At 48.7% G+C, this 57671-nt stretch carries 57 protein-coding genes and 1 pseudogene (1 of these 58 running past the window's edge); 26 read left to right on the forward strand and 32 right to left on the reverse strand.

Annotated elements, in window-relative coordinates:
- A pseudogene (locus KNQ07_RS12425) lies at nt 1-729 on the forward strand (copper amine oxidase); the annotation flags it as partial.
- A 111-nt stretch (nt 730-840) separates the two neighbouring features.
- Here KNQ07_RS12425 and KNQ07_RS12430 read toward each other — a convergent pair.
- Nucleotides 841-1431, reverse strand: coding sequence for a DedA family protein (locus tag KNQ07_RS12430; protein ID WP_214767029.1), 591 nt, complete (start codon nt 1429-1431; stop codon nt 841-843).
- A gap of 193 nt (nt 1432-1624) precedes the next feature.
- Between KNQ07_RS12430 and KNQ07_RS16415 the strand changes: the two genes are divergently transcribed.
- A complete protein-coding gene (locus KNQ07_RS16415) occupies nt 1625-2419 on the forward strand; it encodes an NUDIX domain-containing protein (protein ID WP_012369195.1) in 795 nt (264 codons plus the stop codon).
- Between the two features lie 54 nt (nt 2420-2473).
- Here KNQ07_RS16415 and KNQ07_RS12440 read toward each other — a convergent pair whose 3' ends face one another.
- Complete coding sequence (locus tag KNQ07_RS12440) at nt 2474-3328, reverse strand: VOC family protein (protein WP_214767031.1); 855 nt, start codon at nt 3326-3328, stop codon at nt 2474-2476.
- A gap of 120 nt (nt 3329-3448) precedes the next feature.
- Between KNQ07_RS12440 and KNQ07_RS12445 the strand changes: the two genes are divergently transcribed.
- Nucleotides 3449-3829: a winged helix-turn-helix transcriptional regulator gene (locus KNQ07_RS12445; RefSeq protein ID WP_012369193.1), complete on the forward strand. Its 381-nt coding sequence runs from the start codon at nt 3449-3451 to the stop codon at nt 3827-3829.
- A gap of 80 nt (nt 3830-3909) precedes the next feature.
- Nucleotides 3910-4680: a nucleotidyltransferase domain-containing protein gene (locus KNQ07_RS12450; RefSeq protein WP_214767033.1), complete on the forward strand. Its 771-nt coding sequence runs from the start codon at nt 3910-3912 to the stop codon at nt 4678-4680.
- 273 nt (nt 4681-4953) lie between these two features.
- Here KNQ07_RS12450 and KNQ07_RS12455 read toward each other — a convergent pair whose 3' ends face one another.
- Entirely contained in the window at nt 4954-5883 is a 930-nt protein-coding gene (locus KNQ07_RS12455; protein ID WP_214767035.1) for an NADP-dependent oxidoreductase, read from the reverse strand.
- A gap of 101 nt (nt 5884-5984) precedes the next feature.
- Nucleotides 5985-7457: a methyl-accepting chemotaxis protein gene (locus KNQ07_RS12460; RefSeq protein ID WP_012369190.1), complete on the reverse strand. Its 1473-nt coding sequence runs from the start codon at nt 7455-7457 to the stop codon at nt 5985-5987.
- A gap of 148 nt (nt 7458-7605) precedes the next feature.
- Here KNQ07_RS12460 and crcB (KNQ07_RS12465) point away from each other — a divergent pair, with 148 nt between their 5' ends.
- Together crcB (KNQ07_RS12465) and crcB (KNQ07_RS12470) are read left to right on the forward strand one after the other, a co-directional pair.
- Entirely contained in the window at nt 7606-8007 is a 402-nt protein-coding gene (gene crcB, locus KNQ07_RS12465; protein ID WP_012369189.1) for a fluoride efflux transporter CrcB, read from the forward strand.
- Nucleotides 8004-8351: a fluoride efflux transporter CrcB gene (gene crcB, locus KNQ07_RS12470; RefSeq protein ID WP_026829473.1), complete on the forward strand. Its 348-nt coding sequence runs from the start codon at nt 8004-8006 to the stop codon at nt 8349-8351. Before crcB (KNQ07_RS12465) ends, crcB (KNQ07_RS12470) begins: the two co-directional genes overlap by 4 nt.
- 66 nt (nt 8352-8417) lie before the next feature.
- On the opposite strand, the gene KNQ07_RS12475 is transcribed toward crcB (KNQ07_RS12470), so the two are convergent.
- The 6 genes from KNQ07_RS12475 to KNQ07_RS12500 form a co-directional block, all read right to left on the reverse strand.
- Nucleotides 8418-9272, reverse strand: a complete 855-nt coding sequence (locus KNQ07_RS12475; protein ID WP_026829474.1) for a DegV family protein — start codon at nt 9270-9272, stop codon at nt 8418-8420.
- A 71-nt stretch (nt 9273-9343) separates the two neighbouring features.
- Entirely contained in the window at nt 9344-10372 is a 1029-nt protein-coding gene (locus KNQ07_RS12480) for an aldose epimerase family protein (protein ID WP_214767038.1), read from the reverse strand.
- A gap of 102 nt (nt 10373-10474) precedes the next feature.
- The gene (locus tag KNQ07_RS12485) at nt 10475-12157 is read right to left on the reverse strand and encodes a LytS/YhcK type 5TM receptor domain-containing protein (RefSeq protein WP_214767040.1); all 1683 of its coding nucleotides are present in this window, start codon (nt 12155-12157) and stop codon (nt 10475-10477) included.
- Nucleotides 12158-12335: 178 nt separating this feature from the next.
- Nucleotides 12336-13649 (reverse strand): hemolysin family protein, encoded by a 1314-nt coding sequence (locus tag KNQ07_RS12490; RefSeq protein WP_012369184.1) that lies wholly within the window; start codon nt 13647-13649, stop codon nt 12336-12338.
- Nucleotides 13650-13683: 34 nt separating this feature from the next.
- Nucleotides 13684-14082 carry a MerR family transcriptional regulator gene (locus tag KNQ07_RS12495; protein ID WP_214767042.1) on the reverse strand — a complete coding sequence of 133 codons (399 nt, stop codon included), beginning with the start codon at nt 14080-14082 and terminating at the stop codon, nt 13684-13686.
- Nucleotides 14083-14219: 137 nt separating this feature from the next.
- On the reverse strand, nt 14220-16352 hold the full coding sequence (locus KNQ07_RS12500; protein ID WP_012369182.1) for a (Fe-S)-binding protein: 2133 nt from the start codon (nt 16350-16352) through the stop codon (nt 14220-14222).
- A gap of 202 nt (nt 16353-16554) precedes the next feature.
- Between KNQ07_RS12500 and KNQ07_RS12505 the strand changes: the two genes are divergently transcribed.
- Nucleotides 16555-16899, forward strand: a complete 345-nt coding sequence (locus KNQ07_RS12505; RefSeq protein WP_214767044.1) for a DUF2628 domain-containing protein — start codon at nt 16555-16557, stop codon at nt 16897-16899.
- A gap of 154 nt (nt 16900-17053) precedes the next feature.
- Here KNQ07_RS12505 and KNQ07_RS12510 read toward each other — a convergent pair whose 3' ends face one another.
- The 5 genes from KNQ07_RS12510 to KNQ07_RS12530 form a co-directional block, all read right to left on the reverse strand.
- Nucleotides 17054-18097 carry a zinc-binding dehydrogenase gene (locus KNQ07_RS12510; RefSeq protein ID WP_214767046.1) on the reverse strand — a complete coding sequence of 348 codons (1044 nt, stop codon included), beginning with the start codon at nt 18095-18097 and terminating at the stop codon, nt 17054-17056.
- A 43-nt stretch (nt 18098-18140) separates the two neighbouring features.
- Nucleotides 18141-18581, reverse strand: a complete 441-nt coding sequence (locus KNQ07_RS12515) for an NUDIX domain-containing protein (RefSeq protein WP_214767048.1) — start codon at nt 18579-18581, stop codon at nt 18141-18143.
- A gap of 80 nt (nt 18582-18661) precedes the next feature.
- The gene (locus KNQ07_RS12520) at nt 18662-19081 is read right to left on the reverse strand and encodes a hypothetical protein (protein ID WP_012369178.1); all 420 of its coding nucleotides are present in this window, start codon (nt 19079-19081) and stop codon (nt 18662-18664) included.
- Nucleotides 19071-19586, reverse strand: a complete 516-nt coding sequence (locus KNQ07_RS12525) for a YwiB family protein (RefSeq protein WP_012369177.1) — start codon at nt 19584-19586, stop codon at nt 19071-19073. The genes KNQ07_RS12520 and KNQ07_RS12525 overlap by 11 nt, the downstream gene beginning before the upstream one ends.
- Nucleotides 19587-19606: 20 nt before the next feature.
- Nucleotides 19607-21307, reverse strand: a complete 1701-nt coding sequence (locus tag KNQ07_RS12530; protein WP_214767050.1) for a glycoside hydrolase family 13 protein — start codon at nt 21305-21307, stop codon at nt 19607-19609.
- A 369-nt stretch (nt 21308-21676) separates the two neighbouring features.
- On the opposite strand from KNQ07_RS12530, the gene KNQ07_RS12535 reads away from it, so the two are divergent.
- The 9 genes from KNQ07_RS12535 (at nt 21677) to KNQ07_RS12575 (ending at nt 31464) form a co-directional block, all read left to right on the forward strand.
- Nucleotides 21677-23116, forward strand: a complete 1440-nt coding sequence (locus KNQ07_RS12535) for an NAD-dependent succinate-semialdehyde dehydrogenase (RefSeq protein WP_012369174.1) — start codon at nt 21677-21679, stop codon at nt 23114-23116.
- The gene (locus tag KNQ07_RS12540; protein ID WP_214767052.1) at nt 23113-24738 is read left to right on the forward strand and encodes an acetolactate synthase large subunit; all 1626 of its coding nucleotides are present in this window, start codon (nt 23113-23115) and stop codon (nt 24736-24738) included. Before KNQ07_RS12535 ends, KNQ07_RS12540 begins: the two co-directional genes overlap by 4 nt.
- Nucleotides 24739-24743: 5 nt before the next feature.
- Nucleotides 24744-25070, forward strand: coding sequence for a bacillithiol system redox-active protein YtxJ (gene ytxJ / locus KNQ07_RS12545; RefSeq protein ID WP_012369172.1), 327 nt, complete (start codon nt 24744-24746; stop codon nt 25068-25070).
- Between the two features lie 231 nt (nt 25071-25301).
- The gene (locus KNQ07_RS12550; RefSeq protein ID WP_012369171.1) at nt 25302-26834 is read left to right on the forward strand and encodes a DHA2 family efflux MFS transporter permease subunit; all 1533 of its coding nucleotides are present in this window, start codon (nt 25302-25304) and stop codon (nt 26832-26834) included.
- A 161-nt stretch (nt 26835-26995) separates the two neighbouring features.
- Entirely contained in the window at nt 26996-27292 is a 297-nt protein-coding gene (locus tag KNQ07_RS12555) for a metal-sensitive transcriptional regulator (protein WP_012369170.1), read from the forward strand.
- A gap of 12 nt (nt 27293-27304) precedes the next feature.
- Nucleotides 27305-29437 carry a heavy metal translocating P-type ATPase gene (locus tag KNQ07_RS12560; RefSeq protein WP_214767055.1) on the forward strand — a complete coding sequence of 711 codons (2133 nt, stop codon included), beginning with the start codon at nt 27305-27307 and terminating at the stop codon, nt 29435-29437.
- The gene (locus KNQ07_RS12565; RefSeq protein WP_214767056.1) at nt 29434-29640 is read left to right on the forward strand and encodes a cation transporter; all 207 of its coding nucleotides are present in this window, start codon (nt 29434-29436) and stop codon (nt 29638-29640) included. The genes KNQ07_RS12560 and KNQ07_RS12565 overlap by 4 nt, the downstream gene beginning before the upstream one ends.
- Nucleotides 29641-29724: 84 nt before the next feature.
- Entirely contained in the window at nt 29725-29949 is a 225-nt protein-coding gene (locus tag KNQ07_RS12570; protein ID WP_012369166.1) for a hypothetical protein, read from the forward strand.
- Between the two features lie 207 nt (nt 29950-30156).
- Complete coding sequence (locus KNQ07_RS12575) at nt 30157-31464, forward strand: globin-coupled sensor protein (protein ID WP_214767058.1); 1308 nt, start codon at nt 30157-30159, stop codon at nt 31462-31464.
- Nucleotides 31465-31517: 53 nt separating this feature from the next.
- On the opposite strand, the gene KNQ07_RS12580 is transcribed toward KNQ07_RS12575, so the two are convergent.
- The 5 genes from KNQ07_RS12580 to KNQ07_RS12600 form a co-directional block, all read right to left on the reverse strand.
- Nucleotides 31518-32138: a class F sortase gene (locus tag KNQ07_RS12580; RefSeq protein ID WP_251139547.1), complete on the reverse strand. Its 621-nt coding sequence runs from the start codon at nt 32136-32138 to the stop codon at nt 31518-31520.
- Nucleotides 32098-32892, reverse strand: a complete 795-nt coding sequence (locus KNQ07_RS12585; RefSeq protein WP_026829490.1) for a DUF4397 domain-containing protein — start codon at nt 32890-32892, stop codon at nt 32098-32100. Before KNQ07_RS12585 ends, KNQ07_RS12580 begins: the two co-directional genes overlap by 41 nt.
- Before the next feature lie 265 nt (nt 32893-33157).
- Nucleotides 33158-34030, reverse strand: a complete 873-nt coding sequence (gene speB / locus KNQ07_RS12590; RefSeq protein ID WP_028107152.1) for an agmatinase — start codon at nt 34028-34030, stop codon at nt 33158-33160.
- A gap of 60 nt (nt 34031-34090) precedes the next feature.
- Nucleotides 34091-34930 carry a polyamine aminopropyltransferase gene (speE, locus tag KNQ07_RS12595; RefSeq protein ID WP_012369161.1) on the reverse strand — a complete coding sequence of 280 codons (840 nt, stop codon included), beginning with the start codon at nt 34928-34930 and terminating at the stop codon, nt 34091-34093.
- A gap of 143 nt (nt 34931-35073) precedes the next feature.
- Nucleotides 35074-35748 (reverse strand): NAD(P)H-dependent oxidoreductase, encoded by a 675-nt coding sequence (locus KNQ07_RS12600; RefSeq protein WP_214767060.1) that lies wholly within the window; start codon nt 35746-35748, stop codon nt 35074-35076.
- 390 nt (nt 35749-36138) lie between these two features.
- Between KNQ07_RS12600 and KNQ07_RS12605 the strand changes: the two genes are divergently transcribed.
- Both KNQ07_RS12605 and KNQ07_RS12610 read left to right on the forward strand, forming a co-directional pair.
- Nucleotides 36139-37695 carry a BCCT family transporter gene (locus KNQ07_RS12605; RefSeq protein ID WP_214767062.1) on the forward strand — a complete coding sequence of 519 codons (1557 nt, stop codon included), beginning with the start codon at nt 36139-36141 and terminating at the stop codon, nt 37693-37695.
- Nucleotides 37696-37774: 79 nt separating this feature from the next.
- Nucleotides 37775-38617, forward strand: coding sequence for a metallophosphoesterase (locus tag KNQ07_RS12610; RefSeq protein ID WP_251139548.1), 843 nt, complete (start codon nt 37775-37777; stop codon nt 38615-38617).
- 48 nt (nt 38618-38665) lie between these two features.
- Here the strand turns inward: KNQ07_RS12610 and KNQ07_RS12615 are convergent, their stop codons facing one another.
- Together KNQ07_RS12615 and KNQ07_RS12620 are read right to left on the reverse strand one after the other, a co-directional pair.
- A complete protein-coding gene (locus tag KNQ07_RS12615) occupies nt 38666-39160 on the reverse strand; it encodes a YwhD family protein (protein WP_214767066.1) in 495 nt (164 codons plus the stop codon).
- Between the two features lie 70 nt (nt 39161-39230).
- Nucleotides 39231-39758 carry a hypothetical protein gene (locus KNQ07_RS12620; RefSeq protein WP_214767068.1) on the reverse strand — a complete coding sequence of 176 codons (528 nt, stop codon included), beginning with the start codon at nt 39756-39758 and terminating at the stop codon, nt 39231-39233.
- Between the two features lie 138 nt (nt 39759-39896).
- On the opposite strand from KNQ07_RS12620, the gene KNQ07_RS12625 reads away from it, so the two are divergent.
- Both KNQ07_RS12625 and KNQ07_RS12630 read left to right on the forward strand, forming a co-directional pair.
- Nucleotides 39897-40112, forward strand: coding sequence for a 2-hydroxymuconate tautomerase (locus KNQ07_RS12625; protein WP_261966348.1), 216 nt, complete (start codon nt 39897-39899; stop codon nt 40110-40112).
- A 75-nt stretch (nt 40113-40187) separates the two neighbouring features.
- Nucleotides 40188-40817, forward strand: coding sequence for an NAD(P)-dependent oxidoreductase (locus KNQ07_RS12630; RefSeq protein ID WP_214767073.1), 630 nt, complete (start codon nt 40188-40190; stop codon nt 40815-40817).
- A gap of 86 nt (nt 40818-40903) precedes the next feature.
- Here the strand turns inward: KNQ07_RS12630 and KNQ07_RS12635 are convergent, their stop codons facing one another.
- The 3 genes from KNQ07_RS12635 to KNQ07_RS12645 form a co-directional block, all read right to left on the reverse strand.
- Complete coding sequence (locus tag KNQ07_RS12635; protein WP_214767075.1) at nt 40904-42082, reverse strand: NupC/NupG family nucleoside CNT transporter; 1179 nt, start codon at nt 42080-42082, stop codon at nt 40904-40906.
- Between the two features lie 124 nt (nt 42083-42206).
- Nucleotides 42207-43058, reverse strand: a complete 852-nt coding sequence (locus KNQ07_RS12640) for an aminoglycoside phosphotransferase family protein (RefSeq protein WP_214767077.1) — start codon at nt 43056-43058, stop codon at nt 42207-42209.
- On the reverse strand, nt 43055-44359 hold the full coding sequence (locus tag KNQ07_RS12645) for an HD domain-containing protein (RefSeq protein WP_012369150.1): 1305 nt from the start codon (nt 44357-44359) through the stop codon (nt 43055-43057). Before KNQ07_RS12645 ends, KNQ07_RS12640 begins: the two co-directional genes overlap by 4 nt.
- Nucleotides 44360-44514: 155 nt before the next feature.
- Between KNQ07_RS12645 and lipL the strand changes: the two genes are divergently transcribed.
- Nucleotides 44515-45336: an octanoyl-[GcvH]:protein N-octanoyltransferase gene (gene lipL / locus KNQ07_RS12650; RefSeq protein WP_012369149.1), complete on the forward strand. Its 822-nt coding sequence runs from the start codon at nt 44515-44517 to the stop codon at nt 45334-45336.
- Nucleotides 45337-45353: 17 nt separating this feature from the next.
- Nucleotides 45354-46202, forward strand: coding sequence for a DegV family protein (locus tag KNQ07_RS12655; RefSeq protein WP_012369148.1), 849 nt, complete (start codon nt 45354-45356; stop codon nt 46200-46202).
- Between the two features lie 125 nt (nt 46203-46327).
- On the opposite strand, the gene KNQ07_RS12660 is transcribed toward KNQ07_RS12655, so the two are convergent.
- From KNQ07_RS12660 to KNQ07_RS12690, 7 genes are all read right to left on the reverse strand, one after another.
- Nucleotides 46328-47848, reverse strand: a complete 1521-nt coding sequence (locus KNQ07_RS12660) for a flotillin lipid rafts scaffold protein FloT (RefSeq protein WP_012369147.1) — start codon at nt 47846-47848, stop codon at nt 46328-46330.
- Entirely contained in the window at nt 47845-48366 is a 522-nt protein-coding gene (locus KNQ07_RS12665; RefSeq protein ID WP_012369146.1) for an NfeD family protein, read from the reverse strand. Before KNQ07_RS12665 ends, KNQ07_RS12660 begins: the two co-directional genes overlap by 4 nt.
- The gene (locus KNQ07_RS12670; protein WP_012369145.1) at nt 48356-48607 is read right to left on the reverse strand and encodes a hypothetical protein; all 252 of its coding nucleotides are present in this window, start codon (nt 48605-48607) and stop codon (nt 48356-48358) included. The genes KNQ07_RS12665 and KNQ07_RS12670 overlap by 11 nt, the downstream gene beginning before the upstream one ends.
- A 166-nt stretch (nt 48608-48773) precedes the next feature.
- Nucleotides 48774-49973, reverse strand: a complete 1200-nt coding sequence (locus KNQ07_RS12675; RefSeq protein WP_012369144.1) for a Bcr/CflA family multidrug efflux MFS transporter — start codon at nt 49971-49973, stop codon at nt 48774-48776.
- 16 nt (nt 49974-49989) lie between these two features.
- Entirely contained in the window at nt 49990-51123 is a 1134-nt protein-coding gene (locus tag KNQ07_RS12680; protein ID WP_012369143.1) for a YfbR-like 5'-deoxynucleotidase, read from the reverse strand.
- A gap of 59 nt (nt 51124-51182) precedes the next feature.
- Entirely contained in the window at nt 51183-51938 is a 756-nt protein-coding gene (locus KNQ07_RS12685; protein ID WP_012369142.1) for a TerC family protein, read from the reverse strand.
- 153 nt (nt 51939-52091) lie between these two features.
- On the reverse strand, nt 52092-52949 hold the full coding sequence (locus KNQ07_RS12690) for a TerC family protein (RefSeq protein ID WP_214767078.1): 858 nt from the start codon (nt 52947-52949) through the stop codon (nt 52092-52094).
- 310 nt (nt 52950-53259) lie between these two features.
- Between KNQ07_RS12690 and folE2 the strand changes: the two genes are divergently transcribed.
- From folE2 to KNQ07_RS12710, 4 genes are all read left to right on the forward strand, one after another.
- The gene (gene folE2 / locus KNQ07_RS12695) at nt 53260-54165 is read left to right on the forward strand and encodes a GTP cyclohydrolase FolE2 (protein ID WP_012369140.1); all 906 of its coding nucleotides are present in this window, start codon (nt 53260-53262) and stop codon (nt 54163-54165) included.
- A gap of 99 nt (nt 54166-54264) precedes the next feature.
- On the forward strand, nt 54265-56031 hold the full coding sequence (locus tag KNQ07_RS12700; RefSeq protein ID WP_012369139.1) for a LytS/YhcK type 5TM receptor domain-containing protein: 1767 nt from the start codon (nt 54265-54267) through the stop codon (nt 56029-56031).
- A complete protein-coding gene (locus tag KNQ07_RS12705; protein ID WP_214767080.1) occupies nt 56012-56707 on the forward strand; it encodes a LytR/AlgR family response regulator transcription factor in 696 nt (231 codons plus the stop codon). The genes KNQ07_RS12700 and KNQ07_RS12705 overlap by 20 nt, the downstream gene beginning before the upstream one ends.
- Nucleotides 56708-56842: 135 nt before the next feature.
- A protein-coding gene (locus tag KNQ07_RS12710; protein WP_214767082.1) for a carbon starvation CstA family protein crosses the window boundary here: on the forward strand, nt 56843-57671 show its beginning. Its footprint extends 965 nt past the window's final position; only the first 829 of its 1794 coding nucleotides appear in the window; the start codon lies at nt 56843-56845; its stop codon lies beyond the right edge, outside the window.

Below are 57671 nucleotides of genomic sequence, written 5' to 3' on the forward strand. Positions count from 1 at the left end.
ACAACACAGATGCCTGAGAAGTTCGACAACACGAAAGCGGACACAAAAGCCGCTGACCTCCGGTCAACACTCAACAGCCTCGCAGCTGAGCACGTGGCACTGGCGAACATCAGCATGACAGCCGGCGTCGACCAAGCGAAAGACTACGATGCAGCAAACTGGGCAGAAGACATGCACACAGCTGACTTCAAAGCGGCTATGAAATCAGTCTACGGTCAAGCGGGCGCGGATCAATTCGAGCAAGTTTGGACGAAAAACCACATCGAAGCGCAAGCAAACCTCGTCACAGCAGCGATCAACGACGACAAGAAATTGATGGGTGACGCGCAAGACATGCTTAAAATGTTCTCGAATGACTTTGGTGCATTCCTTGGCGCAGCAACAGAAGAAAACCTTCCGACAAAAGCAGCACAAGAAGCAGTCTCTGGTCATGAGACATACGTCCAAGATACATTCATGCAGTATGTCGAAGGCGACTACAAAGGATCAGCTGACACATTCCGTGAGTCGTATGCTTACATGTACGGCGTCGGTGAAAACCTCGGTGAAGCGATCGTCAAACAATCACCTGAGAAATTCATGGACGGTACACCAGGTTCTATGCCGAACACAGGTAACGGCGGCATGAGCGACAACAATACAGCAGGTACAACAGGTGCGATCGCTCTCTTCGGTCTTGCACTCGGAGCAGCTGGAATCGTCCTCGCACGCAAACGTCAAAACGCATAAGAATTCACACCTAAACAATAAACATCCCCTTCAGAAATGATTTCTGAAGGGGATGTTGTCATGTACAGAATAATCCTGTCGAATCCTGGATGTTCATATTACTCATCAGCATTATTCCGTGACAAATTCTTCTTCTTTTTTTAAACGATTGCGTCGTTTCGCGTGCACGACACCGGAAATAATAATCGTCAATAATGCCGCAATAATCAGAAGTACCACACTTGGATGTTCACTTAACCACATTCCCAGTTCCGACCAGGTGACCGTCTGCCCGATTCGTACGATTAAAAAAGTCCATAATCCGGTGTACAGCCCTGCCGCAACGAATGTCATCGCCAAATAACGGGGTAACGGATAACCGAGTAATCCGGCAACATAATGGATCGGATGGCGGACTCCAGGTAAGAAAAAGGACAAACCGATCGCCCATAATCCACGGCGTTCTAAAATCGATTCAGCCTGCTCCAGGAATTTCGATTTCATCAACCGTTTGACGAGTGGAATTTCACGGAAAAAGCGTGCCAATAAGTAAAACCAGGCAAAGGCAATGAAAAAGATAGGCCATGCGGCTAACCAAATCAAAACCGGATGCATGCCTTCGCGGATCCGTAATGCGGCATATCCCATCATCAATACATCGTCGGATAGCGGCGTAAACATGATACCTCCTGCCAACCGGACCAATGCCATAACATCCACCATCCTCTCACGTCCTTTTTTTCTCTCTATAATTAAAGTATGCCCGAATTTCCTTGAGTTGAGCCCTCTTCTTTTCTTTAGTTTTTCTTTTCTCGCAAAATGCATGTCGAATTGGGGGAACAGGCAGGGATATTCCACCTGATACGAGAAGGTAGTCTAAGAACATAACTGCTGAAACGATAGAGGAGGAATTTCCATGTTACATCGCCGGAAGACCTATACGATCCGCCCGGAACGACTGCAGGAATTTACCGAGTTCTTTCACACGTATCTCTACCCTTTACAAATCAGTCACGGTGCCCGCCTTGTCGGCCGCTGGGTGAATGAAGCAGAAGATGAAGTCATCGCCATCTGGGAATACCGTGATCGCGAACATTACGAACAAGTCGACCGGGACGTCCGCGGCAGCACGTTACGCCGCGAAGCCATGAAAAAACGCGCCCGTCTCGGGAAAAACCTTTATATTAAATCAACGGAAGACTTTTTGACGGCGACCGGCGTCTATGCTCCGCCACGTGCCATCGTCAGCGTCACCGCTTATATCACGAACGAAGCCGGCGAAGTCCTGCTTGTCCGCAATCTCCATCGTGGTGACACGTATGAAATGCCGGGCGGCCAGGTCGAGAACCATGAATCGATTCTCGATGCTGTTAAACGGGAAGTCAAAGAAGAAACTGGAGCGGATGTCACGATTGAAGGCATTACCGGTATTTATCAAAACGTCTCAAGCCACGTCCTGTGTGTCGCCTTCCGCGGTACGTATACCGGCGGAGAACTCCGTCCGCAAGAAGGGGAAACGGCAGAAGTCGGTTTCTTCGACTTGAACCGGGAGAACATCGACACGTATATCAAACGGGAACACTTCCAGTTGCGGACGCTTGACGCGATGGATCCGCATTACTTCCCGCATGCCCTTTATAAAGTCCGTCCTTACGAACTGATCAGCCGTTATGACGGCAATGCCCCATCAGCTTTATCCGGTCAAAATTAAAAGACGTCAAAAAAAGCGATTTCGATGACGAAATCGCTTTTTTCTATGGAATCATCAGGTTTGAGCCATTAAACGAGCGGTAATACCGGCATCATCTGTCACGTAAATCGCGTCTGCTTGCCGCGTCACTTCATACGGTGATTGCTCCAGTGCTGCGACTGCTGTTTCGCGCGAAGCCGCGTCCGGATAAATCAGTGTCCAGTAGGTCAGGCCAACCGCATCAGCCGGTGTTTTCGGTGCATCAACCCCTGACCAGACGTTCGTTCCGATATGGTGGTGGTAGCCGCCGGCAGCAAGGAACAACGCCCGCATCCGGGAAGCGTCCGCTGCGACATCAAACCCGAGTGTCTCCACATAAAACTTCCGCGCTGCTTCAAGTGACTTCACATGAAAATGAACATGTCCCATGACGGTATCTACCGGCATGCCGTACCAGTCTTCCTCACCCGCCTCGACGAGCATACTTTGCCAGTCAACCGGATCCGTCGTCATTTTAACATCACCGTTTGCTTCATACGTCCAGGTATCACGCGGACGATCGGCATAAATCTCAATCCCGTTTCCGTCCGGATCTGATAAATAAAACGCTTCGCTGACGAGATGATCCCCTTGCCCGAGTTCAATTCCTTGGGCAATCAAGTTACGAATGACGAATCCGAGTTCTTTCCGGTTCGGTAATAAAATCGCGAAATGATACAGACCCGCCACTGAATTTTTCGGGAGTTGTTTTGCCGTACTGTGTTGCTCCAGAATGACGAGCGGTGTCGTCTTCGCACCAAGTGTTGCCGTCTGTTCGTCTTGTCTTAAAACCGTTAAACCTAGTGCATCCCGGTAAAACGCAATCGATTGTTCCAGATTGGTAATCCGTAAGCTGACCGGTCCGAGTGTAATGTTTGGATTGATGTTCATTTTGCTTCCTCCTCATAAGTTCGCTTCGTATCTTCATTATCAATCAGAAGTGACAGGAACGGAAGTAGGCACAAAGAAGTGGTATAGTATCCTAAACGATACCATGAAGGAGGAACCGCCATGGAAGAGACACCAAGCTGCCGCGTCGAGACGGCACTCGAAATTCTGACCGGGAAATGGAAACCCTCGATTTTGCTCGAACTGATCACGCATGACACGCTCCGATTCAGTGAACTGAAACGGAATCTCCCGAACATCACGCAAAAAATGCTGACAGCCCAGCTTCGGGAACTCGAGCTGAACGATATCGTCCATCGCGAAATCTATCAGGTGGTCCCGCCGCGAGTTGAATACTCGCTGACGGATTACGGAAAAACATTGATTCCTGTTCTGAACGCTATCAATGCCTGGGGCGAAAAACACGTAGAACATTTGGCGCAGAAAGACATGCTTCAAGATACGACACCAACACTTGCTTCTAGTACGAGCGATTCATTTTAATGGAATCGCTCTTTTTCATGGAATAATATCCCTTATTTCACGTATACTGACGGAATAGACTATATAAGGGAGCGAGCCCCATGCATCAACTTCATGCGATTGAACAGTTAGTAGCACGCTTAAAGCAAGATCCGGCTGTCGAAGCGATTTTTTTGAAAGGTTCATTTGGACGCGGTGAAGAAGATGTCTATTCGGATATCGATCTTTACTGTTTAGTATCCGAAGAACGGATGGCGAAATTTCTAACCCGTCGACTGACGCATCTGTCCGTCTATCGCCCGATCATCTGGAAAGACGATATCTTCATTGTCGCACCGCAACTAATTGTCGTGTACGATGATCTCCTGCATGTCGACCTGTTTACGGTGACGCGTGAATCGTTGAACCATTCCGATACGATTCGTGTCTTGTATGATCCGAAAAGACAACTCGATGCGTACGTCGAGACTTCTTCTTTGGCACTCGGGACACAAGAAGCTGTGGATGAAGCGATTGATTCCGTCTGGTTTCTGTTCCAGTATCAAAAAGCAGCCGGTCGCGGGAATGGATTATGGGCGGTCGAGATGTTACGGAGTGCACTAATCAAATTTGCCAAAGTCCTGTTGCACCGGTATGTTCCTGACCGGGCGCAACTCGGTTTAAAAACGCTTCCTGACTATTTACCGGAATCTCCACGTCTACGTCTTGAAGCGATTTATAACGTCCTCGTCCCGGCAACGCATATCGAAGCGGCACGTCTCTACCGGGAATTCTTACAGGAAGAACGGTCGCACTTGCAACAGATGCTGATTAATCAACCGGACACGTTACAGTTACTCGACCGACTGTTGGCATCCGAACAGGTGTATTGAGACCATCAAAATCCAGCTTTATGCAAAAAGCCGATCCCTCTTCTTTTGAAAAAAAGGGATCGGCTTTCTTGTGTGATTTTCAATAGCTTGTTAGAGAAGCAGGCAAAACGAAGACTTCTACGGGAAAAGCGGAACCGGTGAGACCCCGCAAGTCGCGCATGCGACGAGGAGGCTCACGTTTCGCCCGAGGAAAGCGAAGTCTTGCCTGTGTATCTCATAGATTACGTAAGCTATTGACTTTCGTCTATTTGAGAGCGCGTTCTGTTTTCTTGCTCACTTCACTTTAATGACGATTTTCCCTTTCGCATGACCTTCTTCTCCGTAATCATGCGCTTCTTTAATTTGATCTAAATCAAAAATCCGATCGACAACCGGTTTCAACTCTCCCCGTTCCACTGCTTGAGCGATATGTTGCAGCCGCTCGCCTGTCGGTTGCATGAAGACATAGGCGACGCGTGCCTGTGCTTCCTTCGCCTGATTTTCGTCCGGTGGTGTTGAAATCGAGACGAGCATTCCGTTTGGTTTAAGCATCTGGTACAGCTTTGCTTGTCCGTCGCCGCCCATCGTATCAAACACAAAATCAAGATCACGGACACGATCTGCCGGATCTTCCTGTTTGTAATCGATGACTTCGTCTGCTCCGAGCGCTTTGACCCAGTCGACGTTTTTTGTGCTCGTCGAGGTGATGACATGCAGCCCGTGCGCTTTCGCGAGTTGAATCGCGACTGTTCCGACACCGCCTGAACCGGCACCGATAAAGATTTTATCCCCTGCTTTCGCGTCCATCACTTCAAACATGACCTGCCATGCCGTGTGGGCGACGAGCGGCAGTGATGCTGCCTCCTCAAACGTCAGCGCTTCCGGTTTCTTGACGACAAGATGGGCGTCGACGGCGACATATTCCGCATAAGTCCCTTGACGGGCAATATCCGGACGGCTGAACACTTCATCACCGACCTTCAAGTCTGTCACGTTCTCTCCGACTTCTTCGATGACACCGGAGACATCCCAACCAATGACGAGCGGCATATCGTAACTGAGCATTTCCTTTAAGTATCCTTCACGCAACTTCCAATCAACGGGATTAACACTTGCTGCATGCACCGCAATCAAGACGTCATCTGCTCCGACGATCGGACGGTCCAGTTCCCCCACTTTAAATTGTTCCGATCCACCGTACTGTTCAATATAGGCTGCTTTCATGTGATTTCCTCCTCTGATTGTTGTACCTCTTAGTTGTTCCCGTTCACCACTTGCGACAAACGAAAAAAGTGCACCGACTCTTAAGAATCGGTACACAGGTGTCAGGCATGGGCCGTCTGTTGAAGGGTTAATGCGGTCTCGTTTAGTGTATGAATCGCTTGCTGTAAATCACCAATTTGTTCGACTTGCGACCGCGTCAGACCGGACAGTTGATCACTGCTCGTCAGTAACAGATCCATGAAGGCGTCGAGTTGTCCGGTAGCCTGTGCGATATTCGAGAGACTATTTGTAATCGTCGCGAATTGCTGTTGCGCTCCGCTGATCGCCTGCACGGAATCATTGGAGTCTGCCGCAATCGTCTGCAACGCGATTTGACTCCGTTGCATCCGCGCTTCCTGCTCCCGCAGTAAGTTGGTGCTGGCATCAATCGAATTACCGGTCTGCATGACATCACGATCAACCCGTTCGATGATCTGATTGATTTCCGTCGAAGCCGCTGCCGTCTGCGCGGACAAATTCCGGATTTCCTGGGCGACGACGGTGAACCCTTTACCGAATTCACCGGCACGTGCCGCTTCGATTGAGGCATTTAAGCTCAATAGATTGGTTTGTGTCGCAATCGCATTGATGCTCGAGGTGATGCTGACGATCTCTTTGAAGCGTCCGGCGAGCTGTCCAAAGGCGGTGACCGATTCATCCATACTTTCGGTTAATTGCTGTAACGACTCGCCGGCCTCGCTGATCGTAGCCTGGCTTTGCTCGGCCGTGACTTTTGATGACGAACTGAGGACAAGTGCCCGGTCGACGGCTGTCGCGACATCCGTCATCAACTCGACGTTATCGGTGTTCATCCGTTTGATCTGTCGGACGGATTGGGCATTTTTCGAAGAATTATCAGCCAACATCTGCATCGCCTGATCAATTTTCTCAAACGAGACTTTTGCCGTATCGACCGTTTCACTCATCTCTTCCGTGAACGTCGTGACATCCGTCGCGGTCGCCGCTGACTGACGAAGCGTCAGTTGAGACGTCTCCGCGTAATGTTCGGCTTTTTCTTGTTGACGTTTGACTTCCCGCATGACGTTTCGCCCAAATACGGCGACGAACGTCGCTGCCGAAAAGATCATCAAGTAGATAACGAAAGCGACGATCATGTCAAACGTGTTCGTAAAGACGATCGTTCCGAGCAGCGTAAAGAGAACCAGTTCAAACAATCCGAGGACACCTGCGAGCACGACCAGGTGCGGGATGAGATAGACAATCGAGATCGTCAGATAGAGATAGGCAATCGTCCAGATGCTTTGGGACGGTAAGGTGATAAGCACCAGTGCCAGGACAAGGTACGTCAAGACGATTTGAATATATTTCCCACTTGGCTTTTCACCAAAAAACTGATTTCCGGCAAGCAACGCGATTGTTAATAACAGTCCACCGGCTAAAAATTGGTAAAAGACGCTCATCGGGACATAGCCGATTTGGGCAAAAATAAAAATCAAGGGATGGGCAACTGTGATCAATACAGGAATCAGACGAGAGAGTATTTTTGTACTCAATCGTTCAAGCGGTGAGACCATCTGCAAAACTCCTTCTATTGGATTCGTACACTTTTCTTATCGTCCAATTTTAAGATGACGTTTAGTCTCTATGAAAATTTTCATGACTTGACGCATGATTTCTGAAAAGCGTATGTTGAATACAAAAATGAGTGGAAGGGGGCTCCTTATGCTCTATCTATTAGTCGGGCTCGCCGGCATACTCGGCGCCTCTGCCCGGTATGGTCTTGGTCTTCTCATCGGAAATGTGGTGGTGGGTGCGTTCCCGTGGACGACGTTAACCATCAATTTAATCGGTTGTTTCGTATTAGGTTACGCGACACATTTTTTATTTAAGACGACCTTACTGCATCAGTATGCAATGACGGCACTCGGAACCGGTTTTGTCGGTTCCTTCACGACCTTCTCGACGTTCAGTGTCGAATCGGTTGAATTGTTGCGGGCTGGTGTCTATAGTTATGCGTTCGCCTATATCAGTCTCAGTTTGTTTGGGGGCTTATTGTTGTCTTACGTTGGTTATCTACTTGGAACACGCCGGTTACGCCGCTTTCAAAAGGAGGAGGTCTCATGAATTTCCTCGCGCTTGCGACCGGTGCCTTTTTTGGGGCAATCAGCCGCTTCGCCTTAAGCCAATGGACCAAAACGGTTTGGAAAAAGGATTTTCCGCTGGCGACCTTCATCATCAATGTGCTCGGTTCGTTTTTACTCGGTCTTGTCATCGGCTCCCACCTCGATTCGACCTGGACGTTGTTGCTCGGGACAGGATTTCTCGGCTCATTTACGACGTTTTCGACCTTTAAGCTGGAAACGTTACAGCTCGTCCAGAATCAAAATCGAAAGACACTGGTCCTGTATCTCGGACTCAGTTACCTCTGCGGAATTGGTGCCGCTTTTTTAGGAATTATTCTTGCCTGAAATACAAGAAAAAAACCAGAATCTGTTCCCTGTCTCAAGGAATCGATTCTGGTTTTTCATTGTTTTTTAGTCATTCAGCCAGAACAAGCCGACTGTTTCTGCTCCGGCGTGTGTTCCGATTGCCGGACCGAACGTGCCGTCGAGCACCGTCAGTTCCGGGAATTTTGCTGCGACTTGTGTCCGTAAATCGGCTGCCATCTCTGGTGCCATCGTCGTCGCGACATAAATCCGGTTTTTATAAAACGTATGCTGACGCATCGCTTCTTCGACCTGTTTGATGATTTCGATGTACGCCTTTTTCAGCGACCGCGCTTTTTTAAACGGGACGATTTTTCCCGCTTCATCCGTCGTGATGATTGGTTTGATGCTGAGCAGGTTAGCAAGGAACAAATCACCGGACGAGACACGTCCACCCCGGCGCATCGTCTCCATGTTCCCGACGATCATATAAAAATGTGTCTTCTTTGCCAATGCATGCAAGGCAGCCGTAATTTCTTCGACTGATTTACCTGCTGCTTCAAGCGCCATCCCGAAACGGATGAACTCCTGCTGGTTTTCAAATGCTGTATGTGAATCGATGATGTGGACCGGGAAGCTCGCCGCTTCCGCTGCTGATGCTGAACTTTGGACCGTACTCGACAAACCGTTTGTACAGTGGACGGCAATCGCACAGTCGTATCCTTCTTCTTTTAACCGTTCATACGTCCCTACGAACTCCCCAAAAATCGGTTGCGAGGTCTTGGCGACTAACTTCTTGTCTGCCTCAAGCGCTCGGAATAACCGTTCGACAGTAATCGTATCTTCATTGTATGCTGTCTCACCGAGCATGATTTGAATCGGTACGACATTGACGCCGATTGCTTCTGCCTCTTCCTTTTTGAAATAGGCCATACTATCGGTCACCCATGCTATTTTAGTCATTTTCCTATGCCTCCGTTAGATTCTTCTCGCTTTATCCTACCACATTCGCTTCGGATGTTAGCAAAAAAACGTTACTGCACTCGACTAAATTGGAAGGTTGTCCGCTTTTCATAGACCTCGCCTGCCCGCAAAACGACAGACGGAAAATCCGGTTGATTGATCGCGTCCGGCAATCCTTGTGTCTCAAGACAAATCCCGAGATAGGGTGTCGCCCGGCGCCCGGCGATTGTAAAGTCTCCTGCCAAATGATTTCCCGTATAGACGACGACACCCGGGTGATCGGTTTCCACACGTAAAATCCGGCCACTGACCGGTTCCTCTAAGACGATTTCTCCGCCTTCTTTCAGTAAAAACGGGTGGTCAACACCACTGCCGGCCTGGCGCAACGCTTCGTCACTCGCATGCGTCACTTCATACAGAGAACGCGCTTTGCGGAAGTCAAAGACGGTCTCGTTGACGGATAAAATCTCGCCCGTCGGAACCGACTCTTCATTTAGCGGTACGTAAAACGGTGCATCCATCCGGAGACGATGTTGCTCAATCGTCGTTTTCGCATTTCCTGTCAAATTAAAATACGTATGATTCGTCGGACTGAATGGTGTCGATGCCGTCGTCGTCGCGTGATACGTCAAAATCAGTACATCTTCGTCCGTCCAGTCAATCGTCAACCGGACATCCAGTTGACCCGGATAGCCGTTTTCTCCATCCGGACTCGTCAAGAGCAGATGTAACAGCTCACCGTCGATTTCATAATCAAAAAAACGATTCGACCAGTTGACGCTCCCTCCATGAAGGTGATGCTCTCCTTCGTTTTGCTCCAGGATATAGTTCATCCCTTCTAATGCAAACGCTCCGTTGGCGATCCGCCCGCCGACCCGTCCGATTGTTGCCCCTAAATGGTGGGGATCTTCTAAATATTCTTCCATATCATCAAAGGCTAAGACGACATTCTCAATTGTCCCGTGTTGATCCGGAACACGGATTGCCGTGATTTTCCCGCCCAAATTGAGTAATTCCACGCTGTGTCCGTTACGATTCATCAATGTAAAAGCGATGATCGGCTGCTCGCCGGAAAAACCGACTTCTTTTGTTGTAATCATGCGCTTATCCTCCTGTATCGATCTACTCTTGCTTTCATTTTTACCCAGGATTGGCTAAAAAAAAACAATCGTTCGATTCCGGTAATCCGAATCGAACGATTGTTACATCTGATCGGTCGTAAGGGGCAACGTCAGTTTCAGGCGTGTTCCACCCGGTCGGGAATAAATCGTACACCCCGCCTGCTCACCGTATCGCCGGTGAAGAGCACGTCGTAATAAAAACAAATTACTCGTTTGCGTCTTTTTATCCTGCTCCCAGCGTTTTAAGAATTCGGCCGGTATGCCGACTCCGTTGTCCGACACTTCAAGCACCCAGTGTGTCTCTTCCTGAAATGCCCGGACATCAATCCGGTGATACGGACCGCTTTGGGGAAAGGCATGGCGTAACGCATTATCGACAAGCTGTGTCACGAGCAACGGAAAGACAAAATGTTCTTCAACGGCCGTTTCGATATCTAAATCAATCGTGACCGCAGCCGGTGTCAATGGATGATGCCGGCGGATTCCTTCCAGCGACAAGTAAGATTTTAAGGTCAGTAATTCTTCACGTAAGGGATACATGTCGAGTCGTCGTGCTGTCGTAAGCAGTTGTCGCAAAGCTCCGAGCTGTTGTTTGACCGGGGTATCCGGATCAGCCGTCTGATGGATTTCATCGACGATCCCGAGGAGGTAGTTCGGACTCAGGATCGGTTTAATACTGGTGTTCGGAAATTGATTCAGTTGTTCCTCTTGGTGAACGACAAGTTCGCGTGCCAAAAGATCCACCAACTGTTCCATCGTTCGCTCCATCGTATCATCGAACAGATGGACCGGAAACCAACAGACAATGCCAGCTTTCTTCCCCTCGACCTGTAAAGGATGAAACGAGATGATTTGACGCGTCAGCTCATCTTCCGACCGGTAAACGGCAGCCGTCTCCACCCATTCCAAAATCGTCTGATGCTGGAATAAATCCGCTGTATCGTGTCCCGTCCGGACATCGGCCAAAATCCCATCCGGTCCAAGTAAAACGACACGGTTGATTTTCGTTTCTTCCAAGATTGTCGATCCGATTTTCCGGGCGACATCAACCGTCATGCCACTTTTACGCAACGGACGAATCGCATCCAATAAACGATAGGAACGTGCGGATTCGCGAACGAACAATTCATTCTCAATTTTCAACTGCGTCCGTAAGATCGCAATGAAGACACTGATTCCGACTGCATTCGTAAACAACATCGGAAAGACGGCTTGACGTGTCAATTCCAGTACAAGGGCTTGGTCCGGCGCCAACATCAATGCTACACCAATGTCGAGGATGACAGCAGTTAAGACGATACCAATCGGTTGGAGCAAGGAATAGCCGTCTTTCCTGCGCCACTGGCGACTGTACAACCCACTCAACAATCCTGTTCCAACCGCAATGATCCAAGCCGATTCCGCACCGAATGCACCGAGGTAATACCGGTGAAATCCGACCAGTAACCCGGTCAAACCGCCGACGAGCGGACCACCAAGCAGACCACTCGTGACGATAATCGTCAATCGGGTGTCGACGATCCACTGGTCCGGTGAAACGGCTAATCCGAGTAACGGATCAATCGTTTTATCCGGCGAAAGACCAATTCCGGCATAGTTCATCAAAATACCCGATACGACAAAAACACTCAGCAAAATGAAACGATGACTACGGCGCGACGACGTTTGAAACAAATGGCGCGATATCCGCCATTGCGACAATAAAAAAGCCAGTAAGGCTAACATGCCTAAGCGGCTGAGTAAAAACGGGATTTGCTCAAGCACGGGACGTCTCCCTTCTCAAAAAAAAATAATCTCTCGTCTCTTTACTCTTTCCCGCTTCCTCCCTCGTTTCCCTACTACGATTTGTCTTCTTTACACAATCAGTCGGATTTTCAATTTTTGACTGATGACTTGTCCTAAAAAAAAAGCACCTTTCGTACAGGACGAAAGATGCTGTCGGTTATTCCGCTTGTTCAAGCGGATGTAACCATAATTTGATCTGATTGATTTGATAGTTCTCCATCTCGATCACTTCGACCGAGAAGGCTTCCGTATCAATGTGTTCTCCCGGTTGCAGGTCGATGTTATGCATTTGGATCCAACCGCCGATCGTATCGACGTCTTCGTCGTTCGTAAACGTCATACCGAACCGGGCTTCGAGATCTTCAAGCAAAACGGTTCCCGCGACCAAATACTCATTGTTCGGCAACTCTTGAATTTCTTCGACTTCATCCGTATCAAACTCGTCCCGAATCTCACCGACGATTTCTTCGAGTAAGTCTTCCATCGCGACGATGCCGGCTGTTCCGCCATACTCATCAACGACGAGGACGATATGTGACCGCGTCTTTTTCATCTTCCGTAACGTGTCCTGGAGCGAAGTGACTTCCGAGACGACCGGTAAATCCTTCACGTAATGTGTGACCGGATGATGGTTTCCATTGGCGAAGTCCGTCAACATCTCCTTGACGTTGACATAACCGAGAATCCGGTCCTTATCATTTTCTTCCGTGACCGGATAACGGGTAAACGGATTATCCATGAATATTTCCATCAGCTCGTCTTTTGACAATCGTTCTGAGATCGTCGCCATTCGCATCCGTGGAACCATCAAATCTTTGACGATATGCTCGTCAAATGCAAAAACATTCTGCATCAGTGCGAGTTCCGTCTGATTGATTTCTCCGCTTTGAAAACTTTGTGCCATGATGATTTTCAATTCATCTTCTGAGTGGGCTTGTTCGTGACCAGCCGGTTTGACACCGAATAATCCAAGGAAAAAGCGGGCTGAACCATTGAGTAACCAAATGAACGGATACAGGATTTTCCCGAAGATATACAGGGGACGGGCAAACAATAAGGTCATTTTTTCCGCATATTGAATCGCTAACGTCTTCGGAGCAAGTTCTCCGATGACGACGTGTAGGAACGTCACGGAAACAAAGGCAATCCCGAATGACAACAAAGTCGAGACGGCAGCCGAGACGCCGAATTCATCAAACACCGGGTGCAGGATTTTTTCGACGGTCGGTTCACCGAGTGCACCAAGACCAAGTGCCGTTACCGTGATGCCAAGCTGACAGGCAGACAAGTAATAGTCCAGGTCCCCGGCAATCTTCTTCGCCAGGACGGCACTCTTATTTCCTTCCTGAATCATTTGATCCAGACGCGACATCCGTACCTTGACGACCGCAAACTCTGATCCAACAAAAAACGCGGTCAACACGATCAATAACACCACTAAAAATAAATTGATAAATAATATAGTATCCAAAATCCCCTAAACAGGGGTCACCTCCATTTTGTTGTTACAGCTGCGCAATCAGGGAAGCAATCAATGTCAGACGTTGAGACAGTTCGAGACGAATCTCCTGTTTCTCATAGTCGGTCGATTGCAATAAACGATGTTCGAGACCGTTGACGCTTTCTTGAAGCTGCTGTACTTCTTGATAAATGGCATCACCCGTTTTGACTTCACGCTCGGTGAAGAAAGCAAGAATCTCTTGCAGGGAAAGCCGTTGTGTCTTTAAATACTCAATCTTTTGAATATGCTGGACGACATCTTCCGTATACAAACGATAACCAGCTGGTGTCCGCTCTGTTGTTAATAAACCGAGCGATGTATAGTAGTCGATGGTCCGTTTTGATAAGCCGGTGGCCTCCGCGACCTGACCGATTTTAAGCAACGCCTTCCCAAAGATCCTCACCTCCCTCTCATTAAATAATGCTTTTATCATACCACGGTTAAACCGTACACAACAACGTTATGCTTATTAGGCACCTTTAAAAAACGCCCCCTCTTTCTTAGAGGAGACGTTCCGTTTGCTCAAGCTATTTTTTAAACTTAGTTTGTTACCGCTTCCTTCATTGGTGTTCCGACGATTGACCGTTCGAGCAGTTCGACGACATCATAGGTCGCGACTTGCTCGTCGACCTCTTTCGCCTTCGTTCCGTCGCTGAGCATCGTCAGGCAGTACGGACAAGCTGATCCGATGACGGATGGTTGCACCGTCAACAACTGTTCGGTCCGTGCGACGTTGACCCGTGCGCCGACTTTTTCTTCCTGCCACATCATCCCACCGCCGGCTCCACAACACATTCCTTTTTCCCGGTTGCGTTCCGTTTCGACAAGCGTGATACCCGGAATTTTCTCTAAGATATAACGTGGTGCATCATAAATGTCATTGTAACGCCCGAGGTAACACGAATCATGGTAGACGACCCGTTCACTGACCTCATGAACCGGTTTAATCCGTTGATCGTCAATCAACCGGGCGAGCAGCTCCGTATGGTGATACACTTCGACGTCCGGGCTGAGACCAAAGTCCGGGTACTCGTTTTTGAACGTATTGTACGCATGCGGATCAATCGTGACGATTTTTTTAACATCGTATTTCTCAAACGATTTGATGTTTGCTTCCGCGAGTTCTTGGAACAGAACTTCATTCCCGATGCGGCGTGGTGTATCACCGGAGTTTTTCTCATCGTTTCCGAGAATCGCAAACGAGATGTCCGCTTCATTCAGGATCCGTGCAAACGCCATCGCGATTTTTTGACTGCGGCTGTCGTACGAGCCCATCGCGCCGACCCAGAAGAGGTACTCGAACTCTTCGCCGGCTTTTTTCTTTTCTTTTGCAGTCGGGACGACCAGCTCTTCGCGCGTTTTGCGCCAGTTTTCGCGTTCTTTCCGGTTCATCCCCCATGGATTCCCCTGGCGTTCGATGTTCGCCATCGTCCGCTGCATCTCGGGATCCATTTTCCCTTCCATCATCACAAGGTGACGACGGAGGTCGATGATTTTATCAACGTGTTCGTTCATGACCGGACATTGGTCTTCACAATTCCGGCATGTCGTGCAGGCCCAAATCTCTTCTTCAGTGATGACGTTACCGATCAACGAATCCGGAACGACATCCATCTGTCCGGCCGCAGCAAGTGACGCAATCTGATTTCCCTGTGACCCTTCAAAGGCAAACGCTGGTGCCCACGGAGATTTTTGGGTGATCGCCGCCGTCTTCATATTCAGGTGATCACGCAGTTTAACGATCAGGTCCATCGGTGACAGCATTTTTCCGGTTCCGCTGGCCGGACACATATTCGTACAGCGGCCGCATTCGACACAGGCATACAAGTCAACGAGTTGCTTTTGATTAAAATCTTCAATCCGGTTAACACCAAAGCTGAATTCTGCCTCGTCGTCTTCTGCTTCTTCCATGACTGACAGATCAATCGGTGCGAGGCGTCCGACTTTTGACGTCCGGCCGAGCCAGACGTTGGCTGTTCCGGCAATCAGGTGGGCGTGTTTCCCTTGCGGAATGTAGACCATGAAGCTGAGTAAGAACAGTAAGTGTGCCCACCAGAAGAAAACGAATAATCCGAAGGCGACTTGTTGCGGTACCCAGCTGAATAAAAATGCAATCGCCGATGCCACCGGTTCACCGAACGTTGAATGATTTTCATAGACGAGGAAAAATCCGTTTCCAAACAGGACCGCGATCATTAATCCACCGATGAAAATCAAGGCCAGTCCGGCCATGAAGTTCCGTTTCAGACGGACCAATTTTTCAACATAACGGCGGTAGAATCCCCAAACGACCGCCACCAGAATGACGAGCATAACGATTTCCTGGAAAAATGTAAAAATCGGATACAGTGGACCGAGCGGGATGTGCGGGAAGCGTTGTCCGACTGCGAGCCCCTTCCAGATGAAATCAATCGCTCCAAATTGAACGAGTAAAAATCCGTAAAACATCATGACATGAATCGTCCCGCTTTTCTTGTCCTTCAGCAGTTTCTTTTGCCCAAAGACATTGACGAGAACCGCGTTCAGACGTTCTTTGTTCGTCAGCGTCCATTCCGCTTTTTTCCCCCGGCGAATCGCCTCGTACCGACTCTTGACAAGCGTCACGAATAAATAGCCCGCGTACCCTGCGACAAGCAGGAAGGCGATCCAGTTAATCAGTAAAAATGTCCCCATAAAACAAGCCCCTTTCCCCCTAAAGCCATTATTTGATATGAGTATAGCATATAATGAATGAATATTCATTCATTATTTTACTGTTTTTTCTTCTATCTTAATCATTGACTATACCTTACAAAAAAACCGTTTAAATTGAAAAATAAGTAGGTTAAAATTAAAAAGTTCTAATATATGTATATTTTGTAGGAGGTAATTGGCTTTGAACGGAATTTTACAACATTCAAGCGGCTTAATTAAAGAAGTAAAAGCAGGATTCTCATGGACAACATTCTTTTTTGGATTCTTTCCAGCATTTTTCCGAGGCGATATTAAATGGGGATTGATTCAATTGATTGTCGGTATCGTCACTACACTTTTGACTGCCGGTTTCGGGGGATGGATTGTCAATATCGTCTTTTCTTTCTTATACAATAAAATTTACATCAATGATTTAATCGAAAAAGGCTATCGTGCGATTGACCATTCATTCCAACAAGCATTAAAACAACGTGGAATTCATGCAAAGTTGTTATCTGAAACTCCGACTTCACAATCAGCAGTGTAATACTCTTTCCTGTAACTATCTCTAAAAAATAAGGATGACGGATGCGTCACTCTTCATATTCAAAGAGGGCACCGGATTTCAATTCCGGTGTCCTCTTTGAATTATCGAGAATTTATTCGCTTCCCAAGACTACTCCAGAAAAAAACTATATGCTTCAATCCGCCTTCAGTATCAACACGATTTTCCCGAGTTTGCCTGTCTCTTTAAAATACGACTGGGCTGCCGCCGCTTCCTCAAGCGGAAACGTCCGATCAATGACCGGTTCGAGTTTACCGTCAGCAATCGCTTCAAGCATCCGTCCGAACTCGTCACGCGTTCCAAGCACTGAGCCGTAAAATGTTAAGTGCTTCAGGTACAGCATCCGAAAATCGAGGTTCGTCTGTTGTCCGCCGGCAGAACCGGAAATACAGAATTTACCGCCGTTTTTCAGAACCGCCAAAGCCGTCTTAAATAACGCATCCCCGACGACATCGAGTACGGCGTCAACTGGTCCGCTGTTAACAGCTAGGATGTCTTCTGTCAATTGATTGGAACGGTAAGACACGACGTATTTCGCCCCAAGACGCTTCAATTCCTGTTCGATCTTCATGTCGCCGACGACGGCAATCACAGTTGCTCCAAACACCCGCGAGGCGATTTGAACGTTCAACGAGCCGACACCGCCGCTTGCTCCGGTTACGAGGACGGTTTGTCCCGGCTGTAACTGGAGTTGTTCGTTCATATGCCATGCCGTCAAGCCACTGACGGAAAAAACAGCACTTTTGACGTAATCGTCAAGCGGCATGTCGTAACAGAGCGTTGCCGGCCAGACGACATACTCGGCATATCCCCCGTCATACTCCGATCCGATGAACGACATATCTTCACTGATGTGTTCCGTTCCATCGGCGCCACTTGAAGTAAACGGAAACAGGACGACATCTTGACCAACTCGGGAGGGATCAACACCGCTCCCGACTTCAATGATCCGGCCGCTGATATCGGAACCCGGGACACGGGGAAACTGAACGCCCTCCGGTTTCCAACCCGATTTGTCATCCGTTCCGTAGGCGCCTTCTCGCATCCAAATTTCTGTGTTGTTGATGCCGCATGCTTTCACTTCAACCAGGACTTCCCCAGCGCGCGGTGTCGGGACCGGACGTTCCACGACTTCGAGTTGCTCGACACCACCATATCCATTGACTTGAACAGCTTTCATCTCATCGCCTCCATCGCTTAACTTTTCTATCTCTTTTACCCGATTACCAGACCATCTGTTCATACAAATAATAAGATTTAGATGCTTTATTCAAATAATCCTGCAACGGTTCAAGCACATCACGATTCAGGAGATAGTCCCCCAACTGTTCGATCGGCACCCACTGACTGTCGACGACTTCTCGGTCAGGATCATTTGGTAACAATTCGCCTCTGATCGTACATTCAAAATAGGTAACGAGACTGTGGGCGTCAAACTGTTCGATGAAGTTTTCTGTCACGTATGCCAGTTCGAACGTCTCGACGGACAGTCCGGTTTCTTCTGCGATCTCCCGTTTTAAAGCGTCCGCCAGCGTCTCGCCAGCTTCAATCACACCGCCCGGCAGACTCCACACCGCTCTTTCCCCATCCGCCTGATTTTTGACCAACAGCAACTGATCCCCCTGTCTGACAATCCCGACGACAATCCGGTATAACGTTCTCATGCTGATTCCCCCTTTGTCATGAACATCAAAAAAAGCAGCCCGTTCAAATATCCTTTGAATGGAACTGCTCTGGCACGTACTTATTCTAATCCAAGCGATTGCGGTAATTTAACGGCACGTGCATATGCTGTTTTGTAATCTTTTTTCGACACGGCCTGTTCGACTTCACGGAGCGCCGGATGATTTTCTTCTGAAAACGCCCCTAAAATCGTCAAGTAACGTTCGTAGACCGAATCATCTTCCTTGCGTGCATGAAGTAACGCTGTGTAGAGCATGACCGTATCTTCTCCGTACAAGACCGGTAAATCTTCGTTGATCAATAATAACGAATCAATCGCATCGGAATCGACTTTCGAATTGTATTCCGTCATGACCTGTTCTGCCAGTGCTTCGAGTTGATCGCGCCATTCATTGTATTTCGGCTCGTCATTCTCTAACCATTCAAACCAATCTTCTTCGAGCATCTGTTCCATTTCTTTTACGGTTTGTTCAAACGCCATGTGTTTCACTCCGTTCCCAAGTTAATTCAATCGTATACAGACCGACCGGCTGATGATTCATCATCAGATCGTATTGGAATTGCATACGTTGTTCTGTCATTTCAATCGTTGCCGTTTCCGTCTCCATCACCATCTGACCAAACTGACTCTCATAACCACTTTTGGTTTTTTGACCCAAAATGAAGACATGGTGCATTGAGACCGGACCTTTCCGGTTCAGGGCAACTTGATCGTGCGACCACTTGATGGTCGTATCAATCGGTTGTTCATCTTCTTGCATGAACTTCAGGGCAAACCCGTCTTTTGTTTCAAACAAAGTCCCGTCTGCTTCTAATTCAACGGACTCCCGCATCGCGTCATCCTGAATCGATGTCACTTGTCGCAGGCGGACCGGATAACGTACTGGTTTCACTTCTATCACCTCATCGTCTAGCGTACACGATTTTCTTCTGTCCTGCATCTTCTTGATTTCTTTTTTAGCGACAGCAAAAGCTGGATTCGGCATCTGCCAAATCCAGCCTTGTTTTAACGTACGCGGTACAGGCGTGCTTCAAAAGGTTGAAGCGTGAGTTCGGTTCCTTCATGATACATTGTCTCATAGTTCGCAAGCATGATGTTATCCGAGTGGAGGATGATGTCGGTGTCGACTTCCGCCACTTCGTCTTTCAGGTTCGTCACAATCAGGAACTGTTCGTTTCCGAGCGTCCGCGTGTAACCATAGACTTTTGTATCTTCCGGAAGAATGAGATCGTATTCTCCGTAAATCAACGTCTCTTCCATCTTCCGGATTTGAATCATCCGTTTATAGAAGTTCAGAATCGAATCCTCATCGGCTTGCTGCGCCGCCACGTTGATGTCGGCAAAGTTCGGATTGACACCGAACCATGGGGATTGTTCCGAGAAACCGCCGTTTTGTTCATTTGTCCACTGCATCGGTGTCCGGGAGTTATCACGCGACGAGTTCCAGATGACTTCCATGATCTCTTCATGTGTTTTCCCTGATGCCAGTTGCATGTTGTACATGTTTTTCGTCGCGACATCATCGTAGTCGGAGATATCCGGGAACTGGACGTTCGTCATCCCGATTTCTTGTCCTTGATAGATGAACGGTGTTCCTTGCATGAAGAAATACATCATCGCAAGTGACTTCGCGCTTTGTTTCCAGTATTGTCCTTCATCACCCCAAAGGGAGACGGAGCGGACCTTATCGTGGTTTTCAAGATACAGTGCGTTCCAGCCTGTTTCTTCAAGTCCTTTTTGCCATTTCGTCAAAACTTGTTTCAGTTTGACAACGTCGACGCCTTTTTCGGCATCTGCCCGCCACAGGTCCATGTGTTCAAACTGGAAGACCATGTTCATCTTACCGTTTTCTTCTCCGACCCAAAGATCGGCTTCTTCAGGCGTTACACCGTTCGCTTCACCGACTGTCATGATGTCGTATTTTGAGAACGTCTCGTTTTTCAATTCTTCAAGGTATTCGTGGATTCCTTCGACATTCATGTGCATCTCAAACGATGGCACATGCGGCATCCCGAGTGGATTCGGAAGATCCGCGTACGATTGATCTTTGTTAATGTGGCTGATGGCATCGATCCGGAATCCGTCGACCCCTTTATCGAGCCACCAGTTGATCATCGTATAGACGGCCTGACGCATGTCTTTATTACGCCAGTTCAAGTCCGGCTGACGGCGTGAGAAAACGTGGAGGAAGTATTGTTCCGTTTTTTCGTCGTATTCCCAAGCCGATCCTCCGAAAATACTTTCCCAGTTGTTCGGTTCGCCACCGTTGACGGCATCTTTCCAGATGTACCAATCCCGTTTGTCGTTGTCTTTTGATGAACGCGACTCAAGGAACCACGGGTGTTCATCCGACGTATGGTTGACGACCAAATCAAGCAAGACTTTAATGTCACGTTTATGCGCTTCTTCCATTAATAAATCAAAATCGGCCATTGTTCCGAATTCGTCCATGATATCTTCGTAATCACTGATGTCATATCCGTTGTCATCATTCGGTGATTTAAACATTGGGCAAATCCATAATACATCGACTCCGAGATCTTTCAGATAATCCAATTTTGCGATGATACCCGGGATATCGCCGATTCCATCATTGTTTGCATCATAAAAGCTGCGTGGATAGATTTGGTAAGCAACGGCTTCTTTCCACCAAGCTCGTGTAAGTGTTTTGTGTGCCGTTTCAGGGCGCGGTATCATTTGTGTCATTATGGATAAATCCTCTCGTATTTCAGTCTTTATTGTCCGTTTTTTTATAGTAATTCTCGATGTTTTATATCGTTTCTCGGTAGATTTCATTTAAGCGCAACCGATTGCGCAATTACCCTATATTCATCTTATCAAACCTAGTTGGAATGTCAATGATTCAAGACATTCTCCATCACTTCACATACATGCAGAAATTTCATTTCTTTACGAATTATTATCGAGAAAATACATTACATTTACTGAATTATCCTACACTGTTTATCGGTCAATTTCTAGCCTTTTGCACAACCTTTTTCGGAAAAGAGAATCTTTTTTTCAATCTTCGGGTATATCCTTAACAATGCGAATTAAAAAGGGGGATTCTGTAAGATGAATGGGAAGTTTTTAATCAATGGACAGTGGCTCGATCAGGGACGTGAACGGACGGATGTCAAAAATCCGGCGACAGGTGAAGTCGTCGGCAGTGTACCAAACGGAACGAAATCTGACGTCAACGATGCCGTCGAAGCGGCTCACAACGCTTTCCCCGACTGGTCGAAACGGACCGTGTACGAACGAGCAGCTCTTCTTGAAAAGTTGTATGCGAAGATGCTCGAGAAAAAAGACGAATTGGCCCGCTTGATGACACTCGAGATGGGAAAACCGCTTGCGGAATCGGAAGGTGAAGTCGAATACGCAGCAAACTTCGTCAAATGGTTTGCGGAAGAAGGAAAGCGGGCCTACGGGCGTATCATCCCGTCACACGATGCGACGAAACGCCTTCATGTCATCAAACAACCGGTCGGGGTCGTCGCTGCGATTACCCCGTGGAACTTCCCGGCTGCGATGATTACCCGAAAGTTAGCCCCGGCGCTCGTCGCAGGCTGTACGTTTGTCTTAAAACCACCGACGGCTACTCCATTGACGGCACTCCGTCTGCTCGAGCTCTGCCAGGAAGTCGGGATTCCGGACGGCGTCGTCAATGCCGTGACCGGAAGCGGGAAAGACTTAGGCGAATCGCTGGCGACACATCCACATGTCGCCAAAATCACGTTCACGGGGTCGACGGAAGTCGGTCGGACGTTGATGGCTCAAGGTGCGGAGACCATCAAAGCGATGTCTCTCGAACTCGGTGGACATGCTCCAATTCTTGTCTTTGACGATTGCGATCTCGATCTTGCCGTCAGAGAAACGATTAAATCGAAGTTCCGTAACGGCGGCCAGACGTGTGTCTGCGGTAACCGGATTTATGTTTCGGACTCGATTTATGACGAATTCGTCGAAAAGCTCGGTCAGGAAACAGCAAAACTGAAAACCGGCAACGGACTCGATCAGGAGACGAAAATCGGTCCGATGATCAATAAGGCCGGATACGATAAGGTCAAAAAACATGTCGATGATGCCACCTCGGCCGGTGCCCGCATCGTGACCGGCGGATCCGGACAAACCGACGACGACAATGATGTCTACTACTATGAAGCAACTGTACTCGCTGACGTTACGCCGCAAATGCTGATCATGAACGAAGAAACGTTTGGTCCGGTTGCGCCTGTCCAGCGTGTGAGTTCAGATGAAGAAGCCGTTCATTATGCCAATCAAACGCCGTTTGGCCTCGCCTCTTATGTCTTTACGAACAACTATGCCCGCGCTTTTAAAGCCATCGAGCATCTCGATTACGGAATCGTCGGATGGAATGACGGTGTGCCTTCCGCTGCCCAGGCTCCTTTCGGCGGCATGAAACAGTCCGGCGTCGGTCGTGAAGGCGGATCGGAAGGTCTCGAAGCCTACCTCGAGACCAAATATGTATCGATTGGCGGACTCGATCAATGAACGCGGCGGAACGGTTTGTCCAGTGTCTGGAAGCGGAAGGCGTAACCCATATCTTCGGTGTGCCCGGTGAAGAGAACATCACGCTGCTCGAAGCCATAAGTAAATCGGATATCACGTTCATCACGACACGTCATGAGACGAACGCCGCCTTCATGGCGTCGATGTTCGGTCGGTTAAGCGGACGTCCCGGTGTCTGTCTGTCGACGCTCGGTCCCGGCGCGACCAACATGATGACGGGGATCGCAAGCGCGACAATGGATCACTCCCCTGTCGTCGCCATCACCGGACAAGGTGCGACGTGGCGCCAGCATAAAGCGTCCCATCAAATGTTTGATTTGGTCGAGATGTACCGGCCGATTACCAAATCCAGCACATCGATTGTTTCCGGCGAAGTCATTTCAGAAGTCGTTCGTCAGGCTTTCGCAAAGGCTGTTTCCGAAAAGCCCGGTGCGACCCATCTGTCGTTCCCGGAAGATATTGCGAAGGCCGATGTCGATGCCAAAATGTCCTTTTTACAGGACAGTCCCCCGACTTTTCTGCATCCGACATCCGTGACTGATAGTGATGTCCTGTTACGAATCGAACAGGCAGAACGTCCGGTCGTGATTGCCGGATTCGGAATCAACCGCAGCGGGGCGACAGAGGCTTTCCGCGCTTTCGCCGAACGATTGGGGGCTCCCGTCGTCGAGACGATGATGGGAAAAGGCGCCTTGTCTTCGTTACACGAGCTGGCCGCCCATACGATCGGCTTGCCGAACGCTGATTACAATCAACGGATTCTTGATCAAAGCGATTTAATTATCGCGGTCGGCTACGACATTACGGAATTGCCTCCTTCAAAATGGAATCCGAATCAGACACCCGTTTTGCATATCGATACCAATCAACATGAAATCGATCAGTTCTATCCTGTTGTCGCGAATCTGATCGGCTCGTTACCCGATATCTTGCATCTGCTCTCGGAAAGTATTCCGAACCGATCCTGGACCGGATGGCAACAGGACCGTGACCGGCTGCGTCAAGAAATCCAGGCGACGTATTCCCTCGCCCTTCCGCTCCATCCTCAAAGCATCGTGCGTGAGCTCGAACAGGCAACAGGTGAGGACGGGATGATTTTTTCGGATGTCGGTGCCCACAAAGTATGGCTCGGACGGCATTTTCAGACGACACGTCCTAATCAATTGTTCATCTCCAACGGTTTTTCTTCGATGGGATATGGCTTGTCGAGTGCGATTGCCGCTAAACTGTTGCATCCGGAACAACGTGTCCTCTGTGCTTCAGGAGACGGTGCCTTCTTAATGAATGGTCAGGATCTCGAAACCGCGGTTCGGTTGAAATTGCCGATCGTCGTCATCATCTGGCGCGATGGCACATACGGACTGATTGAATGGAAACAACAGCAAGCTTACGGTCGTGCACCTTATATCGAATTCGACAATCCGGATCTCGTTCAACTGGCTACCGCCTTTGGTGCACTGGGTCTGCGTGTCGGGGAACACGGTACTCTATCCAGTTGTCTCGAACAGGCTTTTCTGAGTGACGGACCCGTTTTAATTGACTGTCCGGTCGATTACAGGGAAAATCTGAAGTTAAGTGACCGTCTACGGACTTATGGAGGCTGATAAAAATGACTCAACTCAGAAAACTACAATCGATTTCCGACTTCGACCAATTCGTTTCCGAACACCCAACATTTGTGATTTGTAAACACAGTACGACCTGCCCGATCAGTTCGGCCGGTTTTTCCGCCTATACGAAATATGCGGATGAGACAGCAGTTCCGACTGCCTATTTATTGATTCAGGAAGCACGGACGTTATCGAATCACATCGCAGAACATTACAACGTCCGGCACGAATCACCGCAGGTCTTGTACATTCAAGACGGACGAGCAGTCTGGACGACTTCTCACTATGACATCACATCAGACGCTTTACACACACATGTCGGGTAATCCGACCCCGTTTCGCCAAACGTGCGCTTTCTCCTGTTGCAGTTTACACAGGAGAAAGCGCACGTTTTTTAATGAACCAACGTTCGATTCACGCCCGTCTCCTTCACAAAAAATAAAATTACCTTTCTTAGCTATTAATATTTGTAATTCAAGCTAAATCAGATTAAGATAGACAACAGATATAACGACCGTATAGAATTGTGTACTGTTAGTTCATTAAGGAGGAAAACCATGTCACACGAAAAATCTGCTACCGCTCGTCCCCCTTACGGCATCCTTGCCGTATTGATGATCGGTGCCTTTATTGCATTCTTAAATAACACCTTACTCAACATCGCCTTACCTTCGATCATGAAGGATCTGGAGATTGAAACGTCAACGGTCCAGTGGTTATCGACCGGTTTCATGCTTGTCAACGGGATTTTGATTCCGACTTCTGCTTTCCTGATTCAAAAATTCTCGGTCCGCCGTCTGTTCCTGCTCGCGATGACACTGTTCTCTGCGGGTACGATTCTTGCAGGATTTGCGGACGCTTTCCCGGTCCTGCTTGCCGGACGGATGATCCAGGCTTCCGGATCTGCAATCATGATGCCGCTTCTGATGAACGTCATGCTCGTCAGCTTCCCGATTGAAAAACGCGGAACGGCGATGGGCTTCTTCGGCCTCATCATGATGGGGGCTCCTGCGATCGGACCAACCCTATCCGGTTGGATCATCGAACATTACGATTGGCGGATGTTGTTCCACTTCATTACACCAATTGCTTTGATTGTTCTCGTCGCCGGCTTCGTCCTGCTTCGTGACGTCAAAGAACGTTCTGGCGCAAAACTCGACTTTATGTCCGTCGTCTTATCTTCATTCGGATTCGGCGGTCTTCTGTACGGTTTCAGCTCTGCCGGTTCAAAAGGTTGGGATAGTCTTCAAGTCATTTTAGCGTTAGTCATCGGGGTCGTTGCACTCGTGACGTTCATCATGCGTCAATTGAGAATGGAACGCCCAATGCTCAACTTCAAGATTTACCGTTATCCAATGTTTGCTTTATCGTCCGCCATCTCGATCGTCGTGACGATCGCCATGTTCTCCGGGATGTTATTGTTACCGATTTATGTTCAGACGATTCGCGGTATTTCTCCGCTTGATGCCGGTCTGATGTTACTGCCTGGTGCGATCCTAATGGCGGTCATGTCACCAATCAACGGAAAACTGTTCGATAAAATTGGCGGTCGTCCACTCGCCATCACCGGCCTGTTCATTACGGTTGTCACAACCTATCTTTTCAGCCAACTTAAAATGGATACGACGTATACTCATCTCATCGTCCTTTATTCCCTCCGGATGTTCGGGATGTCAATGGTTATGATGCCGGTCTCAACAAACGGTTTGAACCAATTACCGACCCGTTACTATCCGCACGGGACAGCGATGAATAATACGTTGCAACAAGTCTCGGGTGCCATCGGAACAGCGTTGCTCGTTACGATCATGTCGACGCATGCAAAAACGCGTGGTACGGAACTCGCACAAGAAGCAGCGAAAAACATGACGAGCCAACCAACAGCGGAAGCTGCTGCAGCGATGAAACAACAAATCGTGATGCAGGCAACGCTTGACGGTATCAACTATGCGTTCTTCATCTCAACGTTCATCGCCGGTCTTGCGTTTGTCCTCTCGTTCTTCATCAAACGGTCGACACAAGCGGAAGATATCATCAGCAATCGTTCATTGAACGAACAAATCATTAAACCGCAAGTTTCCAATCAATAACATGATTCGTTGTTGATCCAACAGCGTACCAGAGCAAGGGACTGACTTTTGAGTCAGTCCTTTTTCATTTAGTTTTTTCAAGCTCCAACCTTTATACTGGTACCCCCTATACCTATATGATATACTCGGTGTATCAACTAATCCGGAAAAGAGGTGTCCTCATGACACATGATCATCCCCTTGTTCCCCGTTCACCCGAGGAACAAGATGCTTTGATGAAACGATTAAAACGAATTGAAGGTCAGGTCCGCGGTATTGCCAACATGGTCGCAGAAGACCGGTATTGTATCGATATCCTGACCCAGACCGCATCGATTCAAGCGGCGCTCCGCCAAGTCGAGTTGCAGGTCATCGAACGTCACGTCAAAATGTGTATGCACGATGCGGCGACCGGCAAACAGGATACCGATGTCTACGTTGATGAACTGATGGCCGTTATTGCCCGTCTTAAGAAGTAAGGAGGGATTTCAATGTCGAAAACAATGGAACTGAATATCGAAGGCATGACATGTGCCGCCTGTTCGGCCCGGATCGAAAAGGTGTTGAACCGGATGGACGGAGTCGAAGCCACCGTCAACCTGCCGCTCGAAACAGCACGGATTGCTGTTCCGGAAGAAATGGACGAACAACTGATTTTAGATAAGATTAAAAAAATCGGATACGGTGCCACCATCAAGACGACACCACATGAACAGGTCCAAAACCGCCGGATGCTCTATCGCTTTTGGATAGCAGCTTTCTTGTCCCTGCCGTTACTGCTCAGTATGGTCTCCCACATTCCGAACAGTCCGGTCCATCTGCCTTGGCTGATGAATCCCTGGTTCCAGTTCGCTTTGGCGACGCCGGTCCAGTTCGTCATCGGTGCCCCCTTCTATGTCGGTGCCTATAAAAGTCTTCGCAGTGGAAGTGCCAACATGGATGTCCTGGTCGTACTCGGAACGTCCGCAGCCTATTTCTATTCCGTTGCGGAAATGATGATTCACCCATTGATGCCGAATCTCTACTTCGAGACGAGTGCCGTCCTGATTACGCTCGTGCTGCTCGGGAAAGTACTGGAAGATCGTGCCAAACAACAGACGACCGGTGCCATCAAAAGCCTCCTTTCCTTACAAGCGACGGATGCCGTCGTGTTGGAACAAGGTGTCGAACGGACGGTTTCGCTCGATCAGGTCCAACCCGGTATGCAGTTGATCGTCAAACCCGGTCAAAAAATCCCGGTCGACGGCATCATCACAACGGGTGATGCCTATCTCGATGAATCCATGTTGACCGGCGAACCGCTTCCGGCTCATAAAGGAACCGGTGACGTCGTGATTGGCGGCACCTTGAACACGAACGGATACCTGACGATTGAAGCGACGAAAGTCGGTCAGGAGACGATGCTCGCCGGCATCATCCGTGTCGTCGAACAAGCACAGACGGAAAAAGCCCCTATCCAGCGTCAGGCGGACCGGATTTCCGGAATCTTCGTCCCAATCGTCGTCGCCATCGCCCTTGTAACACTTGCTGTCTGGTGGTGGACGACCGGCTCGTTCGCCGAAGCAATTCGTCCAGCCATCGCCGTTCTTGTCATCGCCTGTCCTTGTGCTCTTGGGCTCGCCACTCCGACATCGATCATGGTGGGAACCGGCAAAGGTGCGGAACACGGTGTTCTGTTCAAGGGCGGTGCCCAACTCGAATCGTTGCAGCACGTCGATGCGGTTGTCTTTGACAAAACAGGAACATTGACGATCGGACGTCCGGTCGTCATCGAGACGTTCGGACAGGAACAGGCACTGGATTTTGCAGCGGCTCTTGAAAAAAAATCGGAACATCCACTCGCTCATGCGATCACGGAAGAGCGCGACGTCGTCTTTGATATCGAACATTTCACCGTCGATCCCGGACGCGGTGTCCGCGGGTCGATTATGGGACACGATGTCATGGTCGGATCGGTACGGATGATGCAGGAGCACGGTCTTTCCCTTCCTGACTGGACATCAAGCGGTGCAACGGTCGTCTATGTCACCGTCAACGGTATAATAGAAGCCGGATATGCCATCCGCGATGAATTGAAACCGACTACCAAACAGGTCATTCAGGAGATTCAGCAGACAAAAGCGGTCTACCTGCTGACCGGAGACCGTCGCGAAGTCGCCTTACAGCTCGCGACCGAGCTTCAGATACCACACAGCCATGTGTTTTCCGACGTTTTGCCGATTGAAAAAGCCGATCACATCAAAACGCTTCAAGCAAACGGACAGCGTGTCGCGATGGTCGGAGACGGGATCAATGATGCACCGGCTCTTGCGACGGCAAATGTCGGGATTGCTCTCGGCAGCGGGACCGATGTCGCACTCGAAGCGGCAGACGTCACGTTACTTGGACATGATTTGCAACAAGTCATTACAGCCATCCGTCTCAGCGAACAAACGATGAAGAACATTCGGCAGAACCTGTTTTTCGCCCTCGGTTATAATGCAATCGGGATTCCGGTTGCCTGCCTCGGACTGCTTGCCCCTTGGGTCGCAGGTGCCGCGATGGCATTCAGCTCTGTCTCTGTCGTCACAAATGCGTTACGCTTAAAACGTATTCCACTATCCAAAGGAGGAAACCAATCATGAAAGAAACAACTTTAACTGTCGTCGGAATGACGTGCAATCACTGTAAAGCAAGCGTCGAATCGGCGTTAAACGAACTCGACGGTGTCACGAATGCAACCGTCTCACTGGCAGACAACAATGTCACCGTCACACACGAAGACGTCGCGACAGAACGTCTTGTCGAAGCGATTGAAGAAATCGGCTATGACGTTCCGACCGCATAATTTTTTAGCCAAACTGCGTGAAACATGCAGTTTGGCTTTTTTATTTTGAAAAAAACGGGAATGGTTCTACAAGGAGGGGTTCGTATGGTACCGAAAATCGAATTCGTAGAACACTTCGATGACAACAAAGGAAAACGATTTAAAATCGAACTTTGGAATCTCGGAACCTTCACATTCAGTGCTGAATCAGCCAAAGGACCTGTCACCCGGTTTACGTCCATCGACATTCAATTCGTCCAGACTTGTGTAAGTCGGATGCGATCAATTGTCGATGCCCAAAAAGCGTTTCAGGAAGATCAACCTGTTTAATTCATCGCGTGACACATATAGCATGTACCCTTCATTTCAGAAGCGGTCATTCCACTCATGATCCCCGATCATGAGTTTTTTGTTTTTAAGTCAATGATTTTGTCTGTCGCTGTACTTTTTGAAGAAAAAGATTATCGGATTTCTGAAAACAACCGATAACAAATAAGACACTAAAAATCTTAATTCCAAGAAAATCGGGGGCATATCGTGCGCAATCCATTTAAAGCTAAATCATCGATGTCGGCCTATCAGGCGACAATCGGATTTCCAGACAAACGACTCATTACAAAAACAAGTGATCCGAGCTTAACGGGACGCTTAGAATACATGGGCTACACGGAAGAACATCTGCAAACACTAAAAGCAATGGCGCCTGTCGTCAACAGCATCCTCGATGAAGTACTCGAACAAGTCCTTGATCATTTACTGCTTCACCCTGAAATGGTACAGATTGCTCAAACTTCTTCGACACGTGAACGTCTGAAAAAAGTCTTCGCTGACTACTTCGGCAGTTTACTGACGGGAAACATGGATGATAAATTTCTTGCGATGCGGACACGGATGGGTAAAACCCATAACCGTAACTTTGTCCCGGTGACCTGGTTCATCGCTTCCTATGCGGCGTTCAATACGTTATTGATTCCGAAAATCGTCGAACATTTTCAACATGAACCGGCACAATTGACGAATGCGATTCTTGCACTGAACCACGCGATGAATCTTGATGCTCAAATCGTGACGAGCCAGTATGTCGATGCCCGCTTACACGAAGTCAGTGCAGCAAATGAATCCCGGAGCCGGCTCTTGCAGGATGTCGTACGCGTCAGTCAGGAAGTCGCAAGCACTGTCGAACAGACGGAAGGTGCAATTTCTGAAACAAGCCGTCGGGCAACACAAATCTTATCTGAAACGGACCAGACGGAAAAAACAAGCCGCAATCTGGTCGGACTGACCTCGGAAAACGAGACCCAGATGGAAAAGATGGAACATCAATTTGCTCAAGCCACGTCACAAGTCAGCACGTCATTGACGAGTCTCCAGCAACTGAAAACGACGTCAGATGAAATCGTCAAGATGACACAAGGTATCGAAGACATCGCCAATCAAACGAACCTGCTCGCCCTAAATGCTTCCATCGAAGCTGCTCGTGCCGGAGAGCATGGGAAAGGTTTCTCCGTCGTTGCGATTGAAGTCCGGAACCTGGCGGAAAACGCAAAACTGCTCAGCAGCAGCATCAACAGCCTGATCCAAAAAAATAATGGCAACATCAATGAACTCGTTTCGCAAATGGAAGACATCACACGATCAAACTCCGCTTCGCGTAACGAACTGCAACAAGTCAAGAGCGGCATCCATACCGTCAAACAAGAAATGGAGAACTACTTGGAGATGTTCGGCCGTAATAAAAATGATTTAAGCCAAATCGTACAAACGATTCAAGGTATCAGCCAGACGACGCAAGGGTTATCTGCCTTAACGACGGATTTGGTCGCCGCTTCTGAAGTGAATGCTTAAAACCAATAGCACATACAAAAGGGACCTGTCCGTCAGCGGAGAGGTCCCTTCGTTTATTTTTCCTGTTCAGCCGTCACAACCAATCGCTGATCGTATCCTTTTGATTGGGTAAACGTTCCGACACAGGTAATTAACGTCAAACGTTGCGCCAATGTCGCTCCGAAAATAGAGCCGACCGGTGCCTGATCAACGGGATAAGACATTACGTTCGTCACCACGTATGAAACCTGCTCTCCCGTTTTAGCGCTTACTTCAATCCGGTGTCCCCGTTTCACTTTTGCCAAGTCATAAAAGACAGCCGGACCGTTCGTATCATCTAAATGTCCTGCCAAAATGACATTGCCGGTCTGATTCGCTTTGGCGCCATATCGGTACCAACCGACTTGATCCGTCTGCTCCGGAACATTCATCCGTCCTTTAGCATCTTTTCCAACGACTTCAATTTTTGCATTCACATCGATCGCCGGGATCTTCAAACGATTCGGGATGAATGTTTCGACTGCTTCTGTCTTTGCGTCAGACTTTAGTGCCGGTGACTCGACGACAGGTGTTGCCGGTTCCACAGAGCGTGGAGGCGAAGTTTCCTCCGCTCCGCCGCATCCTGCAAGCAACACGGTGAGTAACAATAAGAGATTACGCGTTTTGTTTACGACGGACGACATAAGCTGTCCCAACCAGCGCTGCTCCAGCAAGTGCTACGAGTGCCCAAGTTGTTGCCATTGATGACGTTTCCGTTGTTCCGCCAAGACCAGTGTCAGGCATCGCTGCCATTTCACCGCCGTCCGGAATCAAGAGAACGTCAAATGCCGGTTCTCCTTCAAGTAAACCGATTGCGAGTGCTGTATAGTTTTTACCGCTGTCGAGCTTGATGCCGTCGAGTGCTTTGACGACATCCGTCGCACCGGCTGGTCGTACTTCAAGGTCATACGTTCCGGCATCGAGTGTGCCGTAGTCTGAGACTTTCGAGAATTCAAGGTCGCTGAAGAGTGGATCTCCGCCTTTTGGTGCGACGTCAACAGCTGGTGCATCCGGTGCAAAGTGAGCGACACGGACCATTGATTTGCCGTCTTCCCCTTTGCCGTTATCTTCCATGACGGCGAGTTTGATATCTGCCAATTTACCGATTGCAGCTACAGAATAGAATTTTCCAGCTTCGATATTGAGTGTTTGAGAAAGTACAGGATCCTTTGTTGTACCGGCTGCGAAGACTTCTACTTTATGTTCTCCGGCTGGGAGTGTGAGATAGTCAGTGACTGCTTTGAATTCTGCTCCGGATACCGCTTTTTTGCCATCGACGGCGATATCCACTGCTGGAGCATCAGGTGAAGCATGAATTACACGAACCATTGCATCGTCCGCCGCGCCTACCGGGAGCACAAAAAGTGCGAATAGCAAAGCAGCTGTGACGAAAGATAAGAGTTTCTTCATCTTTTTTCCACCTTTCATGTCATGATGTATTCCGCTCTCAAACCAACAAATCCGTTTACTGCAGAACTATTACTTCTGTCCAAAAAATATTTTTATCGTGGTGACATCTTAAATTTAAAATAATATTTTTGGGCTGTAAATATCTGAGTGTGCTGATGTTGAGGACAACAGCACATTGCGTTTTCGCTTGAACTGGATGGAATAATCGTTGCCCGGAAAAAAAGGTCAGATTCCGCAAAAACGGATCTGACCTTTTTGTTATCGTTTATTTAATGAACCCGATCATCATTTCACGCAAGACTTTTGCAGCTGCGATTGCCGTCATATCCGATTGATCGTACGCCGGACAAACCTCGACGAGATCGGCTCCGATAACGTCGACATCGGCACGGGCGATCATATGGACGACTTCAAGTAATTCCTTTGTCGTCACGCCGCCGATTTCCTGCGTGCCTGTTCCCGGTGCCGCTGACGGATCAAGGACATCGATATCGATCGTCACGTAGACCTTTTTACCGGCAAGCTTTGGTAAAACGGCTTTCAACGGTTCAACGATTTCGTATTTGAACAGGTTGTAACCGGACGTTTTCGCCCATTCAAACTCTTCTTTCATCCCTGAACGAATCCCGAATGAATAACAGTTTTCCGGTCCAATTAAGTTCGCAATCTTTTTAAGCGGTGTCGAGTGTGACAACGGTTCGCCTTCATACGAATCGCGTAAATCCGTATGCGCATCAAAATGCAGAACGACAAAATCATCGTAATGTTTATCAAAGGCTTTGACGACCGGCCACGTAACGAGGTGTTCGCCGCCCATTCCAAGCGGGAACTTGCCTGCCGTCAATAACGAGTCGACGTATTCTTCAATCATATCAAGTGATTTTTGCGCATTCCCGAACGGCAACGGGATGTCACCGGCGTCAAATAATTTTGCATCGGCGATATCGCCATCAAGATACGGACTGTATTCTTCGAGTCCGAGTGAGACTTCACGGATCCGGGCCGGACCAAACCGTGAACCGGGACGGAAACTGACCGTCCAGTCCATCGGCATACCGTACAACACACCTTTTGCATCTTCGTGAGTCGGTTGACTCGCGATAAACACTTTACCTGAATAAGCTTCATCAAAACGCATCATTATTCCTCCAGTCATAGAAAGGAGTGCCCCTAAAAACGGAACACTCCTGACGTACAATTAAATCGTTAAATCTTTGACGAACTTCGGTAGCGCGAATGCAGCTGTATGAAGTTCCGGTGTATAATATTTCGTTTCGATCTCGTGGAAACGCTCTGGTGCGACTGCGAGCGGATCATGTTTTTTCGATCCGATCGTAAATGTCCACAGACCGCTCGGATACGTCGGAACGTTAGCGATGTAGAGTTTTGTAATCGGGAAGATTTCTTTCACGTCACGTTGTACATCACGGATTAACTCCGGTGTGAACCATGGGTTATCCGACTGAGCGACGAAAATACCGTCTTCTTTTAATGCTTTCGAGATTCCAGAATAGAATCCTTTTGTGAACAGGTTGACGGCCGGACCGACCGGTTCTGTCGAATCGACCATGATGACGTCATACTCATTGACCGCTTCTGCAATATGCATGAACCCGTCTCCAACGATGACTTCAACACGGGCGTCATCGAGACCACCTGCGATGTTTGGTAAATATTTTTTCGAGTATTCGATGACTTTTCCGTCGATTTCGACAAGAACAGCCTTCTCAACAGATGGATGCTTCAAGACTTCACGGATGACTCCGCCGTCTCCTCCACCGACGACCAAAACAGATTTTGGATTCGGGTGTGTGAAGAGTGGGACGTGTGCGACCATTTCGTGATAAACAAACTCATCACGATCTGTCGTCATGACCATTCCGTCAAGTAACAACATTGTACCGAACTCGTCCGTCTCAACCATCTCCAGGCGTTGAAACTCCGTTTGTTCGCTCTCATAAACGTGGTTGACACGGAATGTGATACCGTAATCTTCCGTTTGGTGTTCCGTGAACCATAACTTTAATTTTTGTTCCATTTGCGATAGAACCCCTTTCTTTCATCAAGACAAAAGTTGTTCGTATGCGAGTGGCGTTTACGGCGCTTCTTAATCATACAAATGCGAGTATACCGGACTTTGAAAGAAACTTCTATATAATTCGAAAAAATCCGCCTGTTTTTTTAGTCGACGAACGTGACGATTTCATCGAGGCACCGGCGCTGTTTCGCCCGTTTCGGTTCATCCGCCCGATAACCGAATGCGACCATGACCGGCACAGTGAAAGCAGACCGGTCAAGCACACCGTGCCGTTCGAGAATTTGTTCGACGGCCTGTTGGTCGAACCCTTCGATCGGACACGAGTCGATGCCGATCTGTGCTGCTGTCGACATCATGTTCCCGAGGGCAATATAAGCTTGTTTCGCTGACCAATCAGCCATCGCTTTTTCGTTGTTTCCAATCTTGAAATCTTCTTCGAGGAACAAACCGTACCGTTTCGTCCGGCCGGCTTTCGCTTCATCCGACAGACCGAGTAGATCCATCATATGTGTAACATGCGCCCCGTTCGGTTGCATCTGTTCCCCCGTCCGGGCCAGGAAAATCACATAGTAGCTCGCTGTCGGCAATTGTCCTTGCGCTCCCCAGGAGACCTCACGAATTTCATTTCGAACGGATTCATTTTGAATGACAAGCAGATTCCATGGTTCGTATCCGAAAGAGCTTGGGGAAAGTCGTGCTGTCTCCAAAATAAATGAAAAATCGTCTTCAGTTATTTTTTTCGTCGGATCAAAGGATTTCGTCGCATGGCGGAACTGGAAAGCTTCGATAATCTGTTGTTTTGTCTGGTCGTGGTTCATGAGTGATTCCTCCTACATAATATGATGACTACCTGATACGATATCAAACCCGTTTCACTCCGTCTGTTTTTTTGCTTCATCGATGTATCTTAAGTGCATGTTACAAAACAGGAGAAGCGGGAAATAATAAATAATCCACTTGATTTCATTCTTTCGGTCGTGTTCATTCAGCCCCGTCATTTCAGGTTTTTTTCAGCTTAATATTACTTTGTTCATCACGCTTTCCCTTTCCATCATTACCCATTTCTGTTTGCTAGTTCTGTTCATCTTTGTTACGGTAAGAACTTGCGTGATAAGGTTTTGTTTTTAAATGACACGGGTATTATTAATGTCGTTGTCTAAACGGATTACAAAACTACATGTAAAATTCGAAAGAAGGTGTTGATCACGATGGAAAATAAACGAAAAAGTAAAATTACGAATGTCTTTATCATCTCTGTCATTTTCTGTGTGCTCTTTACCATATGGGGAATCTTGCCTGAATCACTCATTGGTGCCGCAAATCTCGGAAATGTCACAGGCATCGCCCAAAGCTTTGTTTCGAACGGCTTCGGCTGGCTTTATCTTTTTGGTATGAGTGCCTTTTTATTAATTGCTATCTTTCTCATTTTTTCCCGTTTCGGCTCAATCCGACTCGGTAAAGATTCCGATCGTCCGGAATACGGTTTAATTTCCTGGTTCGCGATGCTGTTCAGTGCCGGTATGGGGATTGGTTTAGTCTTTTGGGGTGTCTCAGAACCACTGACCCATTTTCATACCCCCCCGGTCGCGACAAACGACCTGACAGATGCTGCTCCACTCGCCATGCGTTATTCCTTTTTCCACTGGGGTCTGCATCCGTGGGCACTCTATGCGGTCGTCGCCCTCGCCATCGCTTACTCGACGTTCCGTAAAGGACGTCCGGCCACAATCGGTGATACCGTTGCTTCCCTGATGAAACCGAAGTACGAAGCGGCCGGTAAAGGAACGGTTGAAGTACTTGCCATCGTCGCAACTGCATTTGGTGTTGCCACGTCACTCGGTCTCGGAGCCCAACAAATTTCAGGTGGACTTCACTTCCTTGTCGACGGCATCCCGAACTCCTTCATGACCCAATTAATCATCATTTTAGTCGTATCCGTCCTCTATATGATGAGTGCCGCTTCCGGTCTTGATAAAGGAATCGTCCGCTTGAGCAACGCCAATATTGTCTTGGCGATCCTCTTGATGGTTGGGGTTCTGTTCCTCGGACCGTTCAGCTTCATCATGGATCTGTTTGTTCAAACGACAGGTGCTTACTTGCAAAACCTACCGACAATGAGCTTCCGGGCGTCAGCCTTCAATCCCGATGAACGAGGATGGATCAATGACTGGACAATCTTCTACTGGGCATGGTGGATTTCCTGGTCGCCGTTCGTCGGAACGTTCATCGCCCGTGTCTCAAAAGGACGGACGATTCGTGAGTTCGTTCTTGGTATCATGCTCGTACCGACGATTTTCGGTTTACTGTGGTTCTCCGTCTTCGGTGGATCCGCGATCTGGAACGAACTGTTCAATAATGTTGATCTCATTTCAACGGTCAACGAAAAAGGGGTCGAAACCGGTATGTTCGCCTTGTTCGAAACATTCGGTGGTCTCGGAACATTCCTCAGTATCATTGCTGTCTTCTTGATCACGACGTTCTTCATCACGTCTGCCGACTCCGCGACATATGTCCTTGGGATGTTATCTTCCGGCGGTAGTCTGTTGCCGAGTCTCCGCATCAAGTTGACTTGGGGAATCATCCAGTCATCGATTGCAGCTGTTCTCCTGTACTCAGGTGGACTCAGCGCCTTGCAGGCCGCAGCCGTTCTTGCCGCCTTCCCGTTCATCTTCGTCGTCGGGATGATGGTCATTGCCCTGTTCATGGATCTGTCCAATGAACCGGACGCTGCGAAATCAGCCGACGAGTTGAAAAAAGAAGCCTAACTGCAGTCAGACCCTGTCTTCCGTCATGCGGAAGTCAGGGTCTTTTTGGTATGCTGAATATAAGAAAAGGGGTGAGGACTTGCGCGTCAAGAAAAAATGGTTTATTCCCATCGGCATTCTCGCTCTCAGCAGCTGGTTTTTGTACCGGGAAAATAATCAAATCGACACGACGGCAGTAACGGTTCAATCGGATAAATTACCTGCCGCGTTTAATGACTATAAGATTTTACAGATTGCCGATTTGCATGGTAAATCCTTTGGTTCCCGTCAAAAGGTTCTTTTGAAAAAAGTGAATAAACTGCAGCCGGATGTCATCTTAATGACGGGTGACTTGATTGATTCCAGACGAAACGGAGAAGAAGAAGCCCTCCTGCTGATGAAACAACTGACACCGGACTATCCGGTTTATTTCGTGACAGGCAATCATGAAGTCCGTCTGAATTTGACGATTTTACCGAAGCTTGAACGACTTGGTGTCACCGTTCTTCGCAATACGTCCGTTCCGCTTGAACGAGACGGTCAGTTCATTGAGTTGCTTGGAATTGACGATCCGACGACGACCCGCTGGAGTGACGGACTGCAGGAGCCGGATGGCATCCGGCAAAGCCTCGATCAAGCCCAGTCGACCGCCGACACACGTGCCTTCCAGCTGTTGATGGCGCACCGCCCGGAATATTTACCATTGTACGCGGAACGAAAAATCGATTTGGTGTTATCCGGTCATGCCCACGGCGGACAGATCCGGTTGCCGTTCACGGACGGCATGTATGCTCCCGGTCAAGGATTTTTCCCTGAACTGACAGCCGGACAGCATGAAATGGAAAAAACACGGCTGATCATCAGCCGTGGGCTCGGCAACAGCTTATTTCCGTTCCGAATCTTTAATCACCCCGAATTGATTGTCGTGACGTTACGCAAATAATCAATCAAAAAAAAGTGCCAACTCTTTCACAGAGTCGGCACTTTTATTTTAAGCGAGTGCTTCATGCAATTCCGGTTCAGCATTTTGCCACATCTCCGGTTTGTGTGTTTGCAGGAAATCGCGCAACAAGTGTTTCGATGTCTCGTCCATATGATCGACGACAATCCGTCCTTTTAACGATTTATCCATCTTATTGACATGATCTGCTAAAATCTTAAAGCCGCGTCGTGCTTCGACATCAACTAACAGGTCACATGCTGCGACGCCACCGTAATAAAATCCTTCCGGTTTCCGGCCGACCGTCACCCAAACGATCCAGTACAGCTTCCCGTTTGGTGAATCCGCCTTGTCCGTCGTGAATTTAATCCGTTTCTCGATGGCTGCCTTCGCATGCATTGCACCCATATCGATATAGGCTTCACCGTCTTCCGGTGAGATGATGACCGGTGACATGCTGTTCAGACTAAGTGTTCCGACACCAAATCCGCCATGCCCGTCCGTTGAGTTATCTGAAATGATATTGAAGTTAATTTTCTTTTCCATCGTTTACTTGTCCCCTTTTACTACTGTTGCTTCTATCATACCGCATCCAACAGTCGGTGCAAGCCTTCGTTTACCGTTTGAGTATCTCGAGCTGCTCCCGGGTGACACGACGGATCGTTGGTAACCGCAGACATTCGAGGGACGTGAGCTCTTCGTGAGCGGGTGGATTCAGCTCTTCCAGTTGCACCAATGCCCGGTCATACAATGTTTGCGAGGCACGACCGAACAGAACAATCCGCTCCAGTGATGAACATTTCGAACGAATCGCCCGTAATTGCTTGGCCAGTTCCCGAATCCGCTCTGCCAACTCGTCTTCGATGTCAGGTGTCGGTTTACGATTTTGAAAAATCGGTTTGAAGCGGTCCTCATCCCGAAGCAACGTCAACATCCCGTAGCGTTTTGCTTCTTCATTTCCGACAAGCGCTGCCAATTCCTTATCCGTTACGAGCCGTCCAAACGGAATATTTTGATCAAACAAAACATCTGCGACTTCGAGACCTTTTGCGCCTGATAACGGGTATGTGTTGTCTTCTGGTAAAGCGCGGTCAAAAATCAGTAGCGTATGGATTTTTTTACGAATCACCGGTTCCATTTCCATGCTCTCACCTCATCCTCATCATTTCTTAAGTACCTATTTCTTGCTTCCGACAGACTACTCCTGTTCTATACCCATCTTTTCCAATTTCCATGTACGGTTTGACGGAACCCGGGTGACGTACGGTATACTGATGGCGTATTGTACTTATGCCAGAAGGAGGAATTTTACATGCCTTACGTTACCGTAAAAATGTTAGCCGGACGCACGGTGGAACAAAAACGCGCATTGATCGAGAAAGTCACAGCGGCCGTTTCTGAATCCGTCGATGCACCAAAAGAAAATATCACCGTTTTCATCGAAGAGATGGAAAAAACCGATTACGGTCAAGCCGGCGTCATGTTTTCTGACAAATAAACACTCTTCAGGAGGAATGATCTAATCCATCGTTCCTCCTGTTCCATATACTTATGACAGAAAGGATGAATCATCATGGCAACCTTCAGCTTACTGGGTGCGACAGGACGAACCGGTCGACCGTTGCTTGATCTTTTGCTCGAAGAAGGGCATAAGGTCCAAGCCCTCGTCCGTTCAAGACAACACGAATTACCGCACCATCCCAACCTGACAATTTTGGAAGGTGATGCGACGGATGCTGATGCTTTGGAACGTGTCATTCAAGGGACGAGCGCCGTCTTCAGTTGTTTAGGAACGGATCAAAAACAGATTCTTTCGGTCGCCGTACCGCATCTCGTCACGAAGATGAAAGAACAGCAGATCGAACGAATTGTCTTCGTCGGGACAGCCGGCATCCTTGATGCTTCGGAAGAGCCGGGAAAATACCGGTTCCAGTCCAGTGAATCCCGCCGGCGCTCGACGATTGCGGCTGAAGACCATCTGAAAGCGTATTTAACGTTAAAGGATGCGGATGTCGACTATACGATCATTTGCCCGACACAACTCGTCGAAGAAGATGCAATCGAGGACGTCTTGATTGAATCCAATCGATTCACGCATGAAACCGGACCGATTCCAAGAATGAATGTCGCCCGCTTCGCTTACGAAGTGTACGCCGAAGGACTGTTCCATCATGAACGGGTCGGTATTGCTTCACGCGGCTAAAAATAGTAGAAACCAAAAGCAGGACCCGATTTCTAGTCGGGTCCTGCTTTGTTTAAGAAATGACAGCTCTGCCAGTCGTATACGATTTAGAGTAAGATACTGACGACGATTGCCGTCAAGACACTGACGAGTGTTGCTCCGTAAAGTAATTTCAGTCCGAAGCTCGCTGCAACACTTCCTTGACGATCGTCGAGTCCTTTGACAGCACCCGCGATGATCCCGATTGACGAGAAATTGGCGAATGAAATCAAGAAAACGGAAACGATTCCAAGTGTCCGTGCCGAGAATTCTTTTGCGTATTCAGGCAGGCTGAGCATCGCGACGAATTCGTTTGTAATCAATTTCGTGGCCATGATACTACCGGCACTGACTGCTTCCGCCCATGGAATCCCCATGATGAAAGCGAATGGTGCGAAGATGTAACCGAGAATATCCTGGAACGAGATACCGAGAACCATCAAGAAGATATCGTTGACCATGCCGATCAAAGCATTGTATCCGATCAACATCGCACCGACGATGATGGCAACTTTGAATCCATCCACGATGTATTCGCCGAGCATTTCGAAGAACGTTTGTTTTTCTTCAACGATTTCCAAAATGTCTTCTTTTGGATCAACTGTATACGGATTGATGATTGAAACGATCATGAATCCACCAAATAAGTTCAAGACGATTGCTGTGACGACATATTTCGGTTCGACCATCGTCATGTATGCACCGACGATTGACATTGAAACCGTCGACATCGCCGACGCACATAATGTATACAAACGATTCGGCGGTAATTTACCGATTTGCTTTTTAACCGTAATGAAAACTTCTGATTGACCGATTGCTGCTGATGCTACGGCGTTATATGACTCAAGTCGTCCCATTCCGTTAATTTTCGAAAGGACGAACCCGACTCCGCGCATTAAGAGCGGCAGGATTTTCGTGAACTGCAAAATTCCGATTAAAGCCGAGATGAAAACGATTGGCAACAGGACGTTGATGAAAAATGGTTGCGCGCCTTCATTCGCTAATCCACCGAAGACGAAGTTGATGCCGATCGCGGCATAACTGAGCAATTTTTCGAACACTTGAGCGATCCCTTTAATGACGATATAGCCGAATGACGTGTTCAACAGAATATATCCCAGGACAAGCTGAAGCACTAGCATGACCGCAAGCGGTTTCAATTTGATGCTTTTACGATTACTGCTGACAAGGTATGCCAAACCAAACACGATGACAAGTCCCAGTATTGCGATTAAATATTTCACGAACTATCCCTCAATCCATAGTTTATTTTATCAGTTGTACATAAGTACGAGGTCTGACGTTCAATCTCTTTCCCAAGTACTACAATAATCAACATTCGGAAGAACTGCAAGGGGTAAAGTTCATTTAGTAACCGCTTTCGTCATTTTCATAAACTTTCAATACAATGTTTTCCATCCGTTCCCGAACATTGCCCTGACTGATGTTTGCCTTCCCATATGCTTTCCAACCGGGATAAACATTGAGGGTGTCCGGTTCAAAGTCAAAAACAGCTGTTAAATCCCATTTCCGATCGTACGAAAATCCACTGTATGCAATATATTCAGCTAAAAATTGATCTGCTGCTTCGACCGATTCAAGCAACACCAGATTTAATCGGCAATGGGCGACATCTGCTTCAATGGGTCCAACACAGCCACTAATCCAATCGACTACGTTATACTTTTCAGCTGATTCGTATAACACATTGACCGGATGAAAATCACGGTGGATGAATCGAACTTGTTGACTCGTTGCCGGCGGTTCTGCCACAGCCCGTTGCCACATCTCCTTTTGAACTGCCCAAAAAGGAACCGTTCGCTTTGTCACGTATGGTGCATACTGGTACCGGGCTTCTGGAACCGGCAGTTGATGAATCGCAACTAACGTTTTTGCCAATTGTTTGAGGTACGCTCGATTTAACGGTTCGAGTCGGACTTCTCCCGGTAAACACGTCATTTGAATCCATGGGGGAATCTCCCCCTCCCACGTCAATTGATAATTTTCGACATCCGGTCCTAATCTACCGGTCGCCCGTAACGCAAAGACCTCGTGCGCGACGAGGTCCGGTTCCTGCTCTAGCCAGGCAGGATTGGTATGAATTCGAAAAACACTATCCCCCGCTCGAAACACGTACGAGGAAGTCGCTCCTTTTAAAGGGATAACCGCTTTCCCTTCCAAGCCGGCATACTTTAAGATGGTTGCGATGATATTGTTCATATTTCTTCTCCAAGTAACAATTGATCGATTTGCATCTTCTCGTTCGCAAATTCCCGTAAGTCATGCAGGATTTCCTGCGGGAAAAATAGCTTTTCATCCGTTTGCCGTGAGTTGGCAATCGCTTGAACAAGCGGTGAGACTTGCGAAATCTCTTTCATCTGACCATTTTTCATCTGCAGCATGATCGGTTGTTTACTGATTTCGCCATTATCTCCATATAAGTCGTACGGCAGGCGGCTGAGCTTGTCTTCGAGCAGATAATAAGTGGGATCGAGCCCGATTTTTTCAAATAACGTACACAGTTTCTCATGGACAAGGGCGCGTTTTTCTGCCGGATAATCGACGTATTTAAATAATTTCCGGTCAACGAACCGTCGCGCCAGATCACTTAACACCGTATCCTCTTCTTCCGCCCACTGTTGGAAGTAGAAATAGACGATGGTTTCGTCTAGTGCCAGATAGTTTTTTAAGGACATCTCCTTCGTAAAGAGCGGACTTAAATGAACCGGATCAATCGTAAACGCGTACTCGCTCGTATACAGTTCTTTTGCCCGTTCAAGAATCGCTTTTAATAAATAGTCGCTCGACCGTGTGACCGGATGGAGATAGACCTGCCAGTACATCTGATAACGGCGCATGATGTAATCTTCGATCGAGTGCATCCCGGATTGCTTGACGACCATCTGATTCGGTGCCGGACGCAGGACACGCAGCATCCGTTCGAGATCAAACTTTCCGTAGCTGACACCGGCAAAATGGGCATCCCGCAACAAGTAATCCATCCGGTCGACATCAAGCTGGGAACTGATCATCGTCACAAGCAATTGATTCGGATGGGTTTTATTGATGATTGAGGCGACTTCTTCCGCAAACCCTTCCCCGACCTGATCGAGGACCTGTTTGATTTCCGTATCCCCGAGGATGATTCGTTCTGTCCATTCTTCGTGATCGACACCAAAGACGTTTTCGAAAGCATGGGAGAACGGTCCGTGCCCGACGTCGTGTAACAGGGCCGCGACCAGTGTCAGCTCCCGGTACTGGTCGTCCCAGTCCGCCCGGCCGTTAAAGACGTCAATCAGTTGCCGGGTAATCTCATATACACCAAGCGAATGATGGAACCGTGTGTGCTCCGCTCCATGAAATGTCAAAAATGACGTTCCCAGTTGTTTGATCCGGCGCAAACGCTGAAATTCCTTCGTTCCGATCAATTGCCAGATCAATTGGTCGCTGACATAGATATAGCGATGAACGGGATCTTTGAATACTTTCGTTTCCTTTAATTGTCCCAGTGACTGATACATACACTCTCTCCTTTAATGGCTCGTTCTCTGTCGTTATAGTTCATAGTTCGGTTTGAAACGGTCCGTTCCTGTTGCTTCACTGGCTTCTTATTAAAAAGTTTACATTGTCGTATGCTATAATAATGTCGCAAATCTAGAAAAAAAGGAACGAGCCTATGGGAATCGAACTCTTAAAACAAGAACATTATCGTATTTTTGATCAAACGTCACTCGGAAACACCTTTCATGCCACACAATCGTTTGCGATGGACGATACATTGTGCGCCTCCGTCGCTACAGAAGGTGCCGCCATCCGTTCCTGGGTCCACCACGAAACGGTTGTCCTCGGGATTCAAGATGCACGCCTCCCTCACCTCGATGATGGGATCGACGTCTTACACGCCCATGGTTTCCAGCCGGTCATCCGCAATTCCGGCGGGCTTGCCGTTGTCCTTGATGCCGGTGTTCTGAACATCTCGCTTGTCCTTCCAGAACGTGGCGGAATCGATATCGACAGCGGTTATGAAGCGATGCTCGCACTTGTCCGTCGGATGTTCGCCGAAGAGACCGATGCTATCAATGCCGGCGAAGTCGTCGGATCCTATTGTCCGGGATCGTATGATTTATCGATTGCCGGCAAAAAGTTTGCTGGGATTTCACAGCGGCGTGTCCGCGGTGGCGTCGCCGTTCAAATTTATCTCTGCGTGAACGGCAGTGGCAGTGCCCGGGCGCAACTTGTCCGTGATTTTTATGCTGCCGCCCTGCAAGGGGAAACGACCAAGTTCGTGTATCCGACAGTCGTTCCGGAAACAATGGCCTCTTTAGAAGAGCTATTGCAACGTCCTTTGACGGTCGAAGACTGCTTGGTACGTGTTTACCGCTCTTTGATGGAACTTGGCGCGACACTCACGCCGTCTGTCCTGAGCGAAGTCGAAAACGAACGCTTCGGTGTAAACCTGGGTCGGATGTTGGATCGAAATGAAAAAGTCCTAGGTTGATAAAGGAGAGAACGAACATGGTACGTTTTATTACTGACAGCGGTGCCGATGCACCCAAAGAATTACTCGACGCGTACGGCTTCACGGTGATGCCGTTCGGCGTATTGATTGACGAAGAAACATTTTTCGACGGCGAATCGATTTCACCGGTCGAACTATATGAAAAAATGCGGAACGGGGCGGCACCAAAGACGTTTCAGGTCGAAGTGTCACGGATGGTCGAAGTCTTTACAGAACACTTTAAACAAGGTGAACCGTTTCTCTATCTGGCATTTTCCAGTGAATTGTCCGGGACGTATCAAACGGCGACGATGCTCGCAGCAGAACTTGCTGAAACGTATCCGGATGTCCCCTATGCGATCATCAATACGAAAACAGCCTCGACCGGTCAAGGACTGTTCGTGTTAGATGTCGCTGAGTTTTCAAAGACACACAACTTCGAAGAAACCAAAGCGTATGCCGAGCAAAAAGTAAATACAATCCGTCATTTGTTTACGGTTGAATCGCTGGAATACCTGATGCGCGGCGGCCGTGTTTCGCGGGCCAGTGCCTTCATCGGCGGTCTGCTGTCGATTCTTCCGCTTTTGACGGTCGAAGACGGGAAACTGATTCCGAAAGAAAAGATCCGCGGTCAGAAAAAAGTCATGAACCGGATTGTCGAATGGATGGAAGAAGCACGTCCATCCATTGATGGACACCGGATCATCATCGGTCATGGCGATTCAATCGAACGGGCGGAACAACTGAAACAGTTGATCGAAGCCCAATTCTCACCGAGTGAAGTCTTGATTACGATTGCCGGAGCGGCGATCGGTTCTCACACTGGTCCCGGATTAATCGTCATCGGCTATGATTTACCGGCCTGATTCGTCATTAAAAAAATCCGAATGTCCCCACCTCTTCTTATTGACAGAGGGATGGGAGCATTCGGATTTTTTTGTACTTTATTCATAATCTATGATTTACGAAACCTGTTAAATTATGTTCGGTTTCATTCAGATTTTCCTGATGCGACCGGCTCTCCTTGATTCAAGTTGACCGTCAATGGTTTCGCCGTTCCTTTACCCGAGAAGTTTTCAATCAAGTCTTTCACATCGATGCCGGATGACGCTTTAAGCGTCTCCTGTAACGAGGCCATCAAGTCGGTCGCGTATCCGGTCACCCGGTTTGCACCGCCGCCCTCGCCGCTCCCTGTATCAACGACTGTAATCTTGTCGATGTTGCCGAGTGGTGCCGCGACTTGTTTCGCATATTCCGGCATCATCCGGACGACCATATCGAGAATCGCCGCTTGTCCGAACTGTTCGAACGCTTGCGCGATTTTTTCTTTTGCTTCGGCCTCTGCAAGACCTTTCAGACGGATGATATCGGCTTCTGTTTCCCCTTGTGCCCGCTCTGCTTCCGCTTTGGCCAGACCATCAAGACGAATTCGTTCAGCGTCGGCTTTCGCAGAAGCTTCAATCCGGTATTTCGTGGCATCGGCTTCCGCATATTGTTTCGCCCGGTCGGCCTGGGCCGCCTGCTCGATGGAGTAACGGTCCGCGTCAGCTCGTTTTTTCACTTCCGCATCGTATTGTTTCTCACGGCGGAGAATTTCGCGTTCTTCGAGTTCAATTTGTTTCTGACGTTCGATGATTTTGATTTGCATTTGTTGTTCCGTGACTTCCTGCTGAGCGCGGGCATTCTCAAGATCATACGCTTGGTCGGCTTTTGCTTTCGCGATATCCTGCTCACGGCGGTAATCGGCCATCTTCAGCTGGTTTTCCTTTTCCGCTTCCGCAATTTCCGTCGCCCGTTCCAGTTCAGCTTTTTTCGCATCTTTTGAGGCTTCTGCCCGTTTAATCCGTGTTTCTTTTTCTGCATCGGCTGTTGCTATATCGGCATCGCGGCGGACCTGGGCAATGCGGGGTTTCCCGAGTGATTCCAAATAACCGTTCTTATCGCGGACGTCTTTGATCGTAAACGATACGATGATCAGTCCCATTTTCGCTAAATCCTGTGATGCGACACGTTGCACTTCCTGTGAGAATTTATCACGATTTTTGTAAATTTCTTCGACTGTCATCGAACCAAGAATCGAACGCAGGTGCCCTTCAAGGACTTCCCGCGCTTCGCCTTCGCGGTCTTCTTTTGATTTCCCGAGAAATTGTTCGGCTGCCGTCGCGATTTCCGAAATCGAGCTGCCGATTTTGATGATGGCTGTCCCGTCTGCCATGACCGGAACACCCTGCTCTGTATAGACTTCCGGTGTCGTCACTTCGAGCTTGCTCGACAGCAGACTGAGCGGGGATGCTTGCTGAAAGACAGGTAAGATAAACGCTCCGCCGCCACGGATGATTTTGACCCGGTTGCCGGATTCATCCGTGTTGACGGTCGGACTGTTCCCGAGATAACTCCCGGACACGATCAACGCTTCTTCCGGTCCGACTGTGCGGTACTTTGTGACGAATAAGGCGATCAGCGCTAAAATCAGTGCACCGGCTATGATTGCTACAATAATAATCGGATTCATGAAAACATCTCCTCTTTCCACTGCGTAGGATAGGTCATGACATGCGCCACGCCTTGTTTAATTTCAATGATGATGACTTTTGTTCCTTGTGCCAGAGCCGGACCTTCAAAAAGAACGGCGGATTTGGCAATTCGTCCTGACACATCATCGACGAGAATTTCACCGTAACCGTCCTCCGGAATCGGGAGGATGACGATGGCACTGCGTCCCTCAAGCGTCTGTTCCGAAAAACTGATGGATTGCTCCGCTTTCGCAAGCGGTACAAAAATGAATAAATGCAACAAAGACGTCAAGATGAGACTGATACCGGCACTGATTAGCAAAATAACAAGCGAACCAAGTAACGTCAGGTGTTCCAGCCCGAATCCGAAAGCGGACGTCAAAATGACAAAGGACAGGATTAACGTCGGATGAAAGATTTGATCGATGCCCGGAATCAAATCGGAAAAGACGACAGACAATAAAACGCCGCAGGCAGCAGCGGCAAGTGCATACAGATAAAGCGTACTAACGTCCATCTTCGGTCACCTCGATAAACGGATTCGATCCATACAGTTGCCGATAGGCTTGAAGATACGCATGTCGATTTTCTTCATATAACAATTCGGCTAATTCTTTCTCCCGTGGACTGTCTGCTTCCTGATACCGGCGGGCATACTTTTTTTGTGCCGCATAATGCCGCGCGAGCAAACTTTCGAGTGTCCGAGGGTTGTTTGATTCAGATACCGGCCGTGTATCTGAAAAAGATCGTTTTTTCATCCGACTGCTCCTCTCTTCTGTGCTGAGCTCCTCTTTATTTACGGTTTACTTTTGGAAATAGTTTCAAAATGACTGATTTTTTCTGACAACATTTTTTCCAAATACGGTCTTCAACAAAAAAAACCGATTCCCTCAAAGAGGAATCGGCTTCAGCGAATCTATCTTTTTATTGTGTTCTGCGCACAATCAGTAATGTATAGACGAGCAGTGCCAGACAATCGAGCGTCATGATGATCAAGCCCATCGGTAACGCCGACTCTTCCCCCATCACGCCGACAAGCGGTGAGACAAGTGAGCCGACAAGCATCGGTAACAAACCGAGCAACGCGGACGCACTTCCTGCTGTCGAACCATAATTCTGCATTGCCAAGGTAAAACCGAGCGTCGAAATCATCCCGACACTCGAGACGACGAAGAACAGCGGAATCATGACGAGAATCAAGGAATCGGATAACGTCAGGGCAAGAAACAGACAGATTCCGGCCATAGCGACGACTGTCAAGGCAATCCGCATCATCTTTTCACTGTCGACGCGTCCGGCCAACCGTCCGGCAGTTTGTGCTGCCAAAATGATTCCGATGCCGTTCAGACCAAACAGGAAACTGAATTGTTGCGGGCTTGCGCCGTAGATGTTTTGTAAGACGAACGGTGAACCGGAAATATAAGCGAACATCGCGCCCATGGCAAAGGCTTGGGCAAAGGCATACCCGATGAAGGTCCGGTCCGATAACAGCCGTCCAAACGTTTGGAACGTCGTCTTCAAATTCCCTTCAACCCGGTGATGGACAGGCAGGGTTTCCGGCAACCGGAACGCCACGGCAATCAGCATTAACGTACTTAAGACGGCCAGCAGATAAAAGACGATACGCCAATCGCCGAACCGTAAAATCTGTCCGCCGATGATCGGTGCCAGAATCGGTGCCGTTCCGTTGACCAGTGATAATGCCGCAAAAAACTTCGTCAGTTCGGGTCCTTCGAATAAATCGCGGACAATCGCCCGTGAAATGACGATTCCCGATGCACCGGCTGCGCCTTGGACAAACCGCAGTGCAATCAGCACTTCAATCGTTGGCGCAAAGGCACAGGCAAGTGATGCCAGTAAATACGCAGATAACGCCAGGAGCAACGGACGTTTCCGTCCCCGGACATCACTGAGCGGACCGACGATGATCTGCCCGAGTGCCATCCCGAGCATACAGGCCGTCAAGCTGAGTTGAATCGAGGAAGCACTGGCGCCAAATGAACGCGACATATCGGGAAATGCCGGTAAATACATGTCAATCGACAGTGGACCGAGTGCGGCGAGTGATCCTAAAATCAGGATTAGAGTCAATCGTTTCGTTTGAATCGGTGAAGTGTTCGTCATGTTTTTCCTCCTTTATTTAAGATGTCACATAATCCAAATCGTGTAAGACATACGCCAGGAAAAAGACGACGGATGGATTTTCATAGACCGTTTGGACTTTCTTCAACTGGGCCCGGTAACCGGTCTCATATTCCACACCATTCAATTTCCGTTCCATATTCATCTTGATCAACGCATCGAGCTTATCGACGACATCAACCATCTGTCCTTCGTACGTCTCGTCTTTCGCTTCGACGACGAACCGATGAAATTCTTTTCGCATTGAAGACGGCAACAGATTAATCAACGCTTCGCCTTCCGTTCGCTCATAGGCTTCAAAAGCCGCTGCCGTGACCGGCGTCGCATGCTTGACGGGACCGAGGACGTCACCTGTCGTCCCTTCGACCAAATCATGACATAACAGACGCGACACGACTTCTGCCGTATTGATGTTGACTCCGTACTTTTTGGACTCAATCAAGCCGTTAAACAATCCGAGTGACGCTGCGCGAAACGCATGGGTTGCATCATTGTCATCAATCGTATTGAATCGTCCTTTCCAGCGGCGGATCGTATCCATCATCAAGACGTTATCGATGAAACGCGACATATCATCTTTTGCCCAAACTGATGCGGTTAACGTCCGGATGGCAGGCGACGGATGGATTTCGAGTGCCGCTTTGAGCTCATTCGTCTTCGCAAGGAAAAATGCGGATCCCGTTACTTCCGCTTCCCTCTTCGCAAACAACATCGCATCAAATGTATCAATCGCTTCGACAAGCTGTCCTTCCGGCGAGTCATCTTCTGCGAACACCAGATAATTCGTAAAATCCGGTTGAAGGGACTTCGACAGCAACGCTACGAGTTTTTCACTCGCCTGCCGCTCCATCGCCTGGATGTGCGCATGCAAGGTCGGTTCTTTTTTTGTCCGGTGTTTAATCGGTCCTGTGATGACCTCATTCATATCGTGGAACAGGGCTTTCCCGAGTAACGTCAACCGATCGTATTTGATGTCTGTCGCCTCTTCTTCAAGATAACTCGCCATCAAACTGAATAACGCGACGCGGAAGCTGTGACTTGCCGCATTATCTGGAAAACGTGGTGCGTATTCATCCCAGCGCGGGACATTTTGCATCCGTGTCAGCATACGAATAAAATTACCGTTTTGCATTGTCATCTCTCCTCATAAAAAACGGACAGAGGAATGATGACCCTGTCCGTTTCGAATTATTATTTGTCTGTTTTCGGACCGCTTCTGAACCAACCGAGTACTAAAATCAAGGCGAGGACGACCCAGAAAATCGTCTGCCAAAGCGTACTTTCCGGAAATTCATGCGGTAAAACGTGAATCGACGGATGCGCAAGCGTCATAACGACCAACTTGACGCCGACCCAGGCAACAAGCCAAAAGGCCGCTTCTTCGATACCTGGTCGTTTTTGTAACAAGACAACAAACCAGCTGGCAAAGTAACGCATGATGACAAGTCCGATGATTCCGCTGAAGAAGACAACCCAGAATTGTCCTGTGTTCAAACCGCCAATTGTTCCGCCAATCATCGGTAACGTCGTTGCCATCGCAACGGCTGCAAGCGTTGAATCGACCGCAAACGCCAAGTCGGAGAATTCGACTTTGACGACTGTCCACCAGAAATTCGGTGATGCTTTTTTAGCAGAAGCGGACTCCGGAATCTGATGTTTGTTCGAACGGGCTTCAACAATCCCCTTGAACGCCACATAGAACAAATAAATGGCGCCGAGCGCCTGCAACTCCCAAATCGTCGCTAAGTACGACGCAAAGAAAATCGCGACGAAACGCAGGACAAGTGCTCCGATCAATCCATAAAACAGTGCTTTTTTACGTTGATCGTCCGGTAACGGACGCACGAGAACAGCCATGACCATGGCGTTATCGGCTGACAGCAGACCTTGTAAGATGATTAAAACAAGTCCAACCGTCGCATACTGTGTAATTAATCCAATATCCATAAAAACGAATCCCCTTTTTGTTCAGTAAGTTTATTATAAGGCCGCTTATCTAAAAGCAAAAGACTGAACACTTGAATCTGACTGTTCTTTTTACCCGAACTTCCGGATGATTAGACAAAAAAAGACTCCCCCGGAAGGAGAGCCTGATGAAGATTACAGATTTTTTTCGACTTTCTTTTCAGCATCGGGATTTGATTTCGTCTTTGGAGAAGAGAACCAGCCCCAAAGTGCGAGACCGACCATGACGGTCCAGAAGAAGATCTGCCACGGTGTACTGTGGGCGAATCCTTCCGGAAGTTTCATCGCTTCAAAAATCGTTCCTTCGATTGATGCATGGTATTTCGGATGCTCGAGCGCGAGGACGGCAAGCTTGACCCCGACCCAGGCGACGATCGCGAAGGCTGCCGTTTCAAGACCCGGACGTTCCGCCAGTAACTTGACGAAAACGCGGGCTGCAAAACGCATCAGGACGACACCCATCAGTCCACCTGTCAGGATGACGACGAAGTGACCCGTGTTCAATCCACCGATTTCACCGGTTCCCCAGTTCGGAAGGGCGACGGCAAGGGCGACGGCTGCCAAAATCGAGTCCACCGCAAACGCAAGGTCAGCGAATTCGATCTTCGCGACTGTTTTCCAGAACTCGGCTTTCGAGACCGGCTCCTCTGATTTCGGCTCAGCGTCGAGCTCGTTTTCTGCTCCGTGATTCTCACCGATCCGCCGGGCTTTAACGGTTTTATAAATATGCCGCAGCCCCATGATCAACAGATAGGCGGCACCAAGTGCTTGGATCTGCCAGATATCGACGAGGAATGAGATCGCGAACAATGCTGCAAATCGAAGAACGAATGCTCCTGCCAATCCATAAAATAAAGCCTTTTTCTGCTGTTCGCCCGGTAAGTGTTTGACCATGACGGCCAGGACGAGTGCGTTATCCGCCGAAAGTAGTCCCTCTAAAGCGATTAAGACGAGGACAACCCAGGCATATTGAAGTACTAACTGCCAATCCATCTACTTCATTCCTTCCTGTTTACGATTTTTCATTGAAAATCAATTTTCATTAGATACGTCATTTACACGTTCACATGAACACATACTATATGATAATATACCCGATTGCAAGCAAGTTATACCTGTAAATACGTAAACTGTTTCTTCCGAGTCTTGTAAGTTTTGTTTTTAGGAAGGTTCGTGATAAAATTCATAGCAACGATACGTCGCGACAACACATTCACGGAATCACCAGACTTGCTCGTCTCTAGCATTCCTGTCATGTTATTACTACTTGCACTACTACAAAAGGACAAAGGGGCCGATACGAATGTCTACCTACCCGGTTACACTGCCAACCAAAGAAGAGCGCCACAAGCTGTTTGGCTCTGTTCCTCCTATTAAAGGAACGAAGCCGACTGAAAAAGATAAAATGATCGACTTGCAGAACACACCGAAGAACTTCCTCTTCGCACTCGATGCTGTAGGAATCTCAAACGTCAAACACCCGGTCGTCATTCAAGACGGCGAAACAACACAAGCAACGATTGCGACATTTGAACTTTCGACTTCACTTGTCCAGGACCGTAAAGGGATCAATATGAGCCGTTTGACGGAACAACTGGATCAGTACCACAACGAAGGTTGGGTCGTCACAAACGAATCACTCATCCAATTCGCCCGCGAACTGGCGGAGCGCATGGAACAATCCGAAGGACAACTGACAATCCGTTACCCATGGTTCTTCACACGCAAAGCACCGGCAACAGGACTCAGCGGATTGATGAACGCGGAAGTCTGGCAGACGGTCAGCGTCAACACAGAAACAAACGAAGCAACTTTATCAGTCGGTCTGACAATCAACGTCACGACACTCTGCCCATGTTCAAAAGAAATCAGCGAATACAGTGCACATAACCAACGCGGTTACGTGACAATGGAAGCTTCATTACGCGATGAAGCCGATGATTTCAACTGGAAGCAGGAACTTCTTGATGCAGCGGAATCCAATGCATCAGCACCTCTGCACCCGGTCCTAAAACGTCCGGATGAGAAGCGTGTTACAGAGATGGCTTATGAAAACCCGCGTTTCGTAGAAGATATGGTGCGCTTAATCGCTGCCGACCTTTACGAAATGGACCCGATTGCATCGTTCTTCGTCGAATGCCGTAACGAAGAAACGATTCACCAGCATGATGCGATCGCTCGAATTACATTCGATAAAGATGCTCAATAATAACTAACGAAACTCCAGACGATCTTCGGATCGGTTGGAGTTTTTTTCGTTGTCCTCCTTTTCGGTAACGTTTACACTTAGGACGAATGGAGGGATGTCATGTTTGAACTCATACCCTTTTTACTGGAACGGCTCGGCATCATGATCATTTTAGCGTTCATCCTCGCCCAGTGGGGACCGACGCGGCGTTTACTGAAACAGCCGGAAGCCGGCTGGCAGTTTGGGTTGCTGATTCTAATTTTCGCCACCTATGGGATTTTGAGTAATTACACGGGAGTCAAGGTCGATTTAGCCAAGTTCTTACCGCACACTTGGCTCGAACAGGTTGACGGTACATCAGCAATCGCCAACACACGGACGATGATTGTCGTCATCAGCGGATTGCTCGCCGGTCCGATCGGTGGAACGATCACCGGTCTCCTCGTTGGGATTCACCGCTATACACTTGGCGGGTTTACCGCTTTCGCCTGCGCCCTCTCGACCGTCGTCGCAGGCGGTGTCAGTGGATTACTCCGTCCCTACTGGCGCGACCGTCTCGGCAGTCGGGCATTACTGCCGATTTGCCTGACAGGTTTTTTAATGGTTTTCGAAATGTCATTGATTCTTCTGTTTTCCGACCCTTTCCCGGCCGCCCTCGAACTGATCCAGTTCATCTTTCTTCCGATGACCGTCGTCAACGTCCTCGGCGTCTGGCTGTTCTTATCGATCATCCGTCTCGCCGCGCGTGAAGAGGAACACGTTCGGGCCCGTGAAGCGGAACGGTCCCTGCATATCGCGGATTTGACCTTACCTCATTTGACACGCGGCTTAACTATCCAAACCGCGGAAGCCGTGGCAGATATTTTATTACAACAGACACGCGCCGATGCGGTCTCCTTGACGGATCAATCAGTCATTTTGGCACATATAGGTGTCGGCAGTGACCATCACCAATCCGGCGGGCACTGGACGACCCGTCCGACGGAGCATGTTTTGACAGACGGACAACTGAGGCTTGTCACCGATCGGGATGAGATCGGTTGTCCAAAAGCAGATTGCCCGTTACAGGCGGGCATCATTGCTCCGTTAACAATCGGCGAAACGACAATCGGGACACTCAAAGTGTATTATCCTCATCCTGAATTGCTCGACGCCGTCGAAGTCGAATTGATCGAAGGACTGGCCAAGCTCTTCTCGACCCAACTCGCCCTCGGGAAAGCCGAGCGGCAAGCCGGTCTGTTAAAGGATGCTGAAATCCGGGCCCTCGAAGCACAGATCCATCCGCATTTTTTATTTAATGCCATCAATACGATTTACGCGTTATGTCGGACAGATGTCGAACAGGCACGGACCTTATTGCTCGAACTGTCGACGTTTTTCCGCAGCAACCTGCAGGGTGCCCGCTCGACGAAAATTCCGCTCCAAAAAGAACTGGAACATATCGAAGCCTATATCTCACTGGAAGCGGCCCGTTTTCCGAGCCGCCCGTTCGTTGATATTGATTTAGAGGACGGGACGGAACAATTACTTGTTCCGCCTTTCGTACTCCAACCGTTGATCGAAAATGCCTTCCAGCATGCGTTTAGTCCTGGTCAAACCGGATATGTCGGCGTCACGGCCTGGTTAACCGCGGATCAACTCGTTTTGGAAGTCGTCGATAACGGACGCGGGATCGACGCGGAACGCCTGACACGCCTCGGTCGGGAAGTCGTTGAATCCAACGGTACCGGCACTGCCCTTTTCAATACAGCCGAACGGATTAAAAGTCTGTATGCTGAAAACGGGTCGTTCCGGTTGACTAGTCAACCGGGAGAAGGTACGACCATCACCATCCATCTGCCCATCGAAACAGGAAAGGAGGTTTCCCATGCGCACGATCCTAATTGAAGATGAGCCGCTTGCCCGGGACGAGTTGCGGTACCATGTCGTCCGGGCCGGACTCGACGTCATCGCAGAAACGGGCCACGTCGGTGAAGCCGAGCAACTCGTTCGGACGTTGCAGCCGGATCTCGTGTTTTTGGATATCGAACTGATTGACGGGAGCGGACTCGATGTCGCGAAACGCCTGCAATCGATGCCGCACCCACCTGCGATTTTATTCGTGACAGCGTATGATACCCACGCCCTCGAAGCCTTCGAACTGAACGCTTACGATTACATTCTCAAACCTTACGATCCGTCACGGATCAGCCGGGCCATTGAAAAAATCATGCGCAAACCGGCGCCGAAAACACCGCGGATTGAACGATTGGCCGTTGAATCCGGGGATCAGTTAAAATTACTTTCCCCTGAAGATGTCGACTACATTGTCGCGGAAAACGGAAAAACGAAGCTTGTGACGCGTTCCGACGCCTATCCGTCGAACGATACGTTGCAGGAACTCGAAAAAAAATTATCGGGTCACCGCTTTCTTCGTGTCCATCGTTCCTACCTCGTCAATTTGGCAGCCATCGAAGCGATCGAACCGTGGTTCAACGGGGCCTATACAATCAAGATCCAGCAGATTGATGTGCCGGTCAGCCGGACGTATGTCAAAGTCTTAAAGGAAGCTCTCGGGATTTGAGAGCTTTCTTTTTTCCGTTCACCGCTCTTTTTCGACATGTCATCGGTCAAAACGAACGGTTCATCCGACAAACAAAAGAAAGCGCTTCCAAATCAAGTACACTTTTCTCATACCAGTTTATGAGGAGGTCCACGCATGAGCGCTACACCTATTGTTATTGCCGTCATTTGTATTTTATTGATCGTTTATCGTCTCTATGGCACATTCATGGCTGTCAAAGTCTTAAAAATTAAAGAGGACCGGGAAACACCGGCCCATAAGTTTGCGGACGGAAAAGATTACGTCCCGACCAACAAATGGGTTTCGTTCGGTCACCACTTTGCAGCAATCGCCGCTGCCGGTCCGCTCGTCGGTCCTGTCCTTGCCGCTCAGTTCGGCTATTTACCGGGCCTCTTATGGCTTTTGATCGGTGCTGTCATCGGTGGTGCCGTCCACGATATGGTCGTTTTGTTCGCTTCCATGCGTCAGGATGGGCAGTCGTTATCGGAAGTCGCTAAAAAAGAGCTCGGGCCGGTTGCCGGTTTTTGTGCCGGTCTCGCTATGCTCTTCATCATCACGATTACGATGGCCGGACTTTCAATGGTCGTCCTCCATGCTTTGGAACATAATCCATGGGGCACGTTCGCTGTCTTCTCGACCATTCCGATTGCCATGGGTGTCGGTATCTATTTACGAAAAGGCGGCAATCTCGCCTTGGCTTCCGTCGTCGGTTTCCTATTGATTCTTGCTGCAATCGGTTTCGGTCCCCAGTTGACTGACACGTTCATCGGAACATGGTTCGACCTGTCGTCACGTCAACTCGCGATTGCGTTACCGATTTATGCCTTCTTCGCTGCAGCACTGCCGGTCTGGTTGTTGCTTGCACCGCGTGATTACTTATCAAGTTTCATGAAAATCGGTGTTTTCTTTGCCTTGATCGTCGGTGTCTTCATCATCAATCCGGATATCCGTTTCCCGGCGTTCA

Source organism: Exiguobacterium sp. s145 (genome assembly GCF_018618835.1).
Classification (GTDB): Bacteria; Bacillota; Bacilli; order Exiguobacteriales; family Exiguobacteriaceae; genus Exiguobacterium_A; species Exiguobacterium_A artemiae.

Bases quoted from the DNA above. Each gene is read 5' to 3' on its own strand.
- KNQ07_RS12430 (WP_214767029.1), bottom strand. From the start codon at position 1,431: ATGGTGGATGTTATGGCATTGGTCCGGTTGGCAGGAGGTATCATGTTT.
- KNQ07_RS16415 (WP_012369195.1), top strand. From the start codon at position 1,625: ATGTTACATCGCCGGAAGACCTATACGATCCGCCCGGAACGACTGCAG.
- KNQ07_RS12440 (WP_214767031.1), bottom strand. From the start codon at position 3,328: ATGAACATCAATCCAAACATTACACTCGGACCGGTCAGCTTACGGATT.
- KNQ07_RS12445 (WP_012369193.1), top strand. From the start codon at position 3,449: ATGGAAGAGACACCAAGCTGCCGCGTCGAGACGGCACTCGAAATTCTG.
- KNQ07_RS12450 (WP_214767033.1), top strand. From the start codon at position 3,910: ATGCATCAACTTCATGCGATTGAACAGTTAGTAGCACGCTTAAAGCAA.
- KNQ07_RS12455 (WP_214767035.1), bottom strand. From the start codon at position 5,883: ATGAAAGCAGCCTATATTGAACAGTACGGTGGATCGGAACAATTTAAA.
- KNQ07_RS12460 (WP_012369190.1), bottom strand. From the start codon at position 7,457: ATGGTCTCACCGCTTGAACGATTGAGTACAAAAATACTCTCTCGTCTG.
- crcB (WP_012369189.1), top strand. From the start codon at position 7,606: ATGCTCTATCTATTAGTCGGGCTCGCCGGCATACTCGGCGCCTCTGCC.
- crcB (WP_026829473.1), top strand. From the start codon at position 8,004: ATGAATTTCCTCGCGCTTGCGACCGGTGCCTTTTTTGGGGCAATCAGC.
- KNQ07_RS12475 (WP_026829474.1), bottom strand. From the start codon at position 9,272: ATGACTAAAATAGCATGGGTGACCGATAGTATGGCCTATTTCAAAAAG.
- KNQ07_RS12480 (WP_214767038.1), bottom strand. From the start codon at position 10,372: ATGATTACAACAAAAGAAGTCGGTTTTTCCGGCGAGCAGCCGATCATC.
- KNQ07_RS12500 (WP_012369182.1), bottom strand. From the start codon at position 16,352: ATGGGGACATTTTTACTGATTAACTGGATCGCCTTCCTGCTTGTCGCA.
- KNQ07_RS12510 (WP_214767046.1), bottom strand. From the start codon at position 18,097: ATGAAAGCTGTTCAAGTCAATGGATATGGTGGTGTCGAGCAACTCGAA.
- KNQ07_RS12515 (WP_214767048.1), bottom strand. From the start codon at position 18,581: ATGAGAACGTTATACCGGATTGTCGTCGGGATTGTCAGACAGGGGGAT.
- KNQ07_RS12520 (WP_012369178.1), bottom strand. From the start codon at position 19,081: ATGGCGTTTGAACAAACCGTAAAAGAAATGGAACAGATGCTCGAAGAA.
- KNQ07_RS12525 (WP_012369177.1), bottom strand. From the start codon at position 19,586: ATGCCGAATCCAGCTTTTGCTGTCGCTAAAAAAGAAATCAAGAAGATG.
- KNQ07_RS12530 (WP_214767050.1), bottom strand. From the start codon at position 21,307: ATGACACAAATGATACCGCGCCCTGAAACGGCACACAAAACACTTACA.
- KNQ07_RS12535 (WP_012369174.1), top strand. From the start codon at position 21,677: ATGAATGGGAAGTTTTTAATCAATGGACAGTGGCTCGATCAGGGACGT.
- KNQ07_RS12540 (WP_214767052.1), top strand. From the start codon at position 23,113: ATGAACGCGGCGGAACGGTTTGTCCAGTGTCTGGAAGCGGAAGGCGTA.
- ytxJ (WP_012369172.1), top strand. From the start codon at position 24,744: ATGACTCAACTCAGAAAACTACAATCGATTTCCGACTTCGACCAATTC.
- KNQ07_RS12550 (WP_012369171.1), top strand. From the start codon at position 25,302: ATGTCACACGAAAAATCTGCTACCGCTCGTCCCCCTTACGGCATCCTT.
- KNQ07_RS12555 (WP_012369170.1), top strand. From the start codon at position 26,996: ATGACACATGATCATCCCCTTGTTCCCCGTTCACCCGAGGAACAAGAT.
- KNQ07_RS12560 (WP_214767055.1), top strand. From the start codon at position 27,305: ATGTCGAAAACAATGGAACTGAATATCGAAGGCATGACATGTGCCGCC.
- KNQ07_RS12565 (WP_214767056.1), top strand. From the start codon at position 29,434: ATGAAAGAAACAACTTTAACTGTCGTCGGAATGACGTGCAATCACTGT.
- KNQ07_RS12570 (WP_012369166.1), top strand. From the start codon at position 29,725: ATGGTACCGAAAATCGAATTCGTAGAACACTTCGATGACAACAAAGGA.
- KNQ07_RS12585 (WP_026829490.1), bottom strand. From the start codon at position 32,892: ATGAAGAAACTCTTATCTTTCGTCACAGCTGCTTTGCTATTCGCACTT.
- speB (WP_028107152.1), bottom strand. From the start codon at position 34,030: ATGCGTTTTGATGAAGCTTATTCAGGTAAAGTGTTTATCGCGAGTCAA.
- speE (WP_012369161.1), bottom strand. From the start codon at position 34,930: ATGGAACAAAAATTAAAGTTATGGTTCACGGAACACCAAACGGAAGAT.
- KNQ07_RS12600 (WP_214767060.1), bottom strand. From the start codon at position 35,748: ATGAACCACGACCAGACAAAACAACAGATTATCGAAGCTTTCCAGTTC.
- KNQ07_RS12605 (WP_214767062.1), top strand. From the start codon at position 36,139: ATGGAAAATAAACGAAAAAGTAAAATTACGAATGTCTTTATCATCTCT.
- KNQ07_RS12615 (WP_214767066.1), bottom strand. From the start codon at position 39,160: ATGGAAAAGAAAATTAACTTCAATATCATTTCAGATAACTCAACGGAC.
- KNQ07_RS12620 (WP_214767068.1), bottom strand. From the start codon at position 39,758: ATGGAAATGGAACCGGTGATTCGTAAAAAAATCCATACGCTACTGATT.
- KNQ07_RS12630 (WP_214767073.1), top strand. From the start codon at position 40,188: ATGGCAACCTTCAGCTTACTGGGTGCGACAGGACGAACCGGTCGACCG.
- KNQ07_RS12640 (WP_214767077.1), bottom strand. From the start codon at position 43,058: ATGAACAATATCATCGCAACCATCTTAAAGTATGCCGGCTTGGAAGGG.
- KNQ07_RS12645 (WP_012369150.1), bottom strand. From the start codon at position 44,359: ATGTATCAGTCACTGGGACAATTAAAGGAAACGAAAGTATTCAAAGAT.
- lipL (WP_012369149.1), top strand. From the start codon at position 44,515: ATGGGAATCGAACTCTTAAAACAAGAACATTATCGTATTTTTGATCAA.
- KNQ07_RS12655 (WP_012369148.1), top strand. From the start codon at position 45,354: ATGGTACGTTTTATTACTGACAGCGGTGCCGATGCACCCAAAGAATTA.
- KNQ07_RS12660 (WP_012369147.1), bottom strand. From the start codon at position 47,848: ATGAATCCGATTATTATTGTAGCAATCATAGCCGGTGCACTGATTTTA.
- KNQ07_RS12665 (WP_012369146.1), bottom strand. From the start codon at position 48,366: ATGGACGTTAGTACGCTTTATCTGTATGCACTTGCCGCTGCTGCCTGC.
- KNQ07_RS12670 (WP_012369145.1), bottom strand. From the start codon at position 48,607: ATGAAAAAACGATCTTTTTCAGATACACGGCCGGTATCTGAATCAAAC.
- KNQ07_RS12675 (WP_012369144.1), bottom strand. From the start codon at position 49,973: ATGACGAACACTTCACCGATTCAAACGAAACGATTGACTCTAATCCTG.
- KNQ07_RS12680 (WP_012369143.1), bottom strand. From the start codon at position 51,123: ATGCAAAACGGTAATTTTATTCGTATGCTGACACGGATGCAAAATGTC.
- KNQ07_RS12685 (WP_012369142.1), bottom strand. From the start codon at position 51,938: ATGGATATTGGATTAATTACACAGTATGCGACGGTTGGACTTGTTTTA.
- KNQ07_RS12690 (WP_214767078.1), bottom strand. From the start codon at position 52,949: ATGGATTGGCAGTTAGTACTTCAATATGCCTGGGTTGTCCTCGTCTTA.
- folE2 (WP_012369140.1), top strand. From the start codon at position 53,260: ATGTCTACCTACCCGGTTACACTGCCAACCAAAGAAGAGCGCCACAAG.
- KNQ07_RS12700 (WP_012369139.1), top strand. From the start codon at position 54,265: ATGTTTGAACTCATACCCTTTTTACTGGAACGGCTCGGCATCATGATC.
- KNQ07_RS12705 (WP_214767080.1), top strand. From the start codon at position 56,012: ATGCGCACGATCCTAATTGAAGATGAGCCGCTTGCCCGGGACGAGTTG.